The sequence below is a fragment of the Roseovarius roseus genome (assembly GCF_043355935.2).
GTDB classification, from domain to species: domain Bacteria; phylum Pseudomonadota; class Alphaproteobacteria; order Rhodobacterales; family Rhodobacteraceae; genus Roseovarius; species Roseovarius roseus.
In genome coordinates this window covers 1-53,506 of sequence record NZ_JBHFPE020000013.1, presented here as the reverse complement: position 1 = coordinate 53,506, position 53,506 = coordinate 1, and the positions used below count along the sequence as shown (strand labels likewise).

Genomic DNA, 53,506 nt, shown 5'->3' with positions numbered 1-53,506 from the left:
CGAGCGCATCGGAGCGCGGCGCTTCTTCGGCACCGCCCTTGTGGCCGGACCGGACGCTGGGGGCCATAACCGTCTTTTCGACATCCGTGATACCGCACACCGCGCAACTGACCATGCCTCGCGCCGAGAGCGTGTCAAACGCGTCCGCCGACTGAAACCAGCTGTCAAAGCGGTGGTCTTGCGCGCATTTGAGTGAGAATTTGATCATCGTCCAAGGGCCCGTACACTACCCATTTGAAATAGCTATATTTCGTTGGATATCAAGACAGCCTTTACGGCCTCAGTATTTTGCATGCGCCGGATCGAAATTGCGAATGAGATAGGCCAGATCGGCTTCGTCAACCATCGCCGCCGCCTTCTTGGGGCGCAGCCACTTGCGGCGGCGCTCATGCGCCTCGGGATATTCCGTCGCGATTTCAGTCACTTTCATCGCATACAGCATTGTGACACATGGCAGATCGTCGCCATCCTCGATCGTCTTGCGATAGGAATAGAGGCCAAGAGGGCGCTCATACATCCGCCCGCGCACGCCGGCCTCTTCCCAAGCCTCGATCGCGGCGGACTGGGCGGGTGTCTTGCCGTCCATGGGCCAGCCCTTGGGCACGATCCAGCGCTTGGTGCCGCGGCTGGTGACCAGCAACACCTCGACCTTGCCCCGCACAACGCGATAGCAAAGCGCACCAAATTGTGTGCGCACATCGCTTTTGTGCGCATCACGCAGTTCTATTGGCTCAAGAGCCGCTGGCTTGTTCATACTCAAGTATTCGTCTGCTCTGTCTAGCTGCGCTACCGGGCCCCGGAGCGATATCTGCCGCGGGCCTTCTTTACGCTTTTGCTCTTGCGTTCATTCAATATATTGCCAACGGTTCGGAAAAACAACCATTCGGCATGTGCAAGCGGATCGGCCCGGCCCAAGGGCGACGCTGCGTCACTGCGCGTGACACCGTTGGCAAAAGGGATCGAAATGCGCCGATTTTTCCTGGCTGCCCGCCTATGCGCGGCCCTCATCACTGCAGTCTGGGCGGCGGGCGTTTCTGCAGAGGCGCGCGTTACCGTCTTTGCGGCGGCATCCCTGCAAGGCGTGCTGAGCGACGTGGCCCAGGCCTATCCGGGCGAGGCCGTCATTTCGGTCGCGGGCAGCGGCATGATCGCGCGGCAGATCGCCAATGGCGCGCCTGCGGATGCGGTAATCCTCGCCAATACAGACTGGATGGACTGGCTGGAGGATCAGGGATTGGTCGAGGCTGCGCGCCGTACTCCATTGCTGGGCAACCGGCTGGTGCTGATCGCACCCGCGGGCACGCCTGATCTGGCCGAGTTCAGCGCGAAGAGCCTGCTGGCCCGGCTTGATGGGGGGCGCTTGGCCATCGGCCAGACGGGCGGTGTGCCCGCAGGGATCTATGGCAGGCAATGGCTGGAAGCGGCGGATCTTTGGACGGCGCTCAGCCCGCATCTGGCCGAGACCGACAATGTGCGCGCCGCGCTGGCACTGGTCGCACGGCAGGAGGCGCCGCTGGGCGTGGTTTATGCCACCGATGCCGCCGCCGAGCCGGGGGTGCGCGTGATCCTTGCGGTGCCGGAGGGGATGCATGACCCCATCGTCTATCCCGCCGCTGCGCTGACCCAAGTTGGCGCCGCGTTCATCGCCTTTCTGCAAAGCCCTGCGGCGCGGGAGATATTCGCCGCGCATGGGTTCACACTGGCGGCCGCGCCCTGATGCTGGATGCCGCCGCCCGTGACGCGCTGCTTTTGTCGCTGCAAGTGTCGGTGGTGGCCGTGCTGTTCAGCCTGCCGCCCGCCATCGCCGTGGCATGGCTGCTGGCGCGGCGGAGGTTTCCGGGCCATGCGGCGCTGAGCGCGCTGGTGCATCTTCCGCTGGTGCTGCCGCCGGTGGTGACGGGCTACCTGCTGCTTCTGACCTTCGGGCGCAGCGGCTGGATTGGCGGCGCGCTGGCCGAGATCGGCATCATCTTCGCCTTTCGCTGGACCGGGGCGGCGCTAGCGGCGGGAATCATGGGCTTTCCGCTAATGGTCCGCGCCATCCGCCTGTCGATCGAAGCGGTAGATCCGAACCTCGAAGAGGCGGCGGGAACGCTGGGCGCGGGACGCTGGGCGGTCTTCTGCCGCGTCACGCTGCCCCTGATCGCGCCAGGCATACTGGCCGGGGCGGTACTGGGTTTCGCCAAGGCGATGGGCGAGTTCGGCGCGACGATCACTTTTGTCGCCAACATTCCGGGCCAGACACAGACGCTGCCCTCGGCCATCTATGCCTTCCTGCAGGTGCCGGGCGGTGAGGGGTCGGCGCTGCGGCTGGTGGCGGCGGCGCTGGCGGTCTCGATCGGGGCGGTGATCGCGTCGGAATGGCTGGCGCGGCGCATGGTAGCGAGGAGCGCACGATGAGCCTGACCGTCGATATCGCGCATCGGCTGGGGGATTTCACGCTGGACGCGGCGTTCGAGGCGGGCCCGGGGGTCACGGCCCTCTTCGGGCCCTCGGGGTCCGGCAAGACCAGTTTGGCCAAGGCGATTGCGGGGCTTTCGGCGCCCAAGCGGGGCGTGATCGCGCTGGGCGGCGAGACGCTTTTTGACAGTGAAGCGCGCGTTTTCCTGCCACCTGCGCGCCGCCGCATCGGGACGGTGTTCCAGGACGGGCGGCTGTTTCCGCATCTGACCGTGGCGCAGAATATCGCATTCGGGGCGCGCTATGCCCCGCCCGGCGCGCCGGGGCTGGGCGCGGATGTCATCGAGCAGATCCTGGGTATTGGAGCTCTTATGGAGCGGCGGCCGGCGAGCCTTTCGGGCGGGGAAAAGCAGCGCGTCGCCATTGCCCGCGCGCTGGGAATGCGGCCACGCCTCTTGCTGATGGACGAGCCTCTGGCAGCGCTGGACGGGCCGCGCAAGGACGAGATCCTTCCCTATCTGGAACGTTTGCGCGACAGTGGGGGTCTGCCGATCATCTATATCAGCCACGCATTGGCCGAGATTGCCCGACTTGCTGACCACATCGTGGTGCTGAGGGCGGGCCGTGTTGTCAGGGCCGGGGAGGTGACGGATGTGCTGAGCGATCCTGCGATGGTGCCCCTGATCGGCGTGCGCGAGGCGGGCTCAGTCCTGATCGCCCGCGTGACCGAGAGCAATCCGGCGGGCCTCAGCCGCCTTGCGATCAGCGGCGGCGAGTTGCGCCTGCCGGGCATTGATGCCGAAGTTGGAAAGTCCATGCGGATCAGGATATTGGCGCAGGATGTTCTAGTGTCTCTAAGGCGGCCCGAGGGACTGTCGTCGCGCAATATTTTGCCCGCAGTGGTCGAGGCGGTGCATCGCGGCGAAGGGCCGGGCGTGGCCGTCTCGCTGCGTCTCGGGGAGGATCGATTGCTGGCACGCATTACCGCCGAGGCGATGGATGAGCTGCGCCTTGCCCCCGGCACGGCCTGTCATGCGGTGCTGAAAGCGACGGCTGTCGCGCGTGCGGATATCGGTGTGAATACTTGAGCGTGTAAATATCACGCCTCCATCGCTATATTACTCAGCGATTGAGCTCTATTTCATGCCGAAATCGAACAAATAGCCCTATTCGGCCAGATGGCAGGCGGCCATTGTGCCGCGCGCCCCCACGGGGCGCAGTTGGGGCCGCTCGGCACGGCAGATATCCTGCGCAATCGGGCAGCGCGGCGCGAAGGGGCAGCCGGGCGGCGGATTGACTGGATCGGGCAGCTCGCCCGGCTCGCGCGGGGCGTCGAAAGACCCGCCTTCGAGGCGCGGGATCGCGTCCAGCAAAAGCTGCGTATAGGGGTGCTTGGGGTCGCTGTAGATCGCGTCGGTCTGAGCCAGTTCCATCACTTGGCCCAGATACATCACGGCCACGCGGTCGCCGAAATGCTCGACCACGCTGAGGTCATGCGTGATGAACATGTAGGTCAAGCCGCGCTCGTCCTGCAGGTCATTCAGCAGGTTCAGGATCTGCGCCTGGATCGACACGTCGAGCGCCGAAATCGGCTCGTCCGCGACGATGAAGGCGGGGTTCGTGACCAGCGCGCGGGCAATCGCGATCCGCTGGCGCTGACCGCCCGAGAATTCATGCGGCAGCTTGCGCTGCCAGCTTTGGTCGCAGCCGGTGGCATCCAGCACGTCCTCGACCTGTTTGCGCACATCGGCCTCGGATTTTTCCGGCATCAGGTGGCGGATCGGCTCGGCCAGCGTCTGGAAAACGTTGCGGCGCGGGTTGAGTGAGGCATAGGGGTTCTGGAACACCATCTGCATGTCGGCGCGGATCGGCTTGCGTTCGGCCTCGTCCATCGTGTCGATGCGGCGACCTTCAAAGTAGATTTCGCCTGACGAGGGGGTCAGCAGACCCATGATGGCCCGGCCAAGAGTGGTCTTGCCGCAGCCGGACTCGCCCACGACGCAGAAGGTCTCGCCCTTCTGGATCTGCACATCGACGCCGGACAGGGCGTGCAGCACGGGCTTTTCGCGGCTGAGGAAGTGCGTCGGCAGGTTGAAGCGCATTTCGAGCCCGCGGGTCTCGACGATGGGTGTTGGTGCGGATTTCGGATCGGTCATTCTACAGTCTCCGCACCCTTGGGCTCCCCGGCGTGATGCGACAGGTTCACATGCATCGGGTGAAAGCAGGCCACGCCATGTTCCAGCGGCGGCATGGCGGCGCGGCATTCATCAGTCGCACGCTCGCACCGGGGATGGTAGGGGCAGCCCGAGGGCAGGTTGGTGATGGGCGGCATGGAGCCGGGGATCTGGTAGAGCTTGGCGCCCTTCGTGCTGTTCTGCGGCAGCGCTTTCAGAAGGCCGACCGCATAGGGATGCTTGGGCGCGTCGATGATGTCGCGGGTGCGGCCCGTCTCGACGCATTTGCCAGCATACATGATCATGATGCGCTCGGTCACCTCGGCGACGACGCCCAGATCATGTGTGATGAGGATCAGCGCCACGTCATTCTCGCGGCATAGGCGCAGGATCAGCGACATGATCTCGGCCTGGATGGTCACGTCGAGCGCTGTTGTCGGCTCGTCCGCGATGATCAACTCGGGATCAGTCAAGAGGGCAATGGCGATGACGACGCGCTGACGCAGGCCGCCCGAAAGCTCGTGCGGGTAGGCGTCCATGCGCGACTCCGCCGAGGGGATCGCCACCAGCTTGAGCTTTTCGACGCAGAGCTTGTGCGCCTCGCGGGTCGAGATGCTGCGATGCGCCTTGAGCGTTTCGATCATCTGTTGGCCGATGCTGAGCACCGGGTTCAGCGTGACCATTGGGTCCTGAAAGATCATCGAGATGCGGTTGCCGCGGATGTGGCGGATCTGCCGCTCGGACATGCCCAGCAGGTTCTGCCCGTCGAAAGTGACGGAGCCCTGGGTAACGCGGCCCGGCTCGGCGATGAGGTTGAGGATGGCAAAGGCCAGCATGGATTTGCCCGCGCCCGATTCGCCCACGACGCCCAGACGCTGGCCTTTTTCGAGAACCAGATCGACACCGCGCAGCGCTTCGACCTCACCCTTCTTGCCTTTGGGAAAGGCGACATGCAGGTCGTTGACTTCGAGAAGTGGCATCAGTCGTCCCCTCTGCGCAGTTTCGGGTTCAGCACATCGCGCAGCCAATCGCCCAAGAGGTTGAGCGCCAAGACCAGCGTAACCAGAACGATTGCCGGGTAGAGGGTGATCCACCACGAGCCCGAAAAGATGAATTCAAAGCCCGACCGGATCAGCGAGCCGAGCGACGGCTTGTCCGTGGGCATGCCGAGGCCGAGGAAGCTGAGGGCCGCCTCGGTCATGATTGCCTCGGCCACCTGGATGGTCGAGATGACCAGAACGGGCGTCAGCGTGTTGGGCAGGATATGGCCCCACATCACCTTGCGCGCGGGCAGGCCTATCACGCGGGCAGCGTCGACATATTCCTTGCCCTTCTCGCCGAGCACCGACGAACGCACCGTGCGCGCGAATTTGGGCCATTCGGCGACGCCGATGATCAGGATCAGCATGATGATGGCATAATCGGCATAGACATTGGCATCGAAGGCCGTCTTGAAAAGGGCGAGCGCGATGATGGCGATCATCAGCGTAGACAGGCTCATCTGGATGTCGGCCATCCGCATGAGGAAGCTGTCGACCCAGCCGCCACGATAGCCGGCCCAGAGGCCGAGGCTGACCCCCAGGATCGCCTGCACGATGACCGCGCCGATTCCGATCAGCAGGCTGATACCTGTGCCATAGAGAATGGTGGAAAAGACGCCGCGCCCCTGTGCATCCGTGCCCAGCCAGAACCGCTCATCCCCGCCCTCGCGCCAGGAGGGGGGCATTTCGCTGTCCATGATGTTCAGTTGCAAGAGGTCATAGGGATTCTGCGGCGCGATCCACGGCGCGAAGACGGCCATGACGATGAGGACCAGCAGAACGATGCCCGCGCCGATGGCGACAGGGTCCGACAGGAAGCGTTTGATAAATCCTTGCCAGGTGATCATGATTTGGCCCCCGGAAGTTTCACCATCGGATTGATGAGTGTGTAGATGAAATCGACGATGGTGTTCACGACAACGAAGATCAGGCCAACGACGATGATATAGGCAATGATGAGCGGCGTATCGACACGGTTCACCGCCTCGAGAAAGAGAAAGCCCATGCCCGGCCACTGAAAGACCGTCTCGGTCAGGATCGTGTAGGCGATGAGCGTGCCGATCATCAGGCCGCCTACGGTGACCACGGGCAGAAGCGTGTTGCGAAAGGCGTGGACGTAGCGCACGCGCGGCGTGCTGAGGCCCTTGGCGCGGGCGAAGCGGACATAATCGGTGCCCATCGCCTCCATCATCTCGGCCCGGATGAGGCGGATGAAGAGCGGCAGCATGATGGAGCTGAGCGCGATGGAGGGCAGGATCAGATGCGACAGGCCATCGAGGGTCAGCAGGCCGGTATCCCAGCCCCAGGGAAGCTCGTAGGTGTCGCCGCGCCCGAAGGCAGGGAGCCAGCCCAATTCAACGCCGAAAAGCCAGACCAGCAGGATCGCGGTCAGGAAGACGGGGATCGAGATGCCGATGATCGAGGCTGTCATGATGGTCTTGGCCAGCCATTTTTCGCGGTTGATGGCACAGTAGATGCCCCCGGGAATCGATAGCGCGAGGAAGATCACGACCGAGCCGAGGACCAGTTCGAAGGTCGCGGGAAACTTGTCCATGATGACTTCAAGCGCCGGGCGCTTGAAGAAATAGGAGGTGCCCAGATCGCCCTGCACGGCATTGCCGAGAAACCGGGCGTATTGGACAAAGAACGGATCGTTCAGGCCCAGCTCGTCGCGCAGCGCCTGGCGCTCGGACTCGGAGACGGATTGGCCGACGAGTTCGCGCAGCGGATCGCCCAGATTATCCTGGATCGAAAAGCCGATGAGCGAGATGACGAACATCACGATCACGGCCTGAATGGCGCGCCGGATGAGGAATGCGATGATATGCATGATGCGGATACGTCTCTGGCGGCTGCTGGAGGGGATGCGGCGAATGGGCGCCGTCTAGGCCGGTAAGAGGCCGGACGTCAAGCCGATTGGGCGGTTGACGCAGCGGCGGGCCGGAGTGCTCCGGCCCGCCTGAGGTGCTTATTCCTCGATGACGAGATCACCCAGATAGGGGAAGTTCATCACGTTGAGGACAGGCTCGATGTTCACGCCCTTGCGTGCGGCCCATGCGAGGTCCTGCCAGTGCAGCGGGATGTAGGCTGCCTCATCGTAAAGGATCTGCTCGACTTCCTGCAGCATCTCGGCGCGCTTTGCCGAATCCGTCTCCGTCAGCGAGGCCATGGTCAACTCGTCCACGCGGGCATTCGAGTAGTTGCCCGAATTGTACTGGCCTTTTCCGGTGTCGGCGTTGGGCGTCATGTTGAGGAATTCGTAGAAGTTGGCCGAATCCTCGGTGTCGGCGTGCCAGCCGATCATCATGATGTCTGCTGCCCGCTCATCATATTCGGGCCAGTACTGTGCCTTGGGCATGGTTGTCAGATCGATGTCGATCTTGATCTGTGCCAGCATCGCCGCAGCCGCTTCGCAAATCTTGTAGTCGTTCACGTAGCGGTTGTTGGGGCACATCATCGAGGCCGAGAAGCCATCCGCATAGCCGGCCTCTTCCATCAGCGCGCGCGCCTTTTCCAGATCGAAGCGCGGCTCGAGGTTCGGGTTGTGGCCCAGATACCCCTCGGGCGAGTTTTGCGCCGCGACGGTGCCGAAGCCCTTCATGATCTTGTCGACGATGCCCGCGTTGTTGATCGCGTTGTCCATGGCAAGACGGACCTTGGGATTGGCGAGGGCCTCGTTGCGCTTCTGGTTCAGCTGCAGCGTGATGATGCGCGTGCCCGACATGGTGATCAGATTGGTGTTCTCATCGTTCTCGATACGCTCAAGGTCGGTGGGCGGCACGGGCGCGATGAAGTCCACGTCACCCGACAGAAGGGCGGCGACGCGGGTCGGCGCTTCCTTGATGGGGGTCAGGATGGCGGTCTGGACATTGCCGGGGCTTTCGGCATCCCAATAGTCGGGGTTGCGCTCGAACACCATTTTCACGCCCTGCTCGCGCTCGGCGATTGTGAAGGGGCCGGTGCCCGACACGTTCGACGAGGCAAAGCTGTCACCATGCTTGGCGATCTCGGCGCCGCCTTCTTCGTAGAAATCCTTGTCGAGCGGGAAGACGTACGTGGCCGTGTGCAAGACCAGCGGGCTGGGGCCATCCGTCTTGATCTCGACGGTATAGTCGTCGATGGCCTCGACCGAGGTCCATCCCGAGAAGATGCCCTTGAAGTCGGCCGAGGATTTCAGCCGCTCGATCGTCCAGACCACGTCTTCGGCGGTCATATCGTTGCCCGAGTGGAATTTGACGCCCTCGCGCAGGTTGAAGCGCATGGTCGTGTCGTCGACCCGCTCCCAATCCGAGGCAAGGCGGCCGTCAAATCCGAGGTCCTTGTTCCAGCGCACCAGCGGATCGAAGATCATGTGGCTCAGCTGAAGCGTGCCGCCGGACAGCTGCTCGTGCGGGTCAAGCGAGACGGGATCGGCGTCATAGGCGAAATTCAGTGTTTGCGCCGGGGCCAGCGTGGCTGCGCCCATCAGCATCGCGGTCGCCGTCGCCGTGGCGAGGTGTCGAAGTGTTTTCATTGTCATCTCCCTGAACTTTGTCGCGGCGGGGGCCGAATGAGCGGCGCCCGCCTTGGCGATGGCAAGAACGTGTCCCGATTCTTGGGGTATGTAAAGACCATGTGATGAGCCCTGCCAGGCGACGCTAGGGAAAGTGCCTGTAGATTCAGGGGGCTGGGCCGGGTCTGGCACATTCGTTGCAGGTGTGGCGCGCAGGTCGATATGGCGCGGGAGCAGCGCTTGACCCTTTGCGGCGGGGCGATTAGTGATCGAAACGCTCAGGCATAGGCGCCGGGCGGCAGGGGGCGTTTTCATGACAGAGCGGCTGATGTACCGGCTGGCATGGGTAGTCGCCGCACTCTGCGTGGCGCCTATTGTCGCGGCGGCACTGGCGGCGATGGGCGGCGATCTGGAGACATGGCGCGACGTTCTGTCCACGGTCTTGCCGCGCTATACCGCCACGACGCTGGCGCTGGTTGTCATCGTCGGCAGCGGCGCGGCCATCATCGGCACCTCTACCGCTTGGCTGGTCACGGTTTATCGATTCCCCGGGGTGCGATGGCTGGAAGTGGCGCTGGCCCTACCGCTGGCCTTTCCGGCCTATGTGCTGGCCTATGCCTATACCTCGCTGCTGGATCATCCGGGCCCGGTGCAGACGCTGTTGCGCAACGTGACCGGCTGGGGCCCGCGCGACTACTGGTTTCCCGAGATTCGCAGCCTCGGCGGCGCGGCCCTGATGCTGACCATGGTGCTTTATCCTTACGTCTACCTTCTCGCGCGCGCGTCGTTCCGCCAGCAAAGCTCGAACGCGTTTCTTGTGGCGCGCACGCTAGGGCGCTCGCCCCTGGCTGCGTTCTGGGCGGTGGCTCTGCCGATGGCGCGGCCGGCGATCGTGGGCGGCACGCTGCTGGCCATCATGGAGACGATTGCGGATTTCGGCACGGTCGCGTTTTTCAACGTCCAGACCTTTGCCACCGGCATTTATCAGGCGTGGTTCTCCTTGGGTGATCGCGCAGCGGCGGCGCAACTGGCGCTGTGCCTTCTGACCTTTGCGCTGTTGCTGGCAGGGCTGGAGCGGGCGCAGCGCGGCAAGGTGCGGCGCGCAGGCCGGGGCGGAGCGCGCTTCGAGGTGCTGACCAAGCCGCGCCTGACCGGCTGGCGCGCTTGGGGCGCGATTGCGGTCTGCCTGCTGCCGGTCCTGCTGGGCTTTCTCATTCCCGTCGTAATGCTCGGCATCATGGCATACGGCTCAGGGCAGAACCTTCTGGACGGGCGCTATGTCGGCCTGATGGGCAATTCCGTGCTGCTGGCCATGGTGGCGTCGGTGCTGACGGTTCTGGGCGCAATCCTGATAGGATTTCGCGCGCGCACCCATCCAAGCCGCGTCTCGCGCGGGCTGGTCGTGGGGGCGGGGCTGGGTTATGCCGTGCCGGGCGGTGTGATCGCCGTGGGTCTGATGGTGCCGCTGGCGGGCCTCGACAATGTCATCGACCGGTTCATGGAGTCGAATTTCGGGATCGATACGGGTCTGCTGATCACCGGATCGATCTGGTTGATGGTGCTGGCTTATATGGCACGCTTCATGGCCGCCGCGCTCAACGCTTATGACAGCGGCATGGCGACCGTGCCGGCGCATTACGACGCCATCGCACGCAGTCTTGGCAAGGGCGCGGGGCGGCTCCTGTGGAAGGTGCATCTGCCGGTCGCAAAGACCTCGGTGCTGACTGCGCTGCTGATCGTCTTTGTCGACGTGATGAAGGAACTGCCCGCGACGCTGATCCTGCACCCGTTCAACTTCGAGACGCTTGCGGTTCAGGCCTACCGCCTTGCTGCGGACGAACGCCTGCGCGAGGCGGCGGTGCCGTCGCTGGCGCTGGTGGCCTTCGGCTTGATCCCTGTGCTGCTCCTTTGCCGCACGATCGGGCGCGAGAGCGCCGCAGGATAAAATGGCCTAGTGGCCGCCAGCCCCCACAAGGCCGATCCCCGTCACAAGAGAGCCCCAGACCTTGAGCCGCAGTGCGCCGGCCTTGATTATGCCGGTCGCAGCAATGATATGACCGAACGCGCCCGCCAGATTGTCGGTATAGGTCTGCACAAAGCACCCGCTGCCATCCAGCATCATCGCTTCGTGCTCTGGATGGATCAATTCGAGGTAGACCAGCATCGAGCCGCGGCCTTGCATCGTCGCCGGATCGAGAAGCTTGCCGCCCGGCACGATCTGGCCGCTTGCGACCGCGGGCTGGATAGAGGACACGCGGGCTGGCACCACCGCATCGCGGAAAGGCAGTCCGATATTGCTGTCGCAGGCCAGCTCTGCCGGCATTCCCTCGTAAAGGGTCGCGCGCGCGACCTGGCTGAAGCCCGCGGCGATCTGCACCTTCTGGCCCTCGGGCCGCTCGGGGATGATGACCATCGCGGGCGCGAGGATCAGCATGGAGGCGGGGCTGCCGACGCCGAGCGCGAGCTGAGTGACCGTGCCCGATGTGAAGGATTTGACCACGGTCTTGTCCAGCTCTACCTGCGCCGCGTCCAGCGCGGCTTGCGCGGCGTCGCGCTGGGCCGGGATGGTGACGTCGAGATCGGTCTGCGCCACCGCAACCTGTGCGGAGGCTGCGGCCAATGCCGCCTCGGCCGTTGCGCGCTGCGTCTCCAGTTTGCGCACGGCATCAACGGTGCCGACATTCCGCTCGAGCAATGTGCGCGCATTCGAAAGGTCCTGCTCGATCTGGTCGAGCGATGCCTGCGCCTGATCGACGCTGGCCTCGGCCGCCTTGATCGCCTCTTTGGCCTTCGCCTCGGAGGCTGTGATCGCCTCGAACTGGGTGGAGGCCTGTTTCACCGCCGCCTGCTGCGTCGAATCCTCGATATGAAACAGGACGTCTCCGGCGGCGACGTAGCTGCCATTGGTGACGTTCACGCTGGTGACAGGGCCGCTGGTCTGGGCCACGACCGATACCGTCCGGAACGGCAGGATGCCGGAATATGTCTTGGGGTGGAAATAGAAGATGACGAGGAACAGAAGGAAGGCCAGCACGGCCCAGCTGAAGACGGCGGCCTTCATGTTCCAGATGGTCATCTCTTCGCCGCGCCGCTTGAGTTGGTAGTAGCGAAAGATGACGGGGAACGAGGTAAGGAAAAGCTCAAGCATCGCCGCGCTCCTGTGAAGGTGTTTGCGCAGTTGTGGCTGGAGCGGGATCTGTTTCGGCGTCAGGCCATGGCGCTTCGCTGACCGTGGCGCGGGTCAGGTGGAAGCGTGACCAGTCGGCCATCAGCGCGATCAATATTGCCGTGATCGGCAGCAGGATGCTGAAATGGCCGAGCGGGAAAATCTCGTAGAGAAGGGCGATTGTCAGCAACGTCGGGATTGTCTTTGCCAGCGGCGTGCCGTGGGCGCGCCTTTCGGCCCAGCGATCGAAGGCCGCGTAGAGGACGACAAGCCCGTAAAGCGCAAGGCAGATCAGGGCGAGCGCGACCCAGGCCAGGACGTCTATTTGACCCGGCTCCACGAACCAGATCGGATCAGCATGCGCACCCGTTTCTGCCATTGCAATCGCTCCTGCGTTCAAACATTCCGGGGGTTGTTACGTGACGTAAGGAGTCCTGTCTATCGTTCGCGTGCGCAAACGGAGGAAAATTCAATCCGCACCGCCGTCCGGTGTGTGGATGCGGCGGCGGGGTTCCCTCGCGTTCGCGGGCACAATTCCCCCTGCTGCCCTTGCGGGCGGGTTGGCGCAGCACTAAGACTTCGTTAGGACTGATCCGCTAAACGGCGGACGCAACTACCAGCATGCAAGGCGGATTATGACAGACCCGATGGACACCTACATGAACACCCTCGTGCCGATGGTGGTCGAACAGACCAGCCGGGGCGAGCGTGCCTACGACATCTTCTCGCGCCTGCTGAAAGAGCGCATCATCTTTCTGAACGGACCCGTTCATGACGGCATGTCCAGCCTTATCGTTGCGCAACTGTTGCATCTGGAGGCGGAGAATCCGTCGAAGGAAATCAGCATGTATATCAACAGCCCCGGCGGCGTGGTGACGAGCGGACTGTCGATCTACGACACGATGCAGTATATTCGGCCCAAGGTGTCGACGCTGGTCATCGGTCAGGCGGCCTCGATGGGCTCGCTGCTGCTGACGGCGGGCGCGCCGGGCATGCGCTTCTCGCTGCCGAATTCACGGATCATGGTGCACCAGCCCTCGGGCGGCTACCAGGGCCAGGCGACGGATATTATGATTCACGCCGAAGAGACTCTGAAGCTGAAAAAGCGCCTCAACGAGATCTATGTCAAACATACCGGACAGACCCTGAAAAAGGTCGAGGAGGCGCTGGAGCGCGACAATTTCATGTCGCCCGAAGAAGCCAAGAAATGGGGGCTTATCGACGAGATCGTCGAGAATCGGATCAAGCCCGAAGAGGACGACAAGCCGAAGTCCTGAGGGTAGAGGCGCCCTCCGGGCGGCGCGGCATTTTGCGATTGTCGCCGCCCGGTGCCTGCCATAAGCTAAACGCCACGGCGGCCCGTCCCCCGCATTCGGGCCCCGATTTGCAACGCACCGCCCGAAAGGTAGAACATGTCGAATAGTTCAGGCAGCGACAGCAAGAACACTCTTTACTGCAGCTTTTGTGGCAAAAGTCAGCATGAAGTGCGCAAGTTGATTGCGGGGCCGACCGTTTTCATTTGCGACGAATGTGTCGAGCTGTGCATGGATATCATACGCGAGGAAACCCGCAGCGCGGGCCTGAAATCCTCCGAAGGCGTGCCCGCCCCGCGCGAGATTTGCGACGTTCTGGACGATTACGTGATCGGTCAGTTCACCGCCAAGCGCGTGCTCTCGGTCGCCGTTCACAATCACTACAAACGTCTGAACAACTCGGGCAAGTCCGGCGATATCGAGCTGCAGAAATCCAACATCATGCTGATCGGCCCCACCGGATGCGGCAAGACGTTGCTGGCGCAGACGCTGGCGCGCATTCTGGATGTGCCGTTTACCATGGCCGACGCGACCACGCTGACCGAGGCCGGTTACGTGGGCGAGGATGTCGAGAACATCATCCTCAAGCTGCTGCAGGCAAGCGAGTACAATGTCGAGCGCGCGCAGCGCGGCATTGTCTATATCGACGAGGTCGACAAGATCACCCGCAAATCTGAAAACCCGTCGATTACCCGCGACGTCTCGGGCGAGGGCGTGCAGCAGGCGCTGCTGAAGCTGATGGAAGGCACCGTGGCCGCAGTGCCGCCGCAGGGCGGGCGCAAGCATCCGCAGCAGGAGTTCCTGCAGGTGGACACGACGAACATCCTCTTCATCTGCGGCGGTGCCTTTGCCGGCCTCGACAAGATCATCGCGGCGCGCGGCAAGGGCAGCGCGATGGGCTTTGGCGCGGATGTGCGCGACAAGGACGATCGCGGCATCGGGGAGGTCTTCAAGGATCTCGAGCCGGAAGATCTGCTGAAATTCGGCCTGATCCCCGAATTCGTGGGCCGTCTGCCGGTGATCGCGACGCTCGAGGATCTGGACGAGGACGCGCTGATCACCATCCTGACCCAGCCCAAGAACGCGCTGGTCAAGCAGTATCAGCGCCTTTTCGAGCTGGAGAACGCGCAACTGACCTTTACCGACGACGCGCTGACGGCCATCGCCAAGCGCGCGATCCTGCGCAAGACAGGCGCACGGGGTCTGCGCTCGATCCTTGAGGATATCCTGCTGGATACGATGTTCGAGCTACCCAGCATGGAGAATGTCGAGGAGGTGGTCGTCAACGAGGAGGCCGTCACATCCGACGCCAAGCCCCTGATGATCTACGCCGAGACCGCCAAGAAAGAAGGCGCGTCGGCAGGCTGAAAAGCCAGTCGTAATCGCAAGAGGCAAGGGCAGACCATGACAGGTCTGCCCTTTGTCATTTCGGCGGGCGACATGCCACTGATCCGCCGCTTTCCTGCGCCGCCCCCACTGGACCTTTGCGCGGTGATGCGCCATATCAGGGGGACCGACCCCGAGGAGGACGACATGGGCATTCTCAACTCGCTGCTGCGCGCCGTCACCTGGTGGCACGGCCAGACCCTCAACACTCAGCTTTATACCTGGCGCCGGGGCGTCAAGGTGGGTGAAGACGCGCAGGGCAACATCTTTTACCACTCCAAGGACGGAGATCGCCGCTGGGTGATCTACAACGGCGAGGCCGAGGCGAGCCGCGTGAGCCCCGAATGGCATGGCTGGCTGCATCACACCTATCAGGATCCGCCAACGGAGTCGCCGCTGCCGCATCAGAGCTGGGAAAAGCCGCATCTGGAAAACCTGACCGGAACAGCGCTGGCCTATGCGCCCGCCGGATCCATCCGCCGCAGCGAGCCGAAGCCGCGCAGCGACTACGAGGCATGGCGCCCCGAATAAAGCGCGGCATCAGGGCAGAGAGCGGACATGACTGAAAACAAGAGCGAAATCTTCGTGGGCGCCTTCGTGCTGGCCGTGGCCATCGGCTTTGTCGTTTATGCGGGCAAGCTGACCGGCGCCTCGGCGGGGGGTGATAGCTATGAGCTGAGCGCCAGCTTCCGCTCGGCCGACGGGATCACGGTAGGTACCGACGTGCGCCTTGCGGGCGTCAAGGTGGGCCGCGTGACGTCCATGGCGCTCGATCCGCAGACCTACCGCGCGGGCACCACGATCAGCGTGGCCGAGGGCATCGACGTGCCCGATGACAGCGCGCTGGCGATCTCATCCGAGGGGCTGCTGGGCGGCAACTATGTCGAGATCCTGCCGGGCGGCTCGCCCATGTATTTCGCGCCCGGCGACCAGATCGAATTCACCCAAGGGTCTGTAAGCCTCGTGTCGCTGCTGATGAAATTCGTTGGTGGCGATGATAGCGGCGGAGCGCCGGCAGAATGAGACTGGCGGCTCTCGCTCTGGCCCTGCTGCCTGTCATGGGGGCGGCGCAGGAAAATGCTTCGCTCGGCACCGGCGCGGTGCTGCGCGGCCTCGAGAAGGTGTCAGGCGACATCATCGACATGACGTTGCAACCAGGTGAGCAGGCCCGGATAGGGCCGCTGACGGTCGAGCTGAAGGAATGCCGCTATCCCCAGGGAGATCCGGCGGCGGACGCCTTTGCGTTTCTTACGATTCGCGATGAGGGCAATGGGGAGCCGATCTTCTCGGGCTGGATGATCGCATCCTCGCCCGCCCTCAACGCGCTGGATCACCCGCGATTCGACGTTTGGGTGCTGCGCTGCAGGACCGAGTAGGGCGAGGGATCCAGCGGCACCCGCGTGATCTGGGCGGGTGTTTGCAGCGCCAGCGACAAGTCCCGGCGGTAGGCGGCGCGGCTGATCTCGATCGCGCCAAGGCTGGCCAGATGCTCTGTCAGGAATTGCGTGTCGAAGAGTGTAAAGCCGCAGTGTCTCAGATGATCGACCAGATGCACGAGCGCCAGTTTCGACCCGTCCGTGCCGCGTGAAAACATGCTCTCGCCGAAAAATGCCGCGCCAAGCGTCACGCCGTAGACCCCGCCCATCAGCGCCCCTTGGGACCATATCTCCAGCGAATGAGCATGACCCATCTCATGCAGCATGATGTATTGACTGCGGATTTCGCGATTGATCCACGTCTCGTCCCGGTCGGCGCAGGCATCGACGACGCCGGCGAAATCGGCATTCAGTGACACCTCATAGACGCCGCGCCGCATCCTCTTGGCCAGGCTGCGCGAGATATGCAGGCCATTCAGCGGAACAACACCGCGGCGGCGCGGATCAACCCAGAAGATCTCGGGATCATCGCGCCCCTCGGACATCGGAAATATGCCCGAGGCATAGGCATGAAGCAGAAGGTCGGCCGTCAGTGAAAAATCGCTGTCCTTCATGCCGCCCTCTCAGATGCTTCCCTAGCCTCGCAGATTGGTCTCCAGCCAATGCTCCAGCCAGTGAATATTATAGTCGCCGGTCTGGATATCCCCATTTTGCAGCAGCGCGTGAAAGAGAGGCACGGTGGTGTCGACGCCGTCCACGATCAACTCGCCCAGGGCGCGATTGAGCCGGGCAAGAGCGGCTGGCCGGTCAGCGCCATGCACGATCAGCTTGCCGATCAGCGAGTCGTAATAGGGCGGGATCGAATAGCCATCGTAGAGCGCGCTGTCCATCCGCACGCCAAGGCCGCCGGGCGCATGAAACTGCGTGATCCGGCCGGGGCGGGGGGCAAACTCGGGCAGTTTTTCGGCGTTGATGCGCACCTCGATGGCATGGCCGGTGATATTCAACTCGTCCTGTTGGAAATCCATCTCGAGACCGGCGGCCACGCGGATCTGCTCGCGCACCAGATCGACGCCGAAAATGGCCTCGGTCACCGGATGCTCGACCTGCAGGCGCGTGTTCATTTCGATGAAGTAGAACTCGCCGTTCTCGTAGAGGAACTCGATGGTGCCCGCGCCGGTATAGTTGATGCGCGCCACGGCATCGGCGCAGATCTTGCCGATACGGTCGCGCTCTTCCTGGGTGATCGTAGGGCCGGGCGCCTCCTCAAAGACCTTCTGGTGGCGGCGCTGCAGCGAGCAGTCCCGCTCGCCCAGATGCACGGCGCGGCCTTTGCCATCGCCAAAGACCTGAATCTCGATATGGCGTGGCGTGGTCAGGTACTTCTCGATGTAGACTTCGTCATTGCCGAAGTTCGACTTGCCCTCGGCGCGGGCGGTCTGGAAGGCGCGCTCCATCTCGGCGGCGTTCTGCGCCACCTTCATGCCCTTGCCGCCACCGCCGGCGGTGGCCTTGATGATCACGGGATAGCCGATCTCTTCGCCGATGCGCTTGGCCTCGGCAAGGGTCGGCACGCCGCCCTCGCTGCCCGGCACGCAAGGCACGCCCAGCTCCCGCATCGTGTCCTTGGCGGTGATCTTGTCGCCCATGACGCGGATATGCTCGGCGGTGGGGCCGATGAAGGTCAGGCCGTGATCCTCGACGATCTGCACGAAGGCCGCGTTTTCGGACAGAAAGCCATAGCCCGGATGGATCGCCTGCGCGCCCGTCACCTCGCAGGCCGCGATGATCGCGGGGATCGACAGGTAGCTGTCGGTGCTTGCCGGGGGGCCGATGCACACGCTCTCATCCGCCATGCGCACATGCATCGCATCGGCATCGGCGGTCGAATGGACGGCGACGCTGTGAATGCCCATCTCGCGCGCGGCGCGGATGACCCTCAGGGCGATCTCGCCCCGGTTGGCGATCAGGATCTTGTCGAACATGGGTTTGCCTTACTCGATGATCATCAGGGGGGCGCCGTATTCCACGGCGCCGCCATCCTCGACGAGGATCCGCTTGACCGTGCCGCCGCGCGGGGCGGGGATATGGTTCATCGTCTTCATTGCCTCGATGATCAGCAGCGTGTCGCCCTCGCTGACCTTGTCACCCACGGACACGAAGGCGGGCGCGCCCGGCTCGGCCTGGGTATAGACCGTGCCGACCATGGGCGACGTGACGGCGCCGGGATGGCTGGCCGGATCCTCGCCCTGCGCTGGCGCGGAAGCCGTAGCGGGCGCCGGGGCGCCGGGGATATGGGGCTGCGGCATGGGCGCGGGGGCGGCAAAATGCTGCTGCGGCGCGGGGTCCCCCCGGCGGCTGACGCGGACGTTCAGGCTGTCATCCTCGCCATAATCGCGCTTGACCTGAAGCTCGGTCAGGTCGTTCTCGTTCAGGAGTTCGGCCAGCGCCTTGATGAAGGCGACGTCGTCGTCATGCGATTTCTTGGGCATCGTTGATCCTCAAAGGGCTTGCGCCCGTCTTGGCGCATTGTGATTTTTGCCGCTTATATGGCATGCGTGCGGCATAGAAAACCGGGTTTGTGTTAGGGCGGCGCGCCGGGCGGCAGGGCGCCTGCGCGGCCTGCGGGTTGCCTTGGACCGGCTCTGGCCTTAAATGCGGATGAATTCCATGCGGTCGCAGCCTACCCGCTCAAAACAAGGACGAGATATGAAGGTCATAGTCATCTGCTCCGGCGGGATGGATTCGGTTGCATTGGCGCATCGCTATGCCGCCTCGGGCGAGTTGCATGCGCTCTTGTCGTTCAATTACGGTCAGCGCCACGCCAAGGAGCTGGATTTCGCGGCGCTCTGCGCGCGCCGCCTTGGCGTGCCGCATCATGTCATCGACATCGGCGCCATCGGCGCGGCGCTCAGCGGCAGCGCCTTGACGGATGATATCGAGGTGCCGGACGGGCACTATGCCGAAGAGACGATGAAGATCACTGTCGTGCCCAATCGCAACGCGATCATGCTGACCATCGCCTTCGGCATAGCCGCCGCGCAAAAGGTGGATGCGGTCGCGACCGCCGTGCATGGGGGGGATCACTTCATCTATCCCGATTGCCGCCCCGATTTCATCGCCGCCTTTCAGGCGATGGAGGATTTCGCGATGGACGGCTATGCCGATGTGCGGCTGCTGACGCCCTATGTACATGGCTCCAAGGCCGATATCGCGGTCGACGGCGCGAAGCATGGCACGCCCTTTGCCGAGACATGGTCCTGCTACAAGGGCGGCGATTTGCATTGCGGGCGCTGCGGCACCTGCGTCGAGCGGCGCGAGGCGTTTTATCTGGCGGGCGTCGAGGATCCGACTGTCTATGCCGATCCCGATTATTGGCGCGCCGCGACCGGGACAGAGGAGTAGCCGATGTACCGCATCACCAAGGAATTCCATTTCTCGGCTTCGCATCAGCTCTTCGGTCTGCCTGAGGATCATCAATGCGCGCGCCTGCATGGGCATAACTACATCGCCGTGGTGGAGTTGGCGTCCAAGACGCTGAACGCTCATGGCTTTGTGCGCGACTATCTCGAGCTGGCGCCGCTCAAGCGCTATATCGACGACGAGCTGGATCATCGGCATCTCAACGACGTGCTGGGCGATGATTGCGTGACCGCCGAGCGGATGGCCAAGCACCTTTATGACTGGTGCGCCGCCCGCTGGCCCGAAACCGCCGCCGTCAAGATCAGCGAGACGCCCAAGACATGGGCCGAGTATCGGCCGTGAGCGAGGTTTTGCGCATCTCCGAGATCTTTGGGCCGACCATTCAGGGCGAAGGCGCGCTGATCGGTGTGCCGACGGTATTCGTGCGCACGGGCGGATGCGATTTTCGCTGCGTGTGGTGTGACAGCCTTCATGCGGTGGAGAGTGAATATCGCCATACATGGGCGCCGATGCGCGCGGGCGCGGTCATGGACGAGGTCCGCCGCCTGTCGGGCGGGGTGCCGCTGACCGTGACGCTCTCGGGCGGAAACCCGGCGATTCAGCCGATGGGCGATCTGATCGAGAAGGGCCGCGCCGAGGGCTACCGCTTTGCCATCGAGACGCAAGGCTCGGTCGCGCGGGACTGGTTTGCGCAGCTCGACATGCTGGTGCTCAGCCCCAAGCCGCCTTCGTCAGAGATGGAGACGGATTGGGCCATTTTGCAGGACTGCGTTGATGCTGCCAAGGGCGCGCCAACGGTGGTGAAGATCGTGGTCTTCGATGAGGCCGACTATGCCTATGCGCGGGACGTGGCGGCGCGCCACCCGGGTCTGCCGATCTACCTGCAGCCCGGCAATCACACGCCGCCGCCGCCCGAGGATGACAGCTGGGCCGTCGATCAGGAGGGCATCGATGCGCGCATGCGCTGGCTGGTGGACCGGGTCATCGCGGATCACTGGCACGCGGCGCGCGTGCTGCCGCAACTGCATGTGATGCTATGGGGAAACAAGCGCGGCGTCTGAGCCGCCGGAGGAGAGCGTATGAGCGAGAATATCTACAAGGATCTCAAGCAGCTGGGCGCGAACAGCGCCCTTCCGGACGATCCGTCCAAGGCCGAGCTTGAGCGGGTCAAGAATCCGCAGGCCGATGTGCTCTATAATGTGCGCTTCGTCGCGCCCGAGTTCACGTCGCTTTGCCCGATGACCGGACAGCCTGACTTTGCGCATCTCGTGATCGACTACGTGCCGGGCGACTGGCTGGTCGAGTCGAAATCGCTGAAGCTTTACCTGGGCAGTTTCCGCAATCACGGCGCGTTTCATGAGGATTGCACCGTCAGCATCGGGCGCCGTATCGCCGAGTTCACCGAAGCCAAATGGCTGCGCATCGGCGGCTACTGGTATCCGCGCGGCGGCATTCCGATCGATGTGTTCTGGCAGTCGGGCGAGATGCCTGAAGGGGTCTGGATTCCGGATCAGGGCGTGCCGCCCTATCGCGGGCGAGGCTAGGACGTTTCGCCGAAATCTTTGCGCCCCGCGAGGGTATCGCGGGGCGTTTCGTTTTACTTGCGGTTCATTCGGTTCTCGATCAGGTCGTCCACGACCGAGGGGTCGGCCAGCGTCGAGGTGTCGCCAAGCGCACCGAAATCATCCTCGGCGATCTTGCGCAGGATGCGGCGCATGATCTTGCCCGAGCGGGTCTTGGGCAGGCCCGGCGCCCATTGAATGAGGTCGGGCTTGGCAATGGGGCCGATCTCGGTCCGGACCCACTTCTCCAGTTCCTTGCGGAGCTCGTCTGACGGCTCGACCTCGTTCATCAGGGTGACATACGCGTAGATGCCCTGGCCCTTGATATCGTGCGGATAGCCGACGACGGCGGCCTCGGCGACATCGGCATGGGCGACAAGCGCGGATTCCACCTCGGCTGTGCCCATCCGGTGGCCCGAGACGTTGATCACGTCATCGACGCGGCCGGTGATCCAGTAATAGCCATCCGCATCGCGGCGGCATCCGTCGCCGGTGAAATAATAACCTTTATAGTCCGAGAAATAGGTCTGTTCGAACCGGTCATGATCGCCAAAGACCGTACGCATCTGGCCGGGCCAGCTGCTCTTGATGCACAGAACGCCGGAAGCCTCGGTCTCGGTCTGCTCCTTGCCGGTCTGCGGGTCGAGGATGACAGGCTCGATCCCGAAGAAAGGCTTGGTGCAGCTGCCGGGCTTGGTAGGCGTCGCGCCGGGCAGGGGGGTCATCAGATGGCCGCCCGTCTCGGTCTGCCACCAGGTGTCGACGATGGGGCGCGTGCCCTTGCCGACGACGTCATTGTACCAGTTCCACGCTTCGGGGTTGATCGGCTCGCCCACGGTGCCCAGCACCTTGAGATCGCTCAGATCGCATTTCTCGACGAATTCCTTGCCCTGGCCCATCAGGGCACGAATAGCTGTCGGCGCGGTGTAGAATTGATTGACCTTGTGCTTTTCGCAGACCTGCCAGAAGCGGCTGGCATCGGGATAGGTCGGCACACCCTCGAACATGACGGTCGTGGCGCCATTGGCGAGCGGTCCATAGACGATATAGCTGTGGCCCGTGACCCAGCCGACATCGGCGGTGCACCAGAAAACATCGCCCTCGTGATAATCGAAGACGTATTTATGCGTGAGGCTCGCATAGAGAAGATACCCGGCCGAGCTGTGCACGACGCCCTTGGGCTGCCCGGTCGACCCGGAGGTGTAGAGGACGAAGAGTGGGTCCTCGGCCTTCATCGGGCGCGCGGGGCAATCGGGGCTGGCATGCTCCATCTGCGCCTTGACGTCGACGTCGCGCCCGTTGATCCAGGTGGTCTGGCCACCGGTATGCTTGACCACGAGGCAACGCACTTTGTCCGAGCAGTGCAGAAGCGCCGCGTCGGTATTGGATTTCAACGCCGTCTTGCGCCCGCCGCGGGGCGCCTCGTCAGCGGTGATGACCACCTTGGCGCCCGAATTGTTGATGCGGTTGGCCAATGCGTCGGGGCTGAATCCTGCAAAGACGATGGAATGGACCGCGCCGATCCGCGCGCAGGCCAGCATCGCATAGGCTGCCTCGGGGATCATCGGAAGGTAGATCACCACACGGTCGCCGCGCATGATGCCCTGGCTCAGCAGGACGTTGGCGAAACGGTTCACCTTTTCGTGCAGCTCTTTGTAGGTGATGTGCTGCGCGGGGGTTTCCGGATCGTCCGGCTCCCAGATGATGGCTGTCTGGCCGCCGCGCGTCTTGAGATGCCGGTCAATGCAGTTGGCGGCGACGTTCAGAACGCCATCCTCGAACCAGCGGATATCAACCTTACCGTGTTGGAAAGACGCATTCTTGACCACTGAAAAGGGCTCGATCCAGTCCAGATTCTGGGCTTGGTCCTTCCAGAATGCATCGGGATCCTTGATCGATGCCGCATACATCTCGTCGTATTTTGCTGCGTTGATATGCGCGGATTTCGCGAATTCCGGCGTGGGCGGGTATGTTTTGTCGGACATGGGTTTGACCTCTCAAAGCTAGGGATGCGAGCAGCGTGTAGGGATCACGGGCATGCGGGCAATCAGATCGCCAGGTATTCTGCGCGCAATTTCTCGTTGTTCAACACCTCGGCAGCACTACCGTCAAAGACGATGCCGCCAGTGTCAAGGATCACTGCTCGGTCCGACAGGTTGAGCGCGCGAACGGCGTTCTGCTCGACGAGGATCGTGGTGATGCCCTGCTCCTTGATAATGCGGAGCGTCTTCTCGATCTCGTCGACGATGACCGGCGCGAGACCCTCGTAAGGTTCGTCCAGCAAAAGTACCTTGATGTCGCGCGCCAGGGCGCGGGCCACGGCCAGCATCTGCTGCTCGCCGCCCGAAAGGGTCACGCCTTCCTGGGTGCGGCGCTCGGCGAGGCGGGGGAAGAGATCGTAGAGGCGTTCGATCGACCAGCCGATAGGCGGCGCGATCTGCGCCAGTTGCAGATTCTCCTCGACGGTAAGGCCGGGGATGATGCAACGGTCCTCCGGCACGAGGCCGATTCCGGCGACGGCGGCCTCGTGGCTTTTCATCTTGTGCAGCGGCTGGTGGTCCAGCCAGATCTCGCCATGATTCAACTGCGGGTTGTCCATGCGCGCGATGGCGCGCAGCGTGGTCGTCTTGCCCGCACCGTTGCGGCCCAGAAGGGCGAGGATCTCGCCCTCGTGCACGTTGAAGCTGATATCCTGCACGATATAGCTTTCGCCGTAATAGGCCTGCATCCCCCAGACCGACAGAAAGGCGGGCGCTGTAGCGGCGTGGTTGGCATTGCGGGAAAAGTCGGGTCGTTCGGTCATGTTATTTGTCCTCTCGGGGGCATCATCCGGGGTGGCGCGGCCTTAGGCGGCGGTTTCGCCCAAGTAAGCTTCGCGCACCTTGGGGTGGCCCTTGATGTTGTCCGGCGTATCCTCGACCAGCGGGGTGCCCTGTGCCAGGACGGTGATCCGTTCGGCCAGGGAGAACACGACGTGCATGTCATGCTCGATGATGGCGATGGTGATGTCCCGCTCCTGCTTGATCTGCTTGAGCAGGTCGATCGTGTTGTTGGTGTCAGCCCGCGCCATGCCGGCCGTCGGCTCGTCCAGCAGCAGAAGGCGGGGCTCTTGCGCAAGGCACATGCCGATTTCGAGGCGGCGCTTGTTGCCGCGCGACATCGAGGCGGAGTGGTTGTGCCGCTGGTCGGCCATGCCGAGGCTTTCCAGCATGTGCTCGGCCTGCTCCACCACGCCCCGCTCGCTGCCGACGCTTTCGATGGCATGCATGCGGAACGCGCCGTCGCGCTTGGCAAAGATCGGGATCATCATGTTTTCCAGCACCGTCAGATCGCCGAAGATCTCGGGCGTCTGGAAGACGCGGGAAATGCCCATCTGGTTGATCTCGTAGGGCTTGCGCCCGAGGACGGACTGCCCGTCAAAGCTGACCGATCCGGTATCGGGGATCAGCTTGCCCACCAGCACGTTCAGCAGGGTGGATTTGCCGGCCCCGTTGGGGCCGATGATGGCGTGCACGGTGTTCTCCGCGATGCTGAGGTTCACGTCCCCCAGCGCCTGCAGACCGCCGAAACGCTTGTTGACGTTCTTGACTTCTAGAATGCCCATGGCTGCGTTTCCTTATTCTGCCGGAGAGGTTTGTTTGGAGGGCTTGGCGCGCTTGCCCTGAAGAAGGCGGCGGATGCGCTGCCCCCCTTCGACCAGACCGCCGGGCAGGAAGATGACGACGAGCATGAAGACGATGCCCAGTGTCAGGTGCCAGCCCTTGCCGACGAACGGATAGATCAGGGTGATCACGAAATCCTCGAGCCCGTCGGGCATCCAGTAGAACCAGTCATGCAGGACGCCGCTGTTGATCTTGGACACGATGTTTTCCATGTACTTGATCAGGCCAGCGCCCAGGACCGGGCCGATGAGGGTGCCCGCACCGCCGAGGATGGTCATCAGGACAACCTCGCCGGAGGCGGTCCAGAACATCCGCTCGGGGCCCACCTGCGTATCCATCGCGACCATCAGGCCACCGGCGAGGCCGGCATACATGCCGGAAATGACGAAGGCGGCCAGCGCATAGGGGCGCGCATTGAGGCCCGTATAGGTCATGCGGGTGTTGTTGCACTTGATCGCGCGCAGCATCATGCCAAAGGGCGACCGGAAGATGCGGATCGACAGGTAAAAGGCCAGAACCATGATGATCGCGGCGATGTAATAGCCCGCGTTGAAGGTGAATTGCCATGCGCCGACCATCATGTCGTGGGTGGCCGTCATGTCGAGGCCGAAGAGGTTGGCATGGGCCCGGTTGCCCGGCTCAAGCGCCCCGTCCAGAATGCGCGCGTCGTTCAGCTTCAGCTGCAGGCCCGTCTCGCCGCCGGTGATCGGCGTCAGCACCGAATAGGCCAGCGCATAGGACATCTGCGCAAAGGCCAGCGTCAGGATCGAGAAGTAGATACCCGAGCGCCGCAGCGAGATGTACCCAACGAGGAGGGCAAAGAGGCCCGCCACGATCACCGACATGATGATGCCGGGGATGATGTTGGCCGTCAGCAGCTTCATCATCCAGATCGCGGCATAGCTGCCGACGCCGAGGAAGGCGGCATGGCCGAAGCTGAGATAGCCCGTGAGGCCGAAGAGGATGTTGAAGCCGATGGCGAAGATCCCGAAGATCACGAAGCGCTGCATCAGGTCAGGATAGCCTGCGTTGAATTGCGCCATGTTCGAGTTCACCGGAAACGGGTTCAGGATGAAGGGGGCCAGCAGCGCGAGGGCCGAAACCACCACGAGCAGGATTGCGTCTTTGCGTGTCATTCCCAGCATGGGCTTAATCCTCCATCACGCCTTTGCGGCCCATCAGGCCGCGCGGGCGGGTCAGCAAAACGATGATAGCCACCAGGTAGATGACGATCTGGTTGATGCCCGGCAGGGCTTCGAGCACGGCGGACATGGACGCGAAACTCTCGAGGATGCCCAGAAGGAACCCGGCCAGAACCGCGCCTGCAAGGCTGCCCATGCCACCCACCACGACCACGACGAAGCTGAGGACGAGGAAGTCCATGCCCATGTGGTAGTTGGGGCTGTTGATGGGCGTGTACATCACCCCCGCAAGGCCGGCGACAGCGGCGGCGATGCCGAACATGATGGTGAACCGCTTGTCGATGTTGATGCCGAGCAATCCAACCGTCTCGCGGTCGGCCATGCCGGCCCGCACAACCATCCCGAAGGTGGTAAAGCGCAGGAAGGCAAAGACACCGCCGACGATGACGAGGGCAAAGGCGAAATAGACCAGGCGCCAGTAGGGGTAGATGATCGAATTGGCCTGCATTCCCAGGAATGCGCCGAAATCGAACGAGCCGCGGAACGCGCTGGGCGCCGGCGTCGGGATCGGGTTGGCGCCGTAGAAATACTTGATGATTTCCTGCAGCACGATGGCGAGGCCAAAGGTCACCAGGATCTGGTCTGCGTGTGGGCGCTTGTAGAAATGCTTGATCAAGCCGCGTTCCATGATGACGCCGATCGCGATCATCACGGGAATGGCAAAGAGGATCGACAGCGGCACGGCCCAGTCGATCATGAATTCGCCCGCGCTTTGCCCCACGATGTCATAGATATAGGGCACATCGACCGTCATGGGATTGCCCAGGAAGTCCGTGCGCGTTTCGTCGACGACCTCGTGGCTAAAGGTCAGGATGCGGCTGAGCGTGACGGCGCAGAACGCACCGATCATGAACAGGGCGCCGTGGGCGAAGTTCACCACCCCCAGCGTGCCGAAGATCAATGTCAGGCCGAGGGCGATCAGCGCGTAGGCTGACCCCTTGTCCAGTCCATTGAGGATTTGCAGGATTATCGCATCCATCGTCTGCCTCACATGTCAGAAATCAGTCCGGCCAAATAGCGTGGCCAGGTCAGGCCGCCGCTAGGGGGCCGGCGCGCAGGGAAGTAGGGTAGAAGGGGCCCGCCCCAGCATTGAGGGGGGCGGGCCGCCAGGCGCTTAGGCGCCCGGGTTGCACTCGCCCAGGGTCGCGTCTGCGCCGCCGAACTCGGGCGCGTCGGGGGCGTAGGTCACCTGATCGGCAGGGGTCACCTCGACGATTTCGACCAGGTCGAATTCGTTCTCGGGGTTCTCCTTGCCGCGCACGACGACAACGTCCTTGAAGCACTGGTGATCTTCGGCACGGTAGAGGGTCGGGCCGCTGCCCAGACCGTCGAACTCGTAGCCCTCGAGGGCTTCGACAACGGCGCAGGGGTTGAAGCTGCCCGCGCGCTCGACCGCATCCGCATAGAGCAGGGTCTGCACGTAGCAGGTATGCGCCGCCTGGCTGGGCGGGAAGCCGAACTTCTCGCCGAAGGACTTGACGAAGGCGTCCGTGCCGACATAGCGGTCACCCTTTTCGCGCTCGAGTTTCCAGTCCCAGTTTTGCGAGCCGAGGATGCCCGCGATGCTCTTGCCGGCGCCGCGTGCCATCAGCTCGGAATAGAGCGGCACGATGATCTCGAACTTCTTGTCGTTGACCATCTTGTCGCGCAGGCCGAACTGGACGGCGTTGGTCAGCGAGTTGACCATGTTGCCGCCGTAGTGGTTCAGGACCAGCACATCGGCATCCGATTGCAGGACGGGCGTGATATAGGCGCTGAAGTCGGTCTGGGTCAGCGGGGTCTTGACCGCGTTGACGGTTTCCCAGCCCATGGCTTCGGTCGAGTTGCGGATCGCTTCCTCGGTGGTATAGCCCCAGTTGTAGTCGGCGGTCAGGTGATAGGCCTTGCGGTCGGTGCCGTAGGCATTCGCCAGAACGGGCGCAAGCGCCGCGCCGGACATCCAGCTGTTGAAGAAGTGACGGAAACCGTTGGCCTTGCGGTCCTTGCCGGTCGTGTCGTTCGAGTGGGTGAGGCCGGCCATGAAGATGACGCCCGCCTCCTGGCAGAGGGCCTGTACAGCCACGGCCACGCCCGAGGACGAGCCGCCGGTGATGACGACAGCGCCATCCTTTTCGATCATCGACTTGGCCGAGGCACGCGCCGCGTCCGATTTGGTCTGGGTGTCGCCGGTGACGTATTCCACCTTCTTGCCCATGATGCCGTTGCCCTGCAGCGCCTTGGAGCTGAAGGTGTTCATCATGCCGCCGTCGCCGCCGCCGTTCAGATGCTCGACCGCCAGCTCGTAAGCGCGCAACTCGTCCGCGCCCTCATCGGCATAGGGGCCGGATTGGGGCACGTTGAAGCCCAGTGTGACGCTGCTGGCATCGGTGGGATCGTTGGTGAAGGCCGCGACGCTGCTGGCCGTGAAGATCGTCGGAACCGCAAGGCCGGCGCCCGCGACTGCGCTGGTCTTGAGCAGACCGCGACGGGTGAAGTTGGATGTGGACATAGAATCCTCCCTTTATGATCAATCCCGGCAAACGCCTCCTCCGCGCCTTGCCGTGACCGCACTTTGTGCAAAGCCAATATGACACCGCGCAAGAAAACTTCTCAACAACTGCCTTTTGCAAAACAATTATTTTGTAAAAATATGCACAGAGGTCGTGTGATTGTTGTAAAGATTTGTCAACTAGGCCGGAGATGACCTTGATTCGTAAGAAAAATGACCGTCAATCGCCGGCAGAGGCGGGCACAATCACCGGCACGCGCATCCGCGAAAGACGGCTGGAACGTGGTTTGCCGCAGGGGGAGCTGGCGCGGCAGGCCGGAATTTCGCCGTCTTATCTGAACCTGATCGAGCACAATCGGCGCAGAATCGGCGGCGCGCTTCTGCTGCGGTTGGCCGCGGCGCTGGGGGTGGATGCGCAGGCGTTGGCCCATGGCGGCGAGGCGGCGTTGCTGGACGGGCTGCACGAGGCCGCGGGCGACGCGCCGGATGCGGGCCCGGTGCCCCCCGAGATCGACCGGCTGGAGGAGTTCGCGGGCCGCTTTCCCGGCTGGGCGCATCTGACCGTGGCCACATTGCGCCGCGCGCAGGGCGAGGCGCGCCGCGCCGATGCGATGGCCGACCGGCTGGCGCATGACCCGCATCTGGCCGCCTCGCTGCACGAGGTGCTGTCGGTCGTCACCGCCATTCGCTCGACCGCGTCGATCCTCACCGATACCAGCGGGCTTGAGCCGGAATGGCAGGCGCGCTTTCACCGCAACCTGGGCGAGGATAGCCGCCGCCTGGCCGAAGGGGCCGAGCGGCTGGTGCGCTATCTGGATGACGGGCCGGGCACAGGGCGCGATATCCTGTCGCCGCAGGACGAGATGGACAGGTTCATGGGCGCTCATGGCCACCGTTTCGAGGCGCTCGAGGAGGGCGGCGATCCCGAGAAGGTGCTGGAGGCGTCGGGGCTGCGCCCGGACACCGGCGCCCATGTACTGATCGCTGCGGCCCTTGCGCGCTATCGGCGGGATGCCGAGGCGCTGCCCGAGACGCGGTTGTGCGCGGCGCTGGAGCGGCACGGCATGGCCCCGCTGGTGCTGGCGCAGGATCTTGGCGCGCCTCTCGCGCTGATCTTTCGCCGCCTTGCGGCCATGCCCGAGGAAGTGGTTGGAGCAATCGGACTGGTCAGCGCCGATGCGTCTGGCGCCATTCTGTCGCTCAAGCCGCTGCCGGGTTTTGCCGTCACGCGGCTGGCTGGGGCCTGCGCGCTCTGGCCGCTCTTTCGCGCGGGCGTGCAGCCGGGCATGGCGCTGCGCCAGCGCCTGGTGCAGTCGGACCGCGATGCGCGTCCAGTGCTGGCCCTGACGGCGACCGAGGAGGCCGCGCCCGGAGGCTTCAACATGCCGCCGCTGATGCACGCCTATATGCTGCTCTTGCCGGATGACATCGCGGAGGGCGCATCGGCGGAGGCGCCCGTGCCTGTCGGCAGCTCGTGCCGGATCTGCCCGCGCGGCGACTGCCCCGCCCGGCGCGAGCCGTCAATCCTTCCCGAAGCGGTGACGGAATAGATGCAAAACGGCGCGCAAGCTTTTGACAGCGCAGCGCGCTTGCCCAATAGTGGCGCATGGGCTGGAGCAAGGGGAGGTGCGCCAGATGACCAAACAGGTGCTATTGATCGAAGATGAGCCGAACATCATCGAAGCGATCAGTTTCATCCTGTCGCGCGATGGGTGGCAGGTGCGCAGCCATACGGGCGGTGCAGGGGCGATGGATGCGGTGCGCACGCGGCGCGCCGATCTGATTATCCTCGACGTGATGCTGCCCCACCGCTCGGGGTTCGAACTGCTTGCCGATATCCGCGCCGATGCCGAGCTGGGGTCGACGCCCGTCCTGATGCTGACCGCGCGCGGCCAGCGCAAGGACCGCGAGATGGCCGAGCGCGCGGGCGCCAGCCGCTTCATGACCAAGCCCTTCTCCAACACTGAAATGCTGGAGGCCGTGCGCGCCCTTGCGGGGGAGGCATGAGCGAGCCCTCCGCGCCGGACGGCACGCCTGGCTCGGGCCAGACAGCATCCAGCCAAGCCTCCGCGCTCAAGAAACCGTCGCGCTATGCTGTCTTCGTTGCGCATGGCACCTATCGCCAGCGGCGGATGGTCGATGCGGCGGGGCTGTTGCCGATCCTCGGCGCGGTTCTCTTCGCGCTGCCGCTCTTGTGGCTGGGGCAGGCGGGCGGCGCCGCGCGCACCTCGCATGTGATGATCTACGTCTTTGCCGTCTGGGCCGGCCTGGCGATCCTGTCGGCGCTGATCACGCGAAGCCTGCGCGCCGCGCCGGATACCAGCGAGGATGACGTGCCCGCTGCGGACCGCGATACGCGGGGCGGCTGATGGCCACGCTCAATATTCTTGTCGCGGTCTGCATCACCTATGTGATCTTTCTCTTTGCCGTCGCCTTTGCCGCCGACCGTGCGGCGCGGCGCGGACGCGGGGCTTGGCTGCGCTCGCCGCTGGTCTACACCTTGTCGCTGTCGATCTATTGCACCGCATGGACCTTCTACGGCGCGGTCGGCTTTGCCGCGCGGTCGGGGATGGAATACGTGACCATCTATCTCGGCCCCAGCCTGGTGATGATCGGCTGGTGGTGGACCCTGCGCAAGATGGTGCGCGTGGGCCGCAGCCAGCGCATCACCTCGATCGCCGACATGATCTCGTCCCGCTATGGCAAGTCGAACACGCTGGCCATCTGCGTGACCGTGATCGCCGTCATTGGGACGACGCCTTATATCGCGCTGCAACTGCAATCGGTGACATTGTCCTTTGCCGCCTTCTCTCCGCCCGGACCGGAGGGGGGAAGGTCCGTCCAGTCGATCGCGGTCTATGTGGCGCTGGGCCTGACCCTTTTCACAATCCTCTTCGGCACCCGGAACCTTGATGCGAACGAGCGGCATCACGGCGTGGTCATGGCCATCGCCCTCGAGGCGGTGGTCAAGCTTCTGGCCCTCATCGCCGTCGGCATCTTTGTCGTCTGGGGGCTGGAGGGTGGCCTCTCGGCGACGCTTGAAAGGATCGACGCCTCGCCCATCGCGGATTTCGACGTCTCGGGCAGCCGCTGGACCGGGCTGACGCTGCTGTCGGCGGCCGCGTTCCTCTGCCTGCCGCGCATGTTTCAGGTCATGGTGGTCGAGAATGAGGACGAGGGCCATTTGCGCACCGCCGCCTGGGCCTTTCCGCTTTACCTGATGCTGATCAGCCTCTTTGTCGTGCCCATCGCTGCCGTGGGGCTGGAGCTGATGCCCGAAGGATCGAACCCCGACCTTTACGTGCTGAACCTGCCGCTGCTGGCGGGACGGGACGGGTTGGCGATCCTGTCTTTCCTAGGCGGGTTTTCCTCGGCCACGTCGATGGTGATCGTGGCGGCGATTGCCCTCTCGACCATGGTGTCGAACCATATCGTGATGCCGATCTGGCTGCGCGCCACCGGCGGCGCCGCCATGATGTCGGGCGATGTGCGCCATGTCGCGCTACTGGCGCGGCGGCTGTCGATCGCGGGGGTCGTGATGCTGGGCTATCTCTATTTCCGCATGTCGGGTGGGGGCACGGCGCTGGCCGCAATCGGGCTTGTGGCCTTTGCGGGGGTCGCGCAGTTCCTGCCGGCACTGATGGGCGGCCTCGTCTGGCGCGGCGCCACGCGGAGCGGCGCCCTGGCAGGGCTGGCGGTGGGTTTTGTCCTTTGGATCTACTGCCTCTTCCTGCCCAGCTTTGGCGCGGGCGTGGTTTTGCCGCAGCATGTCTTTGACCAGGGACTCTTTGGCCTCTCGTGGCTGCGCCCGCAGGCGATGTTCTGGACCGGGGGGATGGACCCGCTGGTCCATGCGGTCATGTGGTCGATGGGCCTCAATACCGCGGCCTTCTGCGCCGTGTCGATCCTCAGCTTTCCCCGCCCGGTCGAGCGGCTGCAGGGCGCGCAATTCGTCAACGTGTTCGAGCATTCGCGCGGCCCCGGCACCTGGAGCGGCGGGCGCGGGCAGTCCGAGGACCTGCTGATCATGGCGCAGCGCATCATGGGCGCTGCCGAGGCGCAGGAGCTCTTCAGCCGCGCCGCACGCCGCCAGGGCCTGAGTGGCTACCTGCCCGAGCCGTCGCCCGAATTCCTCGAATGGCTGGAGCGGCGCCTCTCGGGCTCGGTCGGAGCGGCGACGGCCCATGCGATGATCAGCCAGATCGTCGGGCGCGCCACCGTCTCGGTCGAGGATCTGCTGGCCGTGGCGGATGAAACCGCCCAGATCATGGAATATTCCAGCCAGCTCGAGGCGAAATCGGCCGAGCAGGCGCGCACCGCGCGCCAGCTGCGCGAAGTGAACGAGAAGCTGACGCAGCTTTCGGTCCAGAAGGACGGCTTTCTTAGCCAGGTCAGCCACGAATTGCGCACGCCGATGACCTCGATCCGGGCCTTCTCGGAAATCCTGCGCGAGGGCGGTCTGACCCCGGATGAGCAGCAGAAATACGCCTCGATCATTCATGCTGAATCGCTGCGTCTGACGCGGCTCTTGGATGATCTGCTGGACCTCTCGGTGCTGGAATCGGGGCAGGTGGTGCTGAACGCGCAGACCGGCACACTGGCCGAGGTGCTGGACCGCGCCGTCTCGGCCACGATGGGCAGTGCGCCGGGCGCCTTGCGCATCGAACGCGACCGGGCCAGCGAGGCAGTGCAGCTCAAGACCGATATGGACCGTCTCGCGCAGGTCTTCATTAATTTGATCGCCAATGCGCGCAAATATTGCGACGCGGATGCGCCCATGCTGCGCGTGCGCACCGAAATGGGCGCGGGCGGGCTTACCGTGGATCTGATCGACAACGGTACCGGCATTCCGATCAAGGATGAGGCGCTGATCTTCGAGAAGTTCGCGCGCCTTGGAAAGGCGGGAGCGCCTGGGGCTGGCCTCGGCCTCGCCATTTGCCGCGAGATCATGAACCGTCTGGGCGGCGCGATTGAATACCTGCCGGGGCAGGGCGGGGCTGCGTTCCGCGTGACATTGCCGCGCGAGGCACTCTAAGACCAAGACATGCGTGGGCCTTGCAGCCGGAAACCTTTTGGTAACCGGAATGGCGTTACGGTCGGGGCCATCGGCAATTGGCACGGAATGGTGGCGCAGCGCATGGCACAGACGGGCGGCAATACGGTCATTCATCGCAAGGCGCGCGCCTCGCGCGAGGAATATCAGGCGCGCGCGATGTCCCCGGCCAAGGCGCTGAGGCTGGCGTTGGCGCAGGCGTCGGACACGCTCTTTGATCTGCCGATGGTCGTGGGGACGGTCGAGCAGGTCGAGATTTCGCAAACGGTGCTGAGGGGGGAATTCACAGGTGGCGGCCTTATGGTGCTGCTCGACGGCCCCAAGGGGGCGCGCGGCGCGGTGCGCATCGACGATGCGCTGCTTGCCGCGTTGATCGAAATCCAGACCACCGGGCGGGTGACCGGGCGCGGCACCGGGGGGCGGGCTGTCACCCGCACCGATGCGGCCATCGCCGCGCCGCTGATCGACGCCGCGCTTTCGGGCGCCGAGGCCAAGCTGGCCGAGGATGCGCGCAGCGAAGAGGGCGACGAGGCACCGCCGCATTGGGCCTCGGGCTATCGCTTTGGCGTGATGATGGAGGATGCGCGCGGCATGTCTCTGGCGCTGGGCGCGGCGGCGTTCCACGTCTTTCGCATGATGGTGGAAGTGGGCAATGACGGGCATCCCGGCGCCGTCACGTTCCTCTTGCCGGTGCCAGAGGTGCCGGTGCGGCCCGCAGCGGATGAAAAAACGTCAAGCCTGCAGCGCACGCTGGAGCAAAGCGCAATGAACGCGCCGGTCAGCCTGGAGGCGGTGCTGGGGCGTGTCACCCTGCCGCTGGAAAAGGTTTGCAAGCTGGAGGTGGGCGGCCTCCTGCCCGTGACGGCGGATCAGATGCTGCAGGTGCGGCTGGAGGCAAGCCAGAAGCACGTCGTCGCTGTCGGGCGTCTTGGGCAGCTCAACGGGGCAAGGGCGGTCAAGCTGACCCCGGAGGCGGGCGGTGTTTCCTCCGTGACCCGCGCCCAGACGGAGGCCGGGCGGGCGGGCGATGTGGCCGGGACGGCGGCGCTGGACATGACACGGATCGCGGATTTGGCTGAGACGCCCGCGACCGCGCCCGGCGGATCGAGCGAGGTGGGAGAGCCGCATGGCGCCGGGCAGGCCAGCCAGCCGGTCCCGGACAAGGAGATGATGGAATATGGTGATGTCTGAGGAGGAAAGGGCCAAGGCCCGGCAGAGTCAGGCACGGTGGCGGCGGTTGCGCGCCTCAGCGTAGCAGAATGCCGATCACGACCATCATCAGCCCCAGCACCGACAGGAAAAGCGCTCCGGTATTCACCGGTAGGACCTTTTGCAGGACTGCACGCATTTGCGCATCGTCCAGATTGGCACGGCGGGCGCGCCAGACCCGCAGGATGCACCAGATCAGCCCCGCCAGACCGCCCAGGGAAACGGCGGCGCCGCACCAGATGAGGATTTGCATGTGTGGGCTCCCTGACTGATCTGCGGGCAAAACCCCGCCTTTGCCCTCTAGCGCGCCAAGCCCCCAAGCTCAAGCCGCCGGGGGCTTGCGGGAGGGCGGGGCGCGCTGTAGTCACGGTCATCTTTGAGGATGCGGAGTAGAAAAATGGACGACCAGACCCCGGATGCAACCTATCGCGTGACCGCTGACGAGCTACGCCAGTTCATCGAGCGTATCGAGCGTCTCGATGCCGAAAAGAAGGATCTTGCCGAGCAACAGAAAGAAGTCATGGCCGAGGCCAAGGCGCGTGGTTACGATACCAAGGTGATGCGCAAGGTTATCGCCCTGCGCAAGCGCGACAAGGACGATATCGCCGAAGAAGAAGCGGTGCTCGAAATGTACAAGGAAGCGCTGGGAATGTCGTGAGATCGGCAATCTGCAGCTCAATGGCCGCAGAGCGGCCGCGCGCACCTCGTGGAGGCTGCAGGGCACGGGAAGGTAAGTCTGGATGATAGAGAAAATCAGCGGGTGCAAGGCCGCCAGCGCGGCGCTGGCAGGACTGATGCTGCTGCCTTTCCCCGCGCTGGCACAGGAGCGTGGCGCAAAGGATGGCTGGGCCTTCACCGTCACCGCCGGTTTGCTCGCGGCGCCGAATTTCTTTGGTGACGACGATTATCAGGTTGTCGCCATTCCCAGCATAAGTGCGACCTATGGCGAGCGCTTTGCCATCTCGTTTCAAGGCATCAGCTATGATTTCGTGTCAAGCGGCCCGCTGACGATCGGGGGCCGCCTGTCATATGACGGCGGCCGCGATCAGGATCTGGACAACAGCTTTTTCAATATCTGGGACAGCGGCTCGGACGATCTGGCTGGGCTGGGCGATGTCGATGACACGATCGAGCTGGGTGGGTACATCGGCTATGACTGGCAGCGTTACGAAGCCAAGCTGGATCTGCGTCACGCCGTGAACGGCGGGCATGACGGCTTGCGCGGAACTGCCGAGTTCAAGGCAAAGGGCAGAACGACGGCTTTTGGCAAGCCGCTGTTCTTTACCATCGGACCCGAAATCTCGTTTGGGGACGACAATTACAACAGCGCTTATTTCGACGTGACTGCGGCCCAATCGCTCGCGTCGGGAATTTCCCCCTTCGATGCCGGGGGCGGCATCAACGCCATCGGCATTCATGCCGGCACGATGACGCCTCTGACCGAGCGTGTTTCGCTGATCGGATTCTTTGGATACGACCGGCTGACCGGCGACGTCGCCAGCTCCTCGATCGTGTCCGAACGCGGCTCGGAGCATCAGGGCACCGCCGGGATGTTCATCTCCTACAGCTTCTGAGAGGCTGCCGGGACAAACAAAAAAGGCCGCGCAGATATCTGCGCGGCCTTTTCCTTGTTCTGTGACCGCTGCGATCAGGAGTCGTCTTCGTCCGACTGCTGCTCGACGGCTTCGGCCAGGTCTTCGTCGTCCGATGCGGCCGAGCCGATATCGTCGAAGAGTTCCGCAATCTCGAAATCGGCTGCCGCTTCTTCTTCGGCCGCCAGTTCCTGGATCGACTTGCCGGATGCCTGCAGTTCGGCCTCTTCGGGCGAACGGGCGACGTTCAGCATGACGGTCGCGTCGACTTCGGGGTGCAGCGAGACGTGGATCTCGTGCAGGCCCAGTTCCTTGATCGGCTTGCCCAGCGACACTTGCTTGCGATCAACGGTAAAGCCGTTCTCATTGGCTGCGTCAGCCGCATCGCGCGTGGTGACCGAGCCATAGAGCGCCCCGGAATCGGCGGCCTGGCGAATCACGATGAACTGCTGACCGTTCAGCTTGTCGGCCATCGCCTCGGCCTCTTTGCGGGTCTCGAGGTTCTGCGCTTCGAGATGCGCCTTGCGCGCCTCGAAATCGGCGATGTTGCGCTCGGAGGCCGACAGCGCCTTGCGCTGGGGCAGCAGGTAGTTGCGTGCGAAGCCCGGCTTGACGTCGACGACGTCGCCCATCTGGCCCAGCTTGGCCACACGCTCGAGAAGGATAACTTGCATGATCTTACTCCTTACTTGACGGCGTAGGGCAGCAGGGCGAGGAAGCGGGCGCGCTTGATAGCACGGGCCAGCTCACGCTGCTTCTTGGCCGAGACGGCGGTGATGCGCGAGGGCACGATCTTGCCACGCTCGGAGATGTAGCGCTGCAGCAGGCGGGTGTCCTTGTAGTCGATGCTAGGTGCGTTCTCGCCCGAGAAGGGGCAGACCTTGCGGCGACGGAAAAACGGTTTTGTAGCCATGGTTTATGTCCTTTTCTTCAGGCGTTGATCAACGGCGCTCGCGGCGCTCGGACCGCTCGTCGCGCTTTTGCATCTGGACCGAAGGCAGCTCTTTGTGCTCATCGACCTTGATGGTCAGCGTGCGCATGACATCGTCGTGCAGGCGCATCAGGCGCTCCATTTCCTGAACGGCCTCGGAGGGCGCGTCGGAACGTAGGAACGCGTAGTGACCCTTGCGATTCTTGTTGATCTTGTAGGCCATCGTCTTGACGCCCCAGTACTCGTGATCGACGAGTTTGCCGCCGTTGTCGGACAGCACGGTGCCAAAATGTTCGATGAGGCTTTCCGCCTGGGCGCTGGACAGGTCCTGGCGCGAGATAAAGACATGCTCGTAAAGGGGCATGTTGGATCCACTTCTATCAAGGCGCATTTCATAGGCGGGGCAATTCGTTTCGCGGCCCCACCACGAGAGACTGCGCGGTTCATACGTATCTGCGAAACGAGGCCGACCCTTACAGCCATCCCCTGGCGCGCGCAAGGGCGGCGGGGCGCCGCCCTCATTTGATCGCGCCATTGCCCCAATTGGGCCGAATTTCCTTGTCATCCGTTAACCAATCCGCAGATCGCCCCATTCCAATGACGAGGGCCAATGACGAGGGACAAGAAAAATGACAGCACTTCCCGACACATTCATGCCTGAAGGTCCGTTGCGCCATCAGCGCCAGGTGCCTCTTTGTCATGTCGAGGCCGGCGAGACGGGCACTCTGCGCCGCACCGCCTCGCGCTGCACGGCGGCTGCGCTGTTGCTGGCGGCGGTAGGTCTTTGGCTTGTGCCGGTGATCGACGGCGACGCGATGATGCAGCTCTACAAGCTGGCGTTTTCGGGTGTGCTGGCTGTGGTCGGCGTGATCCTGCTGACCGGTGGCCAAGCGCCTGTCGGACCCGAGGTCTACCTAAACCCGCGCACGCGGGAGCTGACCATCATCGAGCGGGATGCCCAGAAAAATATCTGCTCGCAGGCGAGCCACGATATCGACACGCTGGGTGATGTCGTTCTGCGCGACGGGCTGCTGACCGCACGTTGCGGCGCGGGCATGCCGCTGATGAGCGTGCCGGTTACCGACCCCAAGGTCGAGGCCGCGCTTCATGACATGCTGGCTGGTCGGGGGATCTGATTCGGCGCGGGCGACGCAGGCATCGGCAAGCCTGCGCCGCTCCACACGACCTGTTTGTTTCTGCGCGATTGCCTTGCGCCCTGTTTGCGATACCTTGGTACCTGAGTGCCCGTAACAAACAGGAGATCTGACAATGAAGACTTCGCTTATCGCCGCCGCCGTTGCGCTGACCGCCACTGGCGCCGCTGCCGCCCCCGAGGCCTATACGCTGGATTCCAGCCACAGCCAGGTCATGTTCACCTACGACCATCTGGGTTATTCGACCACGTTCAACATGTTTGCCGGTTGGGAAGGCCAGATCATGTTCGACGAGGCCGATCCGGCCAATTCCTCGGTCGAGGTGTCGATCCCGCTGTCCTCCTTCTATACCGGCTGGGAAAAGCGGTTCGAGCACCTGATGGGCCCGGATTTCTTTGGCGCCGACGACGGCGACATGATCACGTTCAAATCCACGTCCATCGAGGTGACGGATGATGATGAGGCGATCATCACCGGCGATCTGACGATCAATGGCATCACCAAATCCGTGCAGCTGGAGACCGAGCTGAATCAGAGCGGGTCGCACCCGATGCAGAACAAGCCTTGGCTGGGTTTCGATGCCGAGACGACGATCAAGCGCTCGGATTTCGGCGTTGGCGCCTATGCGCCGAACATCAGCGACGAGCTGGATGTCGAGATCTCGATCGAGGCTGGCAAGGCCGAGTGATCCGGCGCTAACGCGCCGCTGATCAAGGCCCGCGCTCCGGAATGGGAGCGCGGGCCTTTTTTTCATGGTCACTCCTGCGGTGCCTCGCCTCGGGTTGCCGTCAGCGCCCAGTCGATGCGGACATCGAAGGCCAGCGAGCTTTCGTCCTGCGTTCCGGTCCCGATCCCGAAATCCAGCCGGTTGACTGTCAGCGCGCTAGACGCCTCTGCCGTATCGCCCTCGATCACCAGATCGACGGGCATGCGCACGGGCACGGACTGGTCCTTGATGCGCAGGGTGCCGTCGGCTATCAGCCCGTCCTCTTCGATCAGATCGGCCTCGAACACGGCCGTCGGATATTCCTCAGCGGCAAGGAAATCGGCCCCCATCGCCTGCCCGGTGACCGAACCCAGCGTCAGCGACGGGATCGAGACGGTGACAGTGACCGCGCCGTGCCGCCCGTCTGAATTCGCCTCCGGGTCATAGCTGATATCCGCCGTCCAATCCTCGAAGCTGCCGGTCACGTCCGAGCCGTTCTGAACGATGGTGATGTTCAGGCTGCCATCCTCGACCTGCCATTCGCTGCTGACCTCTGCCAGCGCCTCGGCGCGCGCGTCCTCCTCCGGGGTCAGCCAACCGGCCCAGGCGCCCAGGCCCAGGGCCGCGCCCCAGACGGCCAGCGCCGCAAGAACCGGCAAAACATGGCCCGGCTGACGGTCGGTCGGCAAGGCGGTCAGGTGGCCCGGCAGCATCCGGCGGAGGGTAGCGTCGCGGTCGATGACGTGATGCTTGAGCGCGCCCGCGACATGCAGGGCGATGGCGCCCGCCAGCACCCATTGCAGGATGAAATGCAATGCGGCCGAGATTTCGGCCACGCCCGGGTCCTTGGGCACAAAAGGCAGGCCCTGGCCCAGAGGCCACCAGATCGGCGCATAACCCGTCGTCGCCGCATGATGCACCCAGCCGCTGAGCGGGACCGCCACCAGCGTGCCATAGAGCAGCCAGTGCACCGTCTCGGCCAGCCACGCTTCCAGCGGCTTGTCTCCGTTCAAGAGTGCTGGCTTGGGCTGTGCAATAGCCCAGAGGATGCGCATCAGGGCGAGCGCAAAGATCGTAACACCCAGCGTCTTGTGTATGGAAAACAGTAGCTTGGCCCATTCCAGCACCGCGTCGGTGGTGGCGATCTCCGGCGCCTCGATCCTCTCGGCCAACTCGCTGGCGATCCAGCCCAAGGGAAACATGGTCAGGATCATCAGCGCGATGGTCCAGTGAAAGAACTTGGTGACACTGCCATAGCTGGTCGTGGAATTGCCAAGGTGCATGGAGGACGTCCTTTTGCGGTTTTATCGCGCCAAGGGTAACGCATTGCCTCGCGGGGGCAATCCTGCGGGAACGCACAATTCCCCTGCGCCATTGCCTCGCGGGCGCTTGCGCGGTATCGATCCTGTCAGTCAGTCGAGGCCAATGATAACAGGGAGGGCCAGCATGGGCCGAGCATTCATTTTTCCGGGGCAGGGCGCGCAGACCATCGGTATGGGCCGTGCGCTGGCCGAGGCTTATCCCGCCGCGCGCGATGTGTTCGACGAGGTCGACGATGCGCTGGGCGAGGCGCTGTCCGCGACCATCTGGGACGGCAATCAGGACACGCTGACGCTTACCCAGAATGCGCAGCCTGCGCTGATGGCCACCTCTCTGGCCGCGCTGCGCGCGCTCGAGGCCGAGGGCGTGACGCTGGATGCCGCCGATTTCGTCGCTGGCCATTCGCTCGGCGAATATTCCGCGTTGGCCGCGGCAGGCGCGCTCAGCATTGCCGATACCGCCCGCCTCCTGCGCATCCGTGGACGCGCCATGCAAGAGGCCGTGCCGGTGGGCGTCGGCGCCATGGCCGCGATCCTCGGGCTTGATTTCGAGGCGGTGACGGCATTGGCCAAGGATGCCGCAGAGGGCGATGTCTGCCAGGCGGCAAACGACAACGATCCCGGACAGGTCGTCGTCTCGGGCCACAAGGCCGCAGTCGAGCGCGCGGTCGACATGGCGAAAGAGCGCGGCGCCAAGCGCGCGATGCTTCTGCCGGTCAGCGCCCCGTTCCACTGCGCCCTGATGCAGCCCGCCGCTGAGGTGATGAAGGACGCGCTAGAAGAGGTCGCGATGGACGCGCCCGCCGTGCCGTTGATTGCCAATGTGCGCGCCGCCGCCGTGACGGACCCCGAGGAGATCCGCGCGCTTTTGGTTGAGCAGGTCACAGGCTCCGTCCGCTGGCGCGAGAGCGTGGGCTACATGGCGCAGCAGGGCGTGACCGAGACATGGGAGATCGGCGCGGGCAAGGCGCTGTCGGGCATGGTCCGCCGGATCGAGCGCGATATCGCTGTGCGTAATATCGGCACCTCCGAGGATGTGGCCGCTGCCGCCGCCGCGTTGCAAGAGACTTGAGAGGAATTCATGATGTTTGATCTGACAGGCAAGACCGCGCTGGTGACCGGCGCATCGGGGGGTATCGGCGGCGAGATCGCCCGCGTCCTTCACGCTGCGGGCGCCACCGTGGGTCTCAGCGGCACCCGGACCGAGCCGCTGGAGGCGCTGGCCAAGGAGCTTGGTGAGCGCGCACACGTCCTTCCCTGCAACCTTTCGGACAAGGACGCGGTCGAGGCGCTGCCGAAACAGGCGATCGAGGCGATGGGCAGCCTCGATATCCTCGTCAACAATGCCGGGATCACGCGCGATCAGATCTTCATGCGCATGTCGGATGATGAATGGCAAAGCGTGCTGGACGTGAACCTGACCAGCACGATGCGCCTGTGCCGCGGCGTGATGCGCCCGATGATGAAGGCGCGCTGGGGCCGGATCATCAACATCAGCTCGATCGTGGGCGCGACTGGAAATCCCGGCCAGGCCAACTACGCCGCCTCCAAGGCCGGTGTCGTCGGCATGACCAAATCCATCGCCTACGAGGTCGCCAGCCGCGGGATCACCGCCAATGCGGTCGCCCCCGGCTTTATCGCCACGGCCATGACCGAGAAGCTGACGGACGACCAGAAGGCCAAGATCAACGGCCAGATCCCGGCCGCCCGCATGGGCACCCCCGGCGAAATCGCGGCGGCGGTTCTGTATCTGGCCAGCGACGAGGCGGGCTATGTCACCGGATCGACGTTGCACGTCAATGGCGGCATGGCGATGCTGTAGAAATGCCCGGCATATCCGCGCCGGACAATACGGCGAAAACATTTGCCTCGCGCGCGCCATATGCTATAGGCGGCGCAGATTTGCCGGGGGAGCGCAGCGTGGCTTTGCCCGGCTTGCCGTGATCGGCATTGACTTACCGCCCGCAAAGGGCACCATTCACGTCGCCACCCGCCTGTCGGGCGGGGGCAAAAACGGGCCGAGGCGCCCATCGAGAAAACAAGGATTATGACATGAGCGATATCGCAGACCGCGTGAAGAAGATCGTAGTCGAGCATCTGGGCGTCGAAGAGGACAAGGTTGTCGAGAACGCTTCCTTCATCGACGATCTTGGCGCAGACAGCCTGGACACGGTCGAGCTGGTCATGGCCTTCGAGGAAGAGTTCGGCATCGAGATCCCCGATGACGCCGCCGAGAACATCCAGACCTTCGGCGACGCGGTCAAGTTCATCAAGGAAGCGTCCTGAGGGGCGGCCGGGCCGGCGGCTGGCTTCCATGCCGCGCGCCACTCCCGGCAATGACGTGATGGCAGTCACTTAATCGACATCATCCGAAGACATAAAAAAGGGCGCTGGATCATCCAGCGCCCTTTGTCGTTCAACTGCTAAGGGGCCGCGCTGGGCGCGGCCGCTCTCACATCAATTCCAGAAGCCTTCGTCGACGCCCGGCATCTCTTCCAACTGCTCTTCGTTCATGCGCGTGACGAGAGCATAGCTCTGGTCGTCGACCGGCACGAGACGGACATCTTCGACGGCGATCATGACGTGCTTGTCACCAATGTCGAGAAAGCCGCCGACTTCGGCAACAATGCCCTTCATCTGGCCGTCCTTGGACAGGACCACGTCCTCGATCTCGCCGACCTGGTTCCAGTCTGCGCCGACGCTGTCATACGCGACGCCGTCCCAGCCTTCGTCATCGGCTTCGTTCGTGGTGTAGACGGCACCGCCGGTGATGTCGCGCGTGCGGATCAGCTCGCCCTGCATCTCGTTCAGTTCCATCGACTTGTTCATGTCGCCATGGTTGTCGGCCATTGCGCCGGTTGCTGCGATGGTCAGGGCGAATGCGCTTGCGGTCAGATGTTTCATAATCATTGCCTCCTAGAGTTTTTAGATTGCATCTGCGGACACAACGGGCGCTCCCGGTTTGGGTTCCAGAAATTTTCACGCGGCTTCACGGCCCGGTGATGTGACGTGCTGGCCGCGAATGGTGCGGCGAATGCCGATTTGGGAATATCGGGGTACCGCTCGAATGTGGCATTCTGGACCTGCCACCGCGCTGGGCGGTGCGACGATTGCGGGGCAGGACCATGATCATTTATCCCACACTAGAACTTCTGGATGGCAAATGCGTCTCGCTGACGCGCGGCCAGCTTGACGAGCCGGTTCTGTGGCATGTCGATCCGGTTGAAACGGCGCGGCGGTTTGCCGATGCGGGCGCTGAGTGGATGCATGTGACCGACATCAACGGCTTGCGCGGCGACGGCGAGAATAACGCGCTGGTCGAGGAGATCATCCGCGCCGCGCGCATTCCCGTGCAACTGGGCGGCGGTTTCCGGTCGCGCGATCAGGTCGCGGCCTGGATCGACCGGGGGGTAGGCCGTGTCGTCATCGGCACCATGGCCGCGCGCAATCCCGATCTGCTGCACCAGCTGGCCAAGCGGTATCCCGATCAGGTCGTCATGTCGCTTGACGTGTATGAGGGCAGTGTCGTTACCGATGGCTGGCGCGAACGATCAAGCTTTGCGCCCGACAGTTTTCTCAAGGCCTTCGAGGATGATCCGCTGGCGGGAGTCATCGTGACCGATGTGGGGGCGATGATCGGCGAGACTGACGGGACGCTGGGGATGATCAGCGGCCTTGCGGCGCGCACGCGCCATCCCGTCATCGCGCGCGGCACGGTTTCGAGCGTCGATGACATCGCGCGGCTGAAATACGTGCCCAACATCGCGGGGACATTGATTGGCCATGCGCTGATGGCCCATAATGTCGATCTGGCCGAGGCAATTGCGATGGCCGATGCCCCGAACGAGCCTGTGGCCGCCTTTCAGTAAGGCGGCGGGCCGCCACCACGCCAGCGCGGACTTGCCCCCCGGCCCCAAGCCGGGGTAAGAGCGGCGCCAACGAACTTGTTGGAAGGGGCAAAATATGCGCCGTGTTGTCGTAACGGGCCTTGGATTGGTCACACCGCTGGCCTCCGGCGTCGAGGAAAGCTGGAGCCGCCTTCTGGATGGCCAATCGGGCGCTGGCCCGATCACGCGTTTCGATCCGGTCAACGTGCAGACGAAGTATGCCTGCGAGGTTCCCCTTGGCGATGGCACGGACGGCACGTTCAATGCCGACGACTACATGGAGCCCAAAGAGCGCCGCAAGGTCGATGATTTCATCCTCTACGGTGTCGCTGCTGCGCAGCAGGCGGTCGAGGATGCGGGCTGGATGCCCGAGGACGAGGAGGCGCGCGAGCGTACCGGCGTCATGATCGGCTCCGGCATCGGCGGGCTGCGCTCCATCGAGGAGACGACGCTGATCATCCGCGACAAGGGCGTGCGGCGTGTCTCGCCCTTCTTCATTCCAGGCGCGCTCATCAACCTCATCAGTGGCCAGGTGGGCATCCGCTATGGTTTCAAGGGGCCGAATCATTCGGTGGTCACGGCCTGCTCGACCGGCGCACATGCCATCGGCGATGCCGCGCGGCTGATCATGTTCGGCGACGCCGACGTGATGGTCGCGGGCGGCGCCGAGGCGGCGATCTGCGAGATCGGGATCGCAGGCTTCAACGCCTGCAAGGCCCTCTCGACCAAGCGCGCCGATGATCCCAAGGCGGCCAGCCGGCCCTATGACGCGGACCGCGACGGTTTCGTCATGGGCGAGGGCGCCGGCATCGTCGTGCTGGAGGAATACGAGCATGCCAAGGCGCGCGGCGCCAAGATCTATGCCGAGGTTCTGGGCTATGGCCTTTCGGGCGACGCCTATCACATCACCGCCCCCAGCGAGGATGGCGAGGGCGGCTACCGCGCGATGAAGATGGCGCTGGGCCATGCCGGGGTCGAGCCGAAGGACGTGGACTACATCAACGCGCATGGCACCTCGACCATGGCCGACACGATCGAGCTGAAGGCGGTCGAGCGCCTGTTGGGCGATGCGGCCTCGAAGGCGACGATGAGTTCGACCAAGTCGGCAACTGGCCACCTTCTGGGCGCTGCAGGCGCGATCGAGGGCATCTTTGCCATCCTCGCCATTCGCGATCAGGTGATCCCGCCCACGATCAATCTGGACAACCCGGCGGTCGAGACACCGCTGGATCTGGCCCCGAACAAGAAGGTCGAGCGCAAGGTCAAGGTGGCCCTGTCGAACAGCTTCGGCTTTGGCGGAACGAATGCCAGCGTCTGTTTCGGTGCCGTCCGCTGATGTGGCGCAATATTGCCTCCAGCGCGATCAGCTTTCTGGTCGTGATTGTTTTTCTCTTGGGCGGTGTCATCGTCTGGGGCCAGAACACCTACACCGCTGAAGGCCCGTCTGACGCGCCCGTCTGTCTGCGGGTCGAGCGTGGCGCGTCCATGCGCACGACCTCAGCCAAGCTGGCGGAACAGGGCGCGATCACCAGCCCGATGATCTTTCGCATCGGCGCCGATTATGCGGGCAAGTCCGGCGATCTCAAGGCGGGTAGCTGGCTGATCCCCGCGCACGCGACGATGGACCAGATCACGGGTATCATCACCCGCGGCGGGGCCAGCACCTGCGGCACCGAGATTGTCTACCGCATCGGCGTGACCGATAGCGAGATCGAGCTGCGCGAGCTGGACCTGGAATCGAACCGCTATGTCGAGAAGGCGGCCTATGATCCGACTGATGAGGAGGCCCCCGAGGCCTTTGCAGAGGTGCGCGCGCAGGCCGATACACGCTACCGCGTCGCCATTGCCGAGGGCACGACCAGCTGGCAGGTGGTGGAAGGCCTGAAGGCCGTCGAGGTGCTGGAGGGCGAATTGGCCGAGATCCCCGCCGAGGGCACGCTTGCGCCCAACAGCTACGAGGTGACCAAGGGCGACACCCGCGCCAGCGTGATCGAGCGGATGACCGAAGCGCAGGAGGTGATCGTTGCCACCGCATGGGCCAGCCGCGCCGAAGGTCTGCCGCTGGAGAATGAGCAGGAATTGCTGGTCCTCGCGTCGATCATCGAAAAGGAGACCGGCCTGCCGGATGAGCGGCGGCAGGTCGCCTCGGTGTTCGAGAACCGTCTGAAGCGCGGTATGCGCCTGCAGACGGACCCTACCGTGATCTATGGCATCACCGAGGGCAAGGGCGTGCTGGGCCGCGGCCTGCGCGCGAGTGAACTGCGCGCCGCAACCCCCTGGAATACCTACGTGATCGAAGGGTTGCCGCCCACACCCATCGCAAATCCGGGCGAGGCAAGCATCATGGCGGCGGTCGATCCGGCTGTGACGGAGTACGTGTTCTTCGTGGCAGATGGCAGCGGCGGGCATGCCTTTGCCGAGACGCTGGAGCAGCACAACGCCAATGTCGCCAAATGGCGCCAGATCGAGGCCGAGCGCAATCAGTCCGAGTGACGCGGCGTAGCGCAGGCGCCCGGCGCTGGCCGGGCGTTCTGCGGCGAAAGGGCGCTTGACGCCCAGTGCCGACCGGGCCAAGAACGGGCCGCGACAGCCCCCATGACAGGAGCGACAGATGGCCCGAAATGGAGCAAGCAGCGCCGAGATGCGCGACCGAGACCCGTCCAAGCGGATCGGCGCCCTGGCGTCTCTGGCCCCGTTCCTTGCGCCCTACAAGCTGCTGATGGCGGCGGCTGGCGCCGCGCTCTTCTTGACGGCGGCGGTGTCGCTGACCCTGCCGCTGGCCGTGCGCCGTGTGATCGACAATTTCAACGCCGAGAATGGCGAGATACTCGACCGCTATTTCATGGCAGCGCTGCTGATTACCGCGCTATTGGCCGTGGGTACGGGGCTGCGCTATGCGCTGGTGACCAAGCTGGGCGAGCGTGTGGTCGCCGATATCCGGCGGGCCGTTTTCGACCGCGTGATCGGGATGAGCCCGGTCTTCTTTGAAAAGATCATGACCGGCGAGGTTCTCAGCCGGATCACCACCGACACCACGCTGATCCTCAGCGTCATCGGCTCGTCCATCTCGATCGCGCTGCGCAATGCGCTGATCTTTGCGGGCGGCCTTGTCCTGATGATGGCGACGTCGCCCAAGCTGACCGGTCTGGTCCTTTTGATCGTGCCACTGATCATCGTGCCCATCATGACGCTGGGGCGCAAGCTGCGCCGTCTTAGCCGTGACAATCAGGACTGGATCGCCGAAAGCTCGGGCAAGGCCTCCGAGGCGCTGCTGAGCGTTCAGGCCGTGCAGGCCTTTACCCATGAGGCCGCGACGCGCGATGATTTTGGCGCCGCGACCGAGCGCAGCTATCAATCCGCCCGCCAGCGCATCCGCGTGCGGGCGATGATGACGGTGATCGTGATCTTCCTCGTCTTCACCGGCGTCGTCTGTGTCCTCTGGATCGGCGCGCGCGATGTGCGCGGCGGCGACATGAGCGCAGGCTCGCTGGTGCAGTTCGTGATCTATTCGGTCATGGTGGCGGGCGCCGTGGGCGCGCTGTCCGAGATCTGGGGCGAGCTTCAGCGCGCCGCGGGCGCGACCGAGCGTCTGGTCGAGCTGCTGCGCAGCAACGATCCGGTTCAGGATCCTGCCGCGCCTGCCGCGCTTCCGGCGCATGTCACTGGTGATATCCGCTTCGAGAACGTCGAATTCGTCTATCCCGCGCGTCCGGATGTGCCCGCGCTGCACGGGTTCGACCTGCATATCAAGCCGGGCGAAACCGTCGCGCTGGTCGGCCCATCGGGCGCGGGCAAGACGACCGTGATCCAGATGTTGCAACGCTTCTATGATCCGGTGTCGGGCCGCGTCCTGCTGGACGGTGTCGCGCTAGCCGATATGCGGCGCGATGCGTTTCGCCGCGTGATGGCGCTGGTTCCGCAGGACCCGGTGATCTTTGCCGCCTCGGCGCGCGAGAATATCCGCTTTGGCCGCCTTGACGCTACCGACGCCGAGGTGGAGGCTGCAGCGCGCACGGCGGCGGCGCATGAGTTCATCATGGATTTGCCCGAAGGATATGACAGCCCCGTGGGCGAGCGCGGCGTGATGCTGTCCGGTGGTCAGAAACAGCGCATCGCCATCGCCCGCGCCATCCTGCGCGACGCGCCGGTCCTTTTGCTGGACGAGGCGACCAGTGCGCTGGATGCCGAGAGCGAGCGCGCGGTGCAGGAGGCCGTCGACAAACTGGCCGAGGGACGCACCACGATCATCGTTGCGCATCGCTTGGCCACGGTGAAAAAGGCCGACCGCATCATCGTGATGGAGGCGGGCCGCATCGTGGCGACCGGCACGCATGACAGCCTTGTAGCCGAAGATGGTCTTTATGCGCGGCTGGCCAAGCTGCAATTCACCGGCGGCGCCTGAAGGGCCATTGCTGCGCCCTTTGCGGGCGGTGCATGAGTATTTGCCTCCAAGATGAAGTAGGGGGGCTGGACGCCGCAGGCGGCGCTGATATGTTCGGCGGCATGAAGATAGCAACCGCCGCATACCCGCTGGATCCGCTGCCCGACTGGGCGGCTTACAAGGCAAAACTGACCGAATGGGTGAGCCATGCCGCTGGGCAAGGGGCCGAGCTTCTGGTCTTTCCCGAGTATGGCGCGCTTGAGCTGTCGATGCTGGCCGGTGCCGAGAAGGCTGGCGATCTGGAAGGGTGCCTGCGCGCGACCTCGGACCTTATGACCGACGCGAATGACCTGCATGCTGATCTGGCATCGGCGCATAATGTTCATATTCTCAGCGCATCTGCACCTGTATTCGACGATGCAATCGGCCCGCGCCCTGTGAACCGCGCCTGCCTTTTCACGCCGGGCGGGGGGCGCGGCATTCAGGACAAGCAGATCATGACCCGCTTCGAGCGGACGCCTTGGGATGTCGTGCCGGGCGGCAAGCTGCAGGTGTTCGACACCAGCCTTGGCAAGGTCGCGATCCTGATCTGCTATGATAGCGAGTTTCCAATGCTGGCGCGGGCCGTCAGCGAAGCCGAGCTGCTGCTGGTACCCTCCTGCACCGACACGCTGGCAGGCTATAGCCGGGTGCGAATCGGCTCGATGGCGCGGGCGCTCGAGGCGCAATGCGTCAGCGTGATGTCGTCGCTGGTGGGCGATGCGCGTTGGTCGCCAGCGGTCGATGTCAATATCGGGATGGGCGGTATCTTTAGCCCGCCGGATCATGGATTTCCCCCCACCGGAATCATCGCCGAAGGCGTTCTCAACCAACCGGGCTGGACGATTGGCGAGATTGATATGTCCCGTGTGGCACATGTGCGCGCCGATGGCGGCGTTCTGAACCGGGCCCATTGGGCCGATCAGGCCGGGCGCGATGCGGCGCCGCCCACGGTCACGCTGCGCTGAGCGCGGAAATCGGCCGGCCCGATGGCGGTGCCATTAGGGCCTTGCGTTAATAGCCCTTGAAAAAGGCAGGGAATGGGGCCATTTAAGGCGCTGTTCCGCGCAGCAGTGCGGAAAGTACCGCTTTAGGAGACCACATGGCCAAGGAAGATACGCTCGAATTTCCCGGTGTCGTCAAGGAACTCCTGCCGAATGCGACATTCAGGGTCGAGCTGGAAAACGGCCATGAGATCATCGCACATACGGCAGGCAAGATGCGCAAGAACCGCATCCGCGTTCTGGCAGGCGACAAGGTGCAGGTCGAAATGACCCCCTATGATCTGACCAAGGGCCGGATCAATTACCGGTTCAAGTAACGGCGAAACGTTGTTTCGCGCTTTTTTAGATTTGGTGCGGCAACGCGTTTTGCCAGAGGTGAAACGTGTCCGCGCCCCGTCTGAAAACCGGATGCTATGAGCGTTTCATCTGATCCCTTGCCGCGCCTTGTTTTAGGCTCGGCCAGCCCGCGCCGCCGGGATCTATTGGCGCAGATTGGCGTGGTGCCGGACGAGATCCGCCCCCCCGATATCGACGAGGCACCAGCCAGGGCCGAATTGCCGCGACCCTATTGCATCCGGATGGCGCATGAAAAGGCGCTGGCTGTGGTTGCGGAGGAAGAGGATATCGTCCTCTCTGCGGATACGACCGTAGCCCTCGGGCGCCGCATTCTGGGCAAGCCTGACAGTATGGGCGAGGCCGAGGGTTTCCTGCGCGCACTTTCCGGGCGGCGCCACAGCGTCATCACCGCCGTGGCCGTGCGCCGCGGCGCGCGTGTCTGGCAGCGCGACGTGCTGACCAAGGTCAAGATGAAGCGTCTGTCGGATGACGAAATCGCCGCCTATCTCGCCACTGGCGACTGGCAGGGCAAGGCGGGTGGATACGGGATACAAGGCCCGGCCGGGGCGTTGATCCCGTGGATTTCAGGCTCGTTCACGGCCGTTGTCGGTCTGCCATTGGCAGAGACGGCGGTGTTGCTGCGGGCCGCAGGTTGGAGGGCGCAGGCATGAGCCGCGAGACCATCGTTTTGGATCATCTGGGCGGGCGAGAGGCCGCCGCGCGTCTTGTGGGCGGACGCCTTGAGGATGTGCTGATCGACAGCGACGCGGCCCGTGTCGGCACCATCTATCGCGCCATTGCCGATCGCCCGGTCAAGGGGCAGGGCGGCATGTTCCTGCGCACGCCTGACGGCCCGGCCTTCCTGCGGCAGGTGCGCGGCCTTGCGCCGGGGCAGGCGCTGCTGGTGCAAGTCACGGGGCAGGCCGAACCGGGCAAAGCCTTGCCGGTGACGCAAAAGCTGCTGTTCAAATCGCGCTACGCCATCGTGACGCCGGGTGCGCCGGGCCTGAATGTCAGCCGCCGAATCAAGGATGATGACCGCCGCGACGTGCTGATCCAGATCGCGCGCAGCGAAATGGACGGGGCCGAGATGGGGCTCATCCTGCGCTCCTCCTGCCTCGAGGCCGAGGACGAGGCCATTGCCGAGGATATACGCGCCATGGCCGATCTGGCCGCCGCTGTCATGGGCGATGCGGCGGGCGAGGCCGAGGTTCTGACCGAGGGCGACGGGCCGCACCAGTTGGCTTGGCGCGACTGGACCGAGCCCGCCGATGTCGTGACCGAGCCGGGCGGGTTCGAGGCCGAGGGCGTGCTGGACCAGCTTGAGCAGTTGGGCCAGCCCCATGTCCCCCTCAGCGGCGGCGCCGCGATGTATGTGGAGCCGACGCGCGCCCTGATTGCCGTGGACGTCAACACGGGCGGCGATACCAGCCCCGCTGCCGGCCACAAGGCGAATCTCGCCGCCGCGCGCGAGCTGCCCCGCCAGTTGCGCCTGCGCGGCCTTGGCGGGCAGATCACGCTGGACCTCGCGCCGATGGCCAAGAAGGATCGTCGCCAGTTCGAGGATGCCCTGCGCGCCGCATTCCGCGCGGATAGCGGCGAGACGGCGCTGGTCGGCTGGACGCCTCTGGGCCATTACGAGTTGCAAAGGAAGCGCGACCGCGCGCCGCTGGAGGTGCCTCAATGAGCTGCCCAATCTGCAACAAGCCGACCGTGTCCGCACACCGACCGTTCTGTTCGAAGCGCTGCGCGAACCTCGATCTTGCCCGCTGGCTGGGCGGCGGATACGCGATTCCCTCAACCGATCCCGAAGATATTGAAGCTGCCATCGAAGCGGCCGAAGCCGAACGTGCAAAACCCCATTGAAAAAGTTGCCAAAGCCTCTGGACAGCGCCCGGACCCTCGCCTAGAACGCCCTCACCCGAACGCTCAAGCGTTCCCGATGCCCGGGTAGCTCAGGGGTAGAGCAGTGGATTGAAAATCCTCGTGTCGGTGGTTCGATTCCGCCCCCGGGCACCATTATAAGACACTGTAAATATTGAATAACTTTCAGGTATCGCTTTTGGCTGTATGGAGTCAGTGCTGAGTGGGGACGCACTGGGGACGTGGATCGATGCGCACTCACTTTATTTCGAGAACTTTGCGGATTTTAGCTTCATGGACTTGCGCCGTTTTCGTTCCGGTGTGTTGCTCACGTGAGGCCGCGAGCTTCTCGGAGGCCACGGGTGAATTTCCGTTCAGCGACGAATGACGCCTGCGAGGGTTGTAAAAGCCGTTGATGTACTCAAGGACCGCGATCTCGGCGTCCCTACGAGTTGCCCAAGTAGTGCGCCAGAGCAACTGTACGCGTTGCATCTAGCCCCTAGTTTAGGATCTTCCTCAGCAATTATCGAAGGCCTATGTTGACGCTGCGCGTCGACACGGCGGCAATGATTCAAGCGGAAAGTTTGAATTCGTTGTAAGTGCTCGGCCCGCGCCTTGGAAATGCGAAGCCTGCCATCCAGAGACCGAAGTATCCATCCAACCATGCCGCGCCCTGAACCAAGGGCAGCGATGCGCAGATAGTGACCTTGGCAATTGCTTGGCGTCGAGCGGCGTTAGACGTGGCTATCGGCCCATGGACGAAGCCGCTTCGCGGCATTGGCGCATGTTGCTGATGGGGTGAGCCGCCCATAACGGCGCGCACTTTGCGATCCGGCCGACCTGACTGACGATTGGGGCCTTCTCAATCATCAGACAGGAGGTTTCCATGACAGAGGAGAGAGTAAGCCCGCTGCGCCAGCGGATGATCGAAGACATGCGCATCCGTGGGATGGGCGACAAGGCGCAGAAGTCCCACATCCGGGCGATCAAGGATTTCGCCGTTTTCCTCGGGCGATCACCCGACACGGCGACGCCGGAGGATCTGCGCGCCTATCAGCTCCATATGACGGACAACGGGGTCACGCCCTCGACGTTCAACGTGCGGATCGTGGCGCTGCGGTTCTTTTTCGGCATGACCTGCGGGCGCGAAGAGATGAAGCGGTTCATGCAATTCCGCACGGAACCGCGCAAGCTGCCGGTCGTCTTCAGCGTCGAGGAGGTGTCCGACATCCTGATGGCGGCACCGGGGCCGGGCCTGAAGTATCGGGCTGCGTTGACACATCAGCTATGGTGCCGGGCTGCGCGCGGCCGAGGTCTGCAACCTCAAGATCGGCGACATCGACAGCG

General features: G+C 63.8%; 58 protein-coding genes, 1 tRNA gene and 3 pseudogenes (1 of these 62 cut by a window edge). 36 read left to right on the top strand and 26 right to left on the bottom strand.

Going from position 1 to position 53,506, the window contains the following annotated elements:
* A protein-coding gene (locus ACEWPL_RS15925) for a DUF1178 family protein (protein WP_393929167.1) crosses the window boundary here: on the bottom strand, positions 1–208 show its start. The gene continues 233 nt to the left of window position 1, outside the view; 208 of the gene's 441 nt are visible here — the first part of the coding sequence; the start codon lies at positions 206–208; the stop codon falls past the left edge of the window.
* Positions 209–280: 72 nt separating this feature from the next.
* Positions 281–754: an NUDIX hydrolase gene (locus ACEWPL_RS15920; RefSeq protein ID WP_393929169.1), complete on the bottom strand. Its 474-nt coding sequence runs from the start codon at positions 752–754 to the stop codon at positions 281–283.
* Positions 755–964: 210 nt separating this feature from the next.
* On the opposite strand from ACEWPL_RS15920, the gene modA reads away from it, so the two are divergent.
* From modA to modC, 3 genes are read left to right on the top strand one after another with little or no spacing between them, the layout of a single operon-like run.
* Positions 965–1,717 (top strand): molybdate ABC transporter substrate-binding protein, encoded by a 753-nt coding sequence (modA, locus tag ACEWPL_RS15915; RefSeq protein WP_393929171.1) that lies wholly within the window; start codon positions 965–967, stop codon positions 1,715–1,717.
* Positions 1,717–2,400, top strand: coding sequence for a molybdate ABC transporter permease subunit (gene modB, locus ACEWPL_RS15910; protein ID WP_393929173.1), 684 nt, complete (start codon positions 1,717–1,719; stop codon positions 2,398–2,400). Before modA ends, modB begins: the two co-directional genes overlap by 1 nt.
* Complete coding sequence (gene modC, locus ACEWPL_RS15905; protein WP_393929175.1) at positions 2,397–3,488, top strand: molybdenum ABC transporter ATP-binding protein; 1,092 nt, start codon at positions 2,397–2,399, stop codon at positions 3,486–3,488. Before modB ends, modC begins: the two co-directional genes overlap by 4 nt.
* Positions 3,489–3,566: 78 nt before the next feature.
* On the opposite strand, the gene ACEWPL_RS15900 is transcribed toward modC, so the two are convergent.
* The 5 genes from ACEWPL_RS15900 to ACEWPL_RS15880 all read right to left on the bottom strand — a co-directional run bounded on the left by ACEWPL_RS15900 (position 3,567) and on the right by ACEWPL_RS15880 (position 9,128).
* On the bottom strand, positions 3,567–4,556 hold the full coding sequence (locus ACEWPL_RS15900; protein ID WP_393929177.1) for an ABC transporter ATP-binding protein: 990 nt from the start codon (positions 4,554–4,556) through the stop codon (positions 3,567–3,569).
* Entirely contained in the window at positions 4,553–5,554 is a 1,002-nt protein-coding gene (locus tag ACEWPL_RS15895) for an ABC transporter ATP-binding protein (protein WP_393929179.1), read from the bottom strand. The genes ACEWPL_RS15900 and ACEWPL_RS15895 overlap by 4 nt, the downstream gene beginning before the upstream one ends.
* The gene (locus tag ACEWPL_RS15890) at positions 5,554–6,462 is read right to left on the bottom strand and encodes an ABC transporter permease (protein ID WP_393929181.1); all 909 of its coding nucleotides are present in this window, start codon (positions 6,460–6,462) and stop codon (positions 5,554–5,556) included. Before ACEWPL_RS15890 ends, ACEWPL_RS15895 begins: the two co-directional genes overlap by 1 nt.
* The gene (locus tag ACEWPL_RS15885; protein ID WP_393929183.1) at positions 6,459–7,445 is read right to left on the bottom strand and encodes an ABC transporter permease; all 987 of its coding nucleotides are present in this window, start codon (positions 7,443–7,445) and stop codon (positions 6,459–6,461) included. Before ACEWPL_RS15885 ends, ACEWPL_RS15890 begins: the two co-directional genes overlap by 4 nt.
* A gap of 138 nt (positions 7,446–7,583) precedes the next feature.
* Positions 7,584–9,128: an ABC transporter substrate-binding protein gene (locus ACEWPL_RS15880; protein WP_393929185.1), complete on the bottom strand. Its 1,545-nt coding sequence runs from the start codon at positions 9,126–9,128 to the stop codon at positions 7,584–7,586.
* Positions 9,129–9,420: 292 nt separating this feature from the next.
* Between ACEWPL_RS15880 and ACEWPL_RS15875 the strand changes: the two genes are divergently transcribed.
* Complete coding sequence (locus ACEWPL_RS15875) at positions 9,421–11,052, top strand: ABC transporter permease (RefSeq protein ID WP_393929187.1); 1,632 nt, start codon at positions 9,421–9,423, stop codon at positions 11,050–11,052.
* Between the two features lie 6 nt (positions 11,053–11,058).
* On the opposite strand, the gene ACEWPL_RS15870 is transcribed toward ACEWPL_RS15875, so the two are convergent.
* Positions 11,059–12,255, bottom strand: a complete 1,197-nt coding sequence (locus ACEWPL_RS15870; RefSeq protein ID WP_393929189.1) for an HlyD family secretion protein — start codon at positions 12,253–12,255, stop codon at positions 11,059–11,061.
* Positions 12,248–12,652: a hypothetical protein gene (locus ACEWPL_RS15865; protein ID WP_393929191.1), complete on the bottom strand. Its 405-nt coding sequence runs from the start codon at positions 12,650–12,652 to the stop codon at positions 12,248–12,250. The genes ACEWPL_RS15870 and ACEWPL_RS15865 overlap by 8 nt, the downstream gene beginning before the upstream one ends.
* Before the next feature lie 256 nt (positions 12,653–12,908).
* Between ACEWPL_RS15865 and ACEWPL_RS15860 the strand changes: the two genes are divergently transcribed.
* The 5 genes from ACEWPL_RS15860 (at position 12,909) to ACEWPL_RS15840 (ending at position 16,348) form a co-directional block, all read left to right on the top strand.
* Positions 12,909–13,550, top strand: coding sequence for an ATP-dependent Clp protease proteolytic subunit (locus ACEWPL_RS15860; protein WP_393929193.1), 642 nt, complete (start codon positions 12,909–12,911; stop codon positions 13,548–13,550).
* Between the two features lie 135 nt (positions 13,551–13,685).
* Positions 13,686–14,954: an ATP-dependent Clp protease ATP-binding subunit ClpX gene (gene clpX, locus ACEWPL_RS15855; protein WP_393929195.1), complete on the top strand. Its 1,269-nt coding sequence runs from the start codon at positions 13,686–13,688 to the stop codon at positions 14,952–14,954.
* Positions 14,955–15,119: 165 nt separating this feature from the next.
* The gene (locus ACEWPL_RS15850; protein ID WP_393929289.1) at positions 15,120–15,503 is read left to right on the top strand and encodes an NADH:ubiquinone oxidoreductase subunit NDUFA12; all 384 of its coding nucleotides are present in this window, start codon (positions 15,120–15,122) and stop codon (positions 15,501–15,503) included.
* A 27-nt stretch (positions 15,504–15,530) separates the two neighbouring features.
* Positions 15,531–15,995 (top strand): outer membrane lipid asymmetry maintenance protein MlaD, encoded by a 465-nt coding sequence (mlaD, locus tag ACEWPL_RS15845; protein ID WP_393929197.1) that lies wholly within the window; start codon positions 15,531–15,533, stop codon positions 15,993–15,995.
* Entirely contained in the window at positions 15,992–16,348 is a 357-nt protein-coding gene (locus ACEWPL_RS15840) for a DUF2155 domain-containing protein (protein WP_393929199.1), read from the top strand. The genes mlaD and ACEWPL_RS15840 overlap by 4 nt, the downstream gene beginning before the upstream one ends.
* On the opposite strand, the gene aat is transcribed toward ACEWPL_RS15840, so the two are convergent.
* Genes aat through accB form a run of 3 tightly spaced genes read right to left on the bottom strand, consistent with a single transcriptional unit; the run spans position 16,303 to position 18,840 of the window.
* Positions 16,303–16,962 carry a leucyl/phenylalanyl-tRNA--protein transferase gene (aat, locus tag ACEWPL_RS15835; protein ID WP_393929201.1) on the bottom strand — a complete coding sequence of 220 codons (660 nt, stop codon included), beginning with the start codon at positions 16,960–16,962 and terminating at the stop codon, positions 16,303–16,305. The genes ACEWPL_RS15840 and aat overlap by 46 nt on opposite strands.
* Positions 16,963–16,983: 21 nt before the next feature.
* Positions 16,984–18,333: an acetyl-CoA carboxylase biotin carboxylase subunit gene (accC, locus tag ACEWPL_RS15830; protein ID WP_393929203.1), complete on the bottom strand. Its 1,350-nt coding sequence runs from the start codon at positions 18,331–18,333 to the stop codon at positions 16,984–16,986.
* 9 nt (positions 18,334–18,342) lie between these two features.
* Positions 18,343–18,840 carry an acetyl-CoA carboxylase biotin carboxyl carrier protein gene (gene accB / locus ACEWPL_RS15825; RefSeq protein ID WP_393929205.1) on the bottom strand — a complete coding sequence of 166 codons (498 nt, stop codon included), beginning with the start codon at positions 18,838–18,840 and terminating at the stop codon, positions 18,343–18,345.
* Between the two features lie 217 nt (positions 18,841–19,057).
* On the opposite strand from accB, the gene queC reads away from it, so the two are divergent.
* From queC to queF, 4 genes are read left to right on the top strand one after another with little or no spacing between them, the layout of a single operon-like run.
* A complete protein-coding gene (queC, locus tag ACEWPL_RS15820) occupies positions 19,058–19,753 on the top strand; it encodes a 7-cyano-7-deazaguanine synthase QueC (protein WP_393929207.1) in 696 nt (231 codons plus the stop codon).
* 3 nt (positions 19,754–19,756) lie between these two features.
* Positions 19,757–20,113 (top strand): 6-pyruvoyl trahydropterin synthase family protein, encoded by a 357-nt coding sequence (locus ACEWPL_RS15815; RefSeq protein WP_393929209.1) that lies wholly within the window; start codon positions 19,757–19,759, stop codon positions 20,111–20,113.
* Positions 20,092–20,832 (top strand): 7-carboxy-7-deazaguanine synthase QueE, encoded by a 741-nt coding sequence (gene queE, locus ACEWPL_RS15810; protein ID WP_393929211.1) that lies wholly within the window; start codon positions 20,092–20,094, stop codon positions 20,830–20,832. The genes ACEWPL_RS15815 and queE overlap by 22 nt, the downstream gene beginning before the upstream one ends.
* A gap of 18 nt (positions 20,833–20,850) precedes the next feature.
* Entirely contained in the window at positions 20,851–21,315 is a 465-nt protein-coding gene (queF, locus tag ACEWPL_RS15805) for a preQ(1) synthase (RefSeq protein ID WP_393929213.1), read from the top strand.
* A gap of 53 nt (positions 21,316–21,368) precedes the next feature.
* Here the strand turns inward: queF and acs are convergent, their stop codons facing one another.
* The 7 genes and pseudogenes from acs to ACEWPL_RS15770 form a co-directional block, all read right to left on the bottom strand.
* On the bottom strand, positions 21,369–23,318 hold the full coding sequence (gene acs / locus ACEWPL_RS15800; RefSeq protein ID WP_393929215.1) for an acetate--CoA ligase: 1,950 nt from the start codon (positions 23,316–23,318) through the stop codon (positions 21,369–21,371).
* A 62-nt stretch (positions 23,319–23,380) separates the two neighbouring features.
* Entirely contained in the window at positions 23,381–24,136 is a 756-nt protein-coding gene (locus tag ACEWPL_RS15795) for an ABC transporter ATP-binding protein (RefSeq protein WP_393929217.1), read from the bottom strand.
* A gap of 42 nt (positions 24,137–24,178) precedes the next feature.
* Positions 24,179–24,313 carry an ABC transporter ATP-binding protein C-terminal domain-containing protein gene (locus ACEWPL_RS15790; RefSeq protein ID WP_420744357.1) on the bottom strand — a complete coding sequence of 45 codons (135 nt, stop codon included), beginning with the start codon at positions 24,311–24,313 and terminating at the stop codon, positions 24,179–24,181.
* Between the two features lie 153 nt (positions 24,314–24,466).
* Positions 24,467–24,835, bottom strand: a pseudogene (locus ACEWPL_RS15785) (ATP-binding cassette domain-containing protein); the annotation flags it as partial.
* Between the two features lie 114 nt (positions 24,836–24,949).
* The gene (locus ACEWPL_RS15780) at positions 24,950–26,140 is read right to left on the bottom strand and encodes a branched-chain amino acid ABC transporter permease (protein ID WP_393929221.1); all 1,191 of its coding nucleotides are present in this window, start codon (positions 26,138–26,140) and stop codon (positions 24,950–24,952) included.
* 4 nt (positions 26,141–26,144) lie between these two features.
* Positions 26,145–27,176, bottom strand: coding sequence for a branched-chain amino acid ABC transporter permease (locus ACEWPL_RS15775; protein ID WP_393929223.1), 1,032 nt, complete (start codon positions 27,174–27,176; stop codon positions 26,145–26,147).
* 135 nt (positions 27,177–27,311) lie between these two features.
* Positions 27,312–28,685 (bottom strand): substrate-binding protein, encoded by a 1,374-nt coding sequence (locus tag ACEWPL_RS15770; RefSeq protein WP_393929225.1) that lies wholly within the window; start codon positions 28,683–28,685, stop codon positions 27,312–27,314.
* A gap of 197 nt (positions 28,686–28,882) precedes the next feature.
* Here ACEWPL_RS15770 and ACEWPL_RS15765 point away from each other — a divergent pair, with 197 nt between their 5' ends.
* From ACEWPL_RS15765 to ACEWPL_RS15745, 5 genes are all read left to right on the top strand, one after another.
* Complete coding sequence (locus tag ACEWPL_RS15765; RefSeq protein WP_393929227.1) at positions 28,883–30,235, top strand: helix-turn-helix domain-containing protein; 1,353 nt, start codon at positions 28,883–28,885, stop codon at positions 30,233–30,235.
* Between the two features lie 85 nt (positions 30,236–30,320).
* Positions 30,321–30,692, top strand: coding sequence for a response regulator transcription factor (locus ACEWPL_RS15760; RefSeq protein ID WP_393929229.1), 372 nt, complete (start codon positions 30,321–30,323; stop codon positions 30,690–30,692).
* On the top strand, positions 30,689–31,054 hold the full coding sequence (locus tag ACEWPL_RS15755) for a hypothetical protein (protein WP_393929231.1): 366 nt from the start codon (positions 30,689–30,691) through the stop codon (positions 31,052–31,054). Before ACEWPL_RS15760 ends, ACEWPL_RS15755 begins: the two co-directional genes overlap by 4 nt.
* Entirely contained in the window at positions 31,054–33,720 is a 2,667-nt protein-coding gene (locus ACEWPL_RS15750) for an ATP-binding protein (RefSeq protein ID WP_393929233.1), read from the top strand. Before ACEWPL_RS15755 ends, ACEWPL_RS15750 begins: the two co-directional genes overlap by 1 nt.
* Before the next feature lie 102 nt (positions 33,721–33,822).
* Positions 33,823–34,929: a FliM/FliN family flagellar motor switch protein gene (locus ACEWPL_RS15745; RefSeq protein ID WP_393929235.1), complete on the top strand. Its 1,107-nt coding sequence runs from the start codon at positions 33,823–33,825 to the stop codon at positions 34,927–34,929.
* Between the two features lie 55 nt (positions 34,930–34,984).
* On the opposite strand, the gene ACEWPL_RS15740 is transcribed toward ACEWPL_RS15745, so the two are convergent.
* Entirely contained in the window at positions 34,985–35,200 is a 216-nt protein-coding gene (locus ACEWPL_RS15740) for a hypothetical protein (protein WP_393929237.1), read from the bottom strand.
* Positions 35,201–35,344: 144 nt separating this feature from the next.
* Here ACEWPL_RS15740 and ACEWPL_RS15735 point away from each other — a divergent pair, with 144 nt between their 5' ends.
* On the top strand, positions 35,345–35,605 hold the full coding sequence (locus ACEWPL_RS15735; protein WP_393929239.1) for a DUF2312 domain-containing protein: 261 nt from the start codon (positions 35,345–35,347) through the stop codon (positions 35,603–35,605).
* A gap of 82 nt (positions 35,606–35,687) precedes the next feature.
* Positions 35,688–36,521 carry a MipA/OmpV family protein gene (locus tag ACEWPL_RS15730; RefSeq protein ID WP_393929241.1) on the top strand — a complete coding sequence of 278 codons (834 nt, stop codon included), beginning with the start codon at positions 35,688–35,690 and terminating at the stop codon, positions 36,519–36,521.
* Between the two features lie 74 nt (positions 36,522–36,595).
* Here the strand turns inward: ACEWPL_RS15730 and rplI are convergent, their stop codons facing one another.
* The 3 genes from rplI to rpsF are packed head-to-tail and all read right to left on the bottom strand — an operon-like array spanning position 36,596 to position 37,834.
* Positions 36,596–37,213 carry a 50S ribosomal protein L9 gene (rplI, locus tag ACEWPL_RS15725; RefSeq protein WP_393929243.1) on the bottom strand — a complete coding sequence of 206 codons (618 nt, stop codon included), beginning with the start codon at positions 37,211–37,213 and terminating at the stop codon, positions 36,596–36,598.
* Between the two features lie 11 nt (positions 37,214–37,224).
* Positions 37,225–37,452, bottom strand: coding sequence for a 30S ribosomal protein S18 (gene rpsR, locus ACEWPL_RS15720; protein ID WP_393929245.1), 228 nt, complete (start codon positions 37,450–37,452; stop codon positions 37,225–37,227).
* A gap of 28 nt (positions 37,453–37,480) precedes the next feature.
* Positions 37,481–37,834: a 30S ribosomal protein S6 gene (rpsF, locus tag ACEWPL_RS15715; RefSeq protein ID WP_076531903.1), complete on the bottom strand. Its 354-nt coding sequence runs from the start codon at positions 37,832–37,834 to the stop codon at positions 37,481–37,483.
* Positions 37,835–38,099: 265 nt separating this feature from the next.
* On the opposite strand from rpsF, the gene ACEWPL_RS15710 reads away from it, so the two are divergent.
* The gene (locus ACEWPL_RS15710) at positions 38,100–38,606 is read left to right on the top strand and encodes a hypothetical protein (protein ID WP_393929248.1); all 507 of its coding nucleotides are present in this window, start codon (positions 38,100–38,102) and stop codon (positions 38,604–38,606) included.
* A 133-nt stretch (positions 38,607–38,739) separates the two neighbouring features.
* Positions 38,740–39,312 (top strand): YceI family protein, encoded by a 573-nt coding sequence (locus ACEWPL_RS15705; RefSeq protein WP_393929250.1) that lies wholly within the window; start codon positions 38,740–38,742, stop codon positions 39,310–39,312.
* Between the two features lie 68 nt (positions 39,313–39,380).
* Here ACEWPL_RS15705 and ACEWPL_RS15700 read toward each other — a convergent pair whose 3' ends face one another.
* The gene (locus tag ACEWPL_RS15700; protein ID WP_393929252.1) at positions 39,381–40,613 is read right to left on the bottom strand and encodes a cytochrome b/b6 domain-containing protein; all 1,233 of its coding nucleotides are present in this window, start codon (positions 40,611–40,613) and stop codon (positions 39,381–39,383) included.
* Between the two features lie 163 nt (positions 40,614–40,776).
* Here ACEWPL_RS15700 and fabD point away from each other — a divergent pair, with 163 nt between their 5' ends.
* The 3 genes from fabD to ACEWPL_RS15685 all read left to right on the top strand — a co-directional run bounded on the left by fabD (position 40,777) and on the right by ACEWPL_RS15685 (position 42,935).
* The gene (gene fabD / locus ACEWPL_RS15695; protein ID WP_393929254.1) at positions 40,777–41,721 is read left to right on the top strand and encodes an ACP S-malonyltransferase; all 945 of its coding nucleotides are present in this window, start codon (positions 40,777–40,779) and stop codon (positions 41,719–41,721) included.
* Positions 41,722–41,733: 12 nt separating this feature from the next.
* The gene (gene fabG, locus ACEWPL_RS15690; RefSeq protein WP_393929291.1) at positions 41,734–42,471 is read left to right on the top strand and encodes a 3-oxoacyl-[acyl-carrier-protein] reductase; all 738 of its coding nucleotides are present in this window, start codon (positions 41,734–41,736) and stop codon (positions 42,469–42,471) included.
* A 230-nt stretch (positions 42,472–42,701) separates the two neighbouring features.
* On the top strand, positions 42,702–42,935 hold the full coding sequence (locus tag ACEWPL_RS15685) for an acyl carrier protein (RefSeq protein ID WP_076531917.1): 234 nt from the start codon (positions 42,702–42,704) through the stop codon (positions 42,933–42,935).
* Positions 42,936–43,106: 171 nt separating this feature from the next.
* On the opposite strand, the gene ACEWPL_RS15680 is transcribed toward ACEWPL_RS15685, so the two are convergent.
* The gene (locus ACEWPL_RS15680) at positions 43,107–43,553 is read right to left on the bottom strand and encodes a PRC-barrel domain-containing protein (protein WP_393929256.1); all 447 of its coding nucleotides are present in this window, start codon (positions 43,551–43,553) and stop codon (positions 43,107–43,109) included.
* 221 nt (positions 43,554–43,774) lie between these two features.
* Here ACEWPL_RS15680 and ACEWPL_RS15675 point away from each other — a divergent pair, with 221 nt between their 5' ends.
* The 10 genes from ACEWPL_RS15675 (at position 43,775) to ACEWPL_RS15630 (ending at position 52,315) form a co-directional block, all read left to right on the top strand.
* The gene (locus ACEWPL_RS15675; RefSeq protein ID WP_393929258.1) at positions 43,775–44,518 is read left to right on the top strand and encodes a 1-(5-phosphoribosyl)-5-[(5-phosphoribosylamino)methylideneamino]imidazole-4-carboxamide isomerase; all 744 of its coding nucleotides are present in this window, start codon (positions 43,775–43,777) and stop codon (positions 44,516–44,518) included.
* 94 nt (positions 44,519–44,612) lie between these two features.
* Positions 44,613–45,872, top strand: a complete 1,260-nt coding sequence (gene fabF, locus ACEWPL_RS15670) for a beta-ketoacyl-ACP synthase II (protein WP_393929260.1) — start codon at positions 44,613–44,615, stop codon at positions 45,870–45,872.
* A complete protein-coding gene (gene mltG, locus ACEWPL_RS15665; RefSeq protein ID WP_393929262.1) occupies positions 45,872–47,029 on the top strand; it encodes an endolytic transglycosylase MltG in 1,158 nt (385 codons plus the stop codon). Before fabF ends, mltG begins: the two co-directional genes overlap by 1 nt.
* A 118-nt stretch (positions 47,030–47,147) precedes the next feature.
* A complete protein-coding gene (locus tag ACEWPL_RS15660; protein ID WP_393929264.1) occupies positions 47,148–48,938 on the top strand; it encodes an ABC transporter transmembrane domain-containing protein in 1,791 nt (596 codons plus the stop codon).
* A gap of 101 nt (positions 48,939–49,039) precedes the next feature.
* Positions 49,040–49,924 (top strand): carbon-nitrogen hydrolase family protein, encoded by an 885-nt coding sequence (locus tag ACEWPL_RS15655; protein WP_393929266.1) that lies wholly within the window; start codon positions 49,040–49,042, stop codon positions 49,922–49,924.
* A 134-nt stretch (positions 49,925–50,058) separates the two neighbouring features.
* Entirely contained in the window at positions 50,059–50,277 is a 219-nt protein-coding gene (infA, locus tag ACEWPL_RS15650; RefSeq protein WP_005978431.1) for a translation initiation factor IF-1, read from the top strand.
* A 96-nt stretch (positions 50,278–50,373) separates the two neighbouring features.
* The gene (locus ACEWPL_RS15645) at positions 50,374–50,967 is read left to right on the top strand and encodes a Maf family protein (RefSeq protein ID WP_393929277.1); all 594 of its coding nucleotides are present in this window, start codon (positions 50,374–50,376) and stop codon (positions 50,965–50,967) included.
* A complete protein-coding gene (locus ACEWPL_RS15640; protein WP_393929279.1) occupies positions 50,964–51,983 on the top strand; it encodes a ribonuclease E/G in 1,020 nt (339 codons plus the stop codon). The genes ACEWPL_RS15645 and ACEWPL_RS15640 overlap by 4 nt, the downstream gene beginning before the upstream one ends.
* The gene (locus ACEWPL_RS15635) at positions 51,980–52,162 is read left to right on the top strand and encodes a DNA gyrase inhibitor YacG (protein WP_393929281.1); all 183 of its coding nucleotides are present in this window, start codon (positions 51,980–51,982) and stop codon (positions 52,160–52,162) included. Before ACEWPL_RS15640 ends, ACEWPL_RS15635 begins: the two co-directional genes overlap by 4 nt.
* A gap of 78 nt (positions 52,163–52,240) precedes the next feature.
* Positions 52,241–52,315: transfer RNA gene (locus tag ACEWPL_RS15630), tRNA-Phe, on the top strand.
* A 180-nt stretch (positions 52,316–52,495) separates the two neighbouring features.
* Here the strand turns inward: ACEWPL_RS15630 and ACEWPL_RS15625 are convergent.
* Positions 52,496–52,645 (bottom strand): annotated as a pseudogene (locus ACEWPL_RS15625) (IS3-like element IS1133 family transposase); the annotation flags it as partial.
* Between the two features lie 400 nt (positions 52,646–53,045).
* Between ACEWPL_RS15625 and ACEWPL_RS15620 the strand changes: the two are divergent.
* Positions 53,046–53,506, top strand: a pseudogene (locus ACEWPL_RS15620) (tyrosine-type recombinase/integrase); the annotation flags it as partial.

Coding starts and splice junctions, on each gene's coding strand:
- ACEWPL_RS15790 (WP_420744357.1), bottom strand. CDS start 24,313: ATGCACGTCGTGTTCTCCCTGGCCGAACGGATCACCGTCCTGGCACAG.
- accB (WP_393929205.1), bottom strand. CDS start 18,840: ATGCCCAAGAAATCGCATGACGACGACGTCGCCTTCATCAAGGCGCTG.
- ACEWPL_RS15895 (WP_393929179.1), bottom strand. CDS start 5,554: ATGCCACTTCTCGAAGTCAACGACCTGCATGTCGCCTTTCCCAAAGGC.
- ACEWPL_RS15760 (WP_393929229.1), top strand. CDS start 30,321: ATGACCAAACAGGTGCTATTGATCGAAGATGAGCCGAACATCATCGAA.
- aat (WP_393929201.1), bottom strand. CDS start 16,962: ATGAAGGACAGCGATTTTTCACTGACGGCCGACCTTCTGCTTCATGCC.
- fabD (WP_393929254.1), top strand. CDS start 40,777: ATGGGCCGAGCATTCATTTTTCCGGGGCAGGGCGCGCAGACCATCGGT.
- ACEWPL_RS15815 (WP_393929209.1), top strand. CDS start 19,757: ATGTACCGCATCACCAAGGAATTCCATTTCTCGGCTTCGCATCAGCTC.
- infA (WP_005978431.1), top strand. CDS start 50,059: ATGGCCAAGGAAGATACGCTCGAATTTCCCGGTGTCGTCAAGGAACTC.
- accC (WP_393929203.1), bottom strand. CDS start 18,333: ATGTTCGACAAGATCCTGATCGCCAACCGGGGCGAGATCGCCCTGAGG.
- ACEWPL_RS15780 (WP_393929221.1), bottom strand. CDS start 26,140: ATGCTGGGAATGACACGCAAAGACGCAATCCTGCTCGTGGTGGTTTCG.
- clpX (WP_393929195.1), top strand. CDS start 13,686: ATGTCGAATAGTTCAGGCAGCGACAGCAAGAACACTCTTTACTGCAGC.
- ACEWPL_RS15885 (WP_393929183.1), bottom strand. CDS start 7,445: ATGCATATCATCGCATTCCTCATCCGGCGCGCCATTCAGGCCGTGATC.
- modC (WP_393929175.1), top strand. CDS start 2,397: ATGAGCCTGACCGTCGATATCGCGCATCGGCTGGGGGATTTCACGCTG.
- ACEWPL_RS15865 (WP_393929191.1), bottom strand. CDS start 12,652: ATGGCAGAAACGGGTGCGCATGCTGATCCGATCTGGTTCGTGGAGCCG.
- ACEWPL_RS15685 (WP_076531917.1), top strand. CDS start 42,702: ATGAGCGATATCGCAGACCGCGTGAAGAAGATCGTAGTCGAGCATCTG.
- ACEWPL_RS15750 (WP_393929233.1), top strand. CDS start 31,054: ATGGCCACGCTCAATATTCTTGTCGCGGTCTGCATCACCTATGTGATC.
- ACEWPL_RS15745 (WP_393929235.1), top strand. CDS start 33,823: ATGGCACAGACGGGCGGCAATACGGTCATTCATCGCAAGGCGCGCGCC.
- ACEWPL_RS15775 (WP_393929223.1), bottom strand. CDS start 27,176: ATGGATGCGATAATCCTGCAAATCCTCAATGGACTGGACAAGGGGTCA.
- ACEWPL_RS15900 (WP_393929177.1), bottom strand. CDS start 4,556: ATGACCGATCCGAAATCCGCACCAACACCCATCGTCGAGACCCGCGGG.
- rpsR (WP_393929245.1), bottom strand. CDS start 37,452: ATGGCTACAAAACCGTTTTTCCGTCGCCGCAAGGTCTGCCCCTTCTCG.
- mlaD (WP_393929197.1), top strand. CDS start 15,531: ATGACTGAAAACAAGAGCGAAATCTTCGTGGGCGCCTTCGTGCTGGCC.
- ACEWPL_RS15700 (WP_393929252.1), bottom strand. CDS start 40,613: ATGCACCTTGGCAATTCCACGACCAGCTATGGCAGTGTCACCAAGTTC.
- queC (WP_393929207.1), top strand. CDS start 19,058: ATGAAGGTCATAGTCATCTGCTCCGGCGGGATGGATTCGGTTGCATTG.
- ACEWPL_RS15740 (WP_393929237.1), bottom strand. CDS start 35,200: ATGCAAATCCTCATCTGGTGCGGCGCCGCCGTTTCCCTGGGCGGTCTG.
- modA (WP_393929171.1), top strand. CDS start 965: ATGCGCCGATTTTTCCTGGCTGCCCGCCTATGCGCGGCCCTCATCACT.
- ACEWPL_RS15660 (WP_393929264.1), top strand. CDS start 47,148: ATGGCCCGAAATGGAGCAAGCAGCGCCGAGATGCGCGACCGAGACCCG.
- ACEWPL_RS15860 (WP_393929193.1), top strand. CDS start 12,909: ATGACAGACCCGATGGACACCTACATGAACACCCTCGTGCCGATGGTG.
- queF (WP_393929213.1), top strand. CDS start 20,851: ATGAGCGAGAATATCTACAAGGATCTCAAGCAGCTGGGCGCGAACAGC.
- ACEWPL_RS15755 (WP_393929231.1), top strand. CDS start 30,689: ATGAGCGAGCCCTCCGCGCCGGACGGCACGCCTGGCTCGGGCCAGACA.
- ACEWPL_RS15680 (WP_393929256.1), bottom strand. CDS start 43,553: ATGAAACATCTGACCGCAAGCGCATTCGCCCTGACCATCGCAGCAACC.
- acs (WP_393929215.1), bottom strand. CDS start 23,318: ATGTCCGACAAAACATACCCGCCCACGCCGGAATTCGCGAAATCCGCG.
- ACEWPL_RS15850 (WP_393929289.1), top strand. CDS start 15,120: ATGGGCATTCTCAACTCGCTGCTGCGCGCCGTCACCTGGTGGCACGGC.
- ACEWPL_RS15880 (WP_393929185.1), bottom strand. CDS start 9,128: ATGAAAACACTTCGACACCTCGCCACGGCGACGGCGACCGCGATGCTG.
- rpsF (WP_076531903.1), bottom strand. CDS start 37,834: ATGCCCCTTTACGAGCATGTCTTTATCTCGCGCCAGGACCTGTCCAGC.
- ACEWPL_RS15675 (WP_393929258.1), top strand. CDS start 43,775: ATGATCATTTATCCCACACTAGAACTTCTGGATGGCAAATGCGTCTCG.
- ACEWPL_RS15645 (WP_393929277.1), top strand. CDS start 50,374: ATGAGCGTTTCATCTGATCCCTTGCCGCGCCTTGTTTTAGGCTCGGCC.
- ACEWPL_RS15640 (WP_393929279.1), top strand. CDS start 50,964: ATGAGCCGCGAGACCATCGTTTTGGATCATCTGGGCGGGCGAGAGGCC.
- ACEWPL_RS15705 (WP_393929250.1), top strand. CDS start 38,740: ATGAAGACTTCGCTTATCGCCGCCGCCGTTGCGCTGACCGCCACTGGC.
- fabF (WP_393929260.1), top strand. CDS start 44,613: ATGCGCCGTGTTGTCGTAACGGGCCTTGGATTGGTCACACCGCTGGCC.
- ACEWPL_RS15770 (WP_393929225.1), bottom strand. CDS start 28,685: ATGTCCACATCCAACTTCACCCGTCGCGGTCTGCTCAAGACCAGCGCA.
- queE (WP_393929211.1), top strand. CDS start 20,092: ATGGGCCGAGTATCGGCCGTGAGCGAGGTTTTGCGCATCTCCGAGATC.
- ACEWPL_RS15875 (WP_393929187.1), top strand. CDS start 9,421: ATGACAGAGCGGCTGATGTACCGGCTGGCATGGGTAGTCGCCGCACTC.
- ACEWPL_RS15870 (WP_393929189.1), bottom strand. CDS start 12,255: ATGCTTGAGCTTTTCCTTACCTCGTTCCCCGTCATCTTTCGCTACTAC.
- ACEWPL_RS15735 (WP_393929239.1), top strand. CDS start 35,345: ATGGACGACCAGACCCCGGATGCAACCTATCGCGTGACCGCTGACGAG.
- modB (WP_393929173.1), top strand. CDS start 1,717: ATGCTGGATGCCGCCGCCCGTGACGCGCTGCTTTTGTCGCTGCAAGTG.
- ACEWPL_RS15920 (WP_393929169.1), bottom strand. CDS start 754: ATGAACAAGCCAGCGGCTCTTGAGCCAATAGAACTGCGTGATGCGCAC.
- mltG (WP_393929262.1), top strand. CDS start 45,872: ATGTGGCGCAATATTGCCTCCAGCGCGATCAGCTTTCTGGTCGTGATT.
- ACEWPL_RS15840 (WP_393929199.1), top strand. CDS start 15,992: ATGAGACTGGCGGCTCTCGCTCTGGCCCTGCTGCCTGTCATGGGGGCG.
- ACEWPL_RS15710 (WP_393929248.1), top strand. CDS start 38,100: ATGACAGCACTTCCCGACACATTCATGCCTGAAGGTCCGTTGCGCCAT.
- ACEWPL_RS15890 (WP_393929181.1), bottom strand. CDS start 6,462: ATGATCACCTGGCAAGGATTTATCAAACGCTTCCTGTCGGACCCTGTC.
- ACEWPL_RS15730 (WP_393929241.1), top strand. CDS start 35,688: ATGATAGAGAAAATCAGCGGGTGCAAGGCCGCCAGCGCGGCGCTGGCA.
- ACEWPL_RS15795 (WP_393929217.1), bottom strand. CDS start 24,136: ATGACCGAACGACCCGACTTTTCCCGCAATGCCAACCACGCCGCTACA.
- ACEWPL_RS15635 (WP_393929281.1), top strand. CDS start 51,980: ATGAGCTGCCCAATCTGCAACAAGCCGACCGTGTCCGCACACCGACCG.
- fabG (WP_393929291.1), top strand. CDS start 41,734: ATGTTTGATCTGACAGGCAAGACCGCGCTGGTGACCGGCGCATCGGGG.
- rplI (WP_393929243.1), bottom strand. CDS start 37,213: ATGCAAGTTATCCTTCTCGAGCGTGTGGCCAAGCTGGGCCAGATGGGC.
- ACEWPL_RS15655 (WP_393929266.1), top strand. CDS start 49,040: ATGAAGATAGCAACCGCCGCATACCCGCTGGATCCGCTGCCCGACTGG.